We start from the raw sequence: 55171 nt of genomic DNA, 5'->3' as shown, positions 1-55171 counted from the left end.
GCGCCGCCCTGCAGAAGGTGGAGGCCGGCCGCTTCAGCGAGGGGCTGGCCATCGGCATCGTCCTGCTCGCGCTGATCGCGGTCGTGGCAGGGCTGCTCACCGTGCTCCAGTACGCCGACCGGCGGGCCGGCGGGCGAGGGATCGGGCGGGTACGACTGTGAACCGGGTGCGACTGTGACAGTGCTCGTATCGGTGCGCGATCTCGAGGTCGCCCGCGATGGCCGCCCCGTGCTCCGGGGCGCCTCGTTCACCATCGGCGACGGCGAGGTCGTCGCCCTGCTCGGGCCGAACGGCGCGGGAAAGAGCACACTGCTGTCCGCGCTCACGGGCCTCGTGACACCGTCGGGCGGCACCTTCGAGATCGACGGCAGGATCGCCACGGCCCTGCAGACCCCCGGCATGGCGCGGCGCTCGGCCCTCGCCAACGTGGAGCTCGCCCTCGGCTGGTGGGGGGTCCCGCGATCGGAGCGCCGCCCCCGAGCCCGCGCGGCCCTCACTCAGCTGGCGGCCGACCACCTCGCCGACCGTCGAGCCTCCCTGCTGTCGGGCGGCGAGCAGCGGCGCGTGCACCTCGCGCGGGCCCTCGCGGTCGACGCCGACGTGCTCCTGCTCGACGAGCCGTTCGCCGGCCTCGACGGCGCGAGCCGGGCCGCCCTGCTGAACGACACGTCGTCGGCGCTCCGCTCCCGCCGTGGCGGGACTCTCGTGGTCGCGCACGACCGGGCCGAGGCATGGGCCCTCGCCGACCGGATCCTGGTGCTGCTCGACGGCAGGATCGCCGCCGACGGGCCCGCGCAGGCCGTGCTCGATGCGCCGCCGACAGCCGAGGTCGCGCGATTCCTCGGGTACGACGGCGAGATCCTGCGCGATGGTCAGACCGTGCTCACGCGCGCCGTCCATGTGCGGGTGACGCCCGGCGGAAGCGGCGAGCGAGCGATCGTCACCGCGGTGGTCCCGATCGAGGACGGCTTCCGCGTGGCGCTCGACGTCGACGGCGGCCGCGTGCACGCCGTCGTCGGCCCCGCACCGCGCCCGGCGGTGGGCGACTCGCTCTCGGTCGTCATCGAGACTCCCGTTCGGTTCGACACACCCGGCCTCCCCCGGAAGTGACCGAGGTGGACGAATCCGTCCACGACACGCTGACAAAGCGTTGTGAATCCGATATGGATTTGGCAAGCTCCTCAGACCAGACCGTTCGGCTCCGGCCCAAGCCCAAGGACACTCTTTGCCACGTTCGTCATCCCGGCCGATCCGCAAGGTAGCCCTTGCCTCGGTCGCAGCAGCGGCACTCGTCGCCGCCTCACTCGCCACCACCTCCCAGATCGCGACCGCGAGCACCTCGCCCGGCTCGCTCACCAGCCTCGCTCCGGCCCTGAAGCTGAACGCCCGTCTCGACAAGGCCACCGGCAAGGTCGCCGTGTTCGTCCGCACCGAGGGCGCCGGCGCCCTCAGCGTCGATGCGACGGCGAAGGGCGGCTCGCTCTCCGGGCGTCCGCAGTCGTCGGCCGCCAAGAACCGCGTCGCCGACATCCGCCGCACGAACTCCGCCGTCACCAAGGCGATCGCCTCGGCCGACCCCGCTGTCACCACGCTGTACACGACCGCGTACACGGTTCCCGGCGTCGCCGTCATCGCCGATGCGTCCGTCCTGAAGGCCATAGCGGCACGCAGCGACGTCGTCAGCATCAGCCCGATCACCCAGCGGAGTGTTCCGAAGCCGGTCACGACCAAGGGCGAGGAAGCGCCGCTGAACTCGAACGACGCGATCTACACGCGCACGCTCAACGCCTGGCAGCAGACCGGCCACACCGGCACCGGCATCAACATCGCCGTCATCGACACGGGCCTCGACTACACGCACGCCGACTTCGGCGGCCCCGGCACGACGGCCGCCTACGACGAGGCGCTGGCGAGCACCGCGGCGCCCGCCTCCTCTCTCTACGACTCCGCCAAGTTCCTGGGCGGAACCGACTTCGCCGGCGCCACCTACAACGCCGACCCGGACTCGGACGCCTACGACCCCGACCCGGCTCCCGACGCCAACCCGATCGACGGGCGCGGCGGCGGACACGGCTCGCACGTCGCCGGCACCGCGGCCGGATTCGGCGAGAACGCCGACAAGACGACGTTCACCGGCGACTACGGCGACCTCACGACCGACTCCGTCAACGACATGTACATCGGCCCGGGCTCGGCTCCTAACTCCGGCCTCTACTCGCTGAAGGTCTTCGGCGACGGCGGCGGCTCGACCGACCTCACCGGCGCGGCCCTCGACTGGGTCGGCCAGGCGCTGACGCAGGGCAAGAACATCAACGTCGTCAACATGTCGCTCGGCTCGGACTACTCGAACCCCGACGACCCCGACAACGCCAAGGTCGATGCCCTCGTCGCGCGCGGCGTGCTCCCGGTCATGTCGGCGGGCAACTCGGGCGACTTCACGGACGTCGGCGGCAGCCCCGCCAACTCCGAGAACGGCCTCAGCGTCGCCGCGGCCTCGAGCGGCTCCGCCGTCTACGACGGCATCGACGTCACCGCACCGGCTGGCATCAGCGGCACGTACAACGCCCAGTACTCGATCGCCTACACGAAGCCGCTGACCCTCAGGGCCGACGTCTTCGTGCCGAGTGCCGCCGGATCGACCGGCTGCGCGCCGTTCTCGTCGGACGACGCCGCCAGGATCGCCGGCAAGATCGTGCTTCTGCACTGGAACGACGCCGCCCTCGAGTGCGGGTCCGTCACGCGCTTCACCAACGCCACCAACGCGGGTGCCGCGGGCGTGCTGCTCGGCGGCTCGGTCAACGTGTTCGACGCCGGCATCTCGGGCAACGCCGACATCCCCGGCGCCGAGATCACGAAGGACGCCTACGCGGCGATCCTCCGCACTGTCGACGGCGGCGACACTGTCACCGTGTCGTTCAAGGACTCCCTGCGCCTCTACAAGTCCGAGATCGTCCCGAGCCTGACCGACACCCTCGCGACCTTCAGCTCGCGGGGAGTGCACGGCTCGTACGACAAGATCGTGAAGCCCGACGTGGCCGCCCCCGGTGTGAACGTGCTGTCGGTTCTCTCGGGCGCAGGAACGGGGCGCACCTCCGAGAGCGGAACGTCGATGGCCTCCCCCGACGCCGCCGGCATCGCCGCCCTCGTGTTCGAGGCCCACGACGGCTGGACCGCCAAGCAGGTCAAGGCCGACATCATGAACACGGCCACGCACGACCTGAAGGACGCCGACGGCAACCTCTACTCGACGATCAGCCAGGGCACCGGCCGCATCGACGCGCTCCAGGCGGTCACCAACCAGGTGACGGTCCGCTCGGACGAGAACGAAGGGCTCATCACCGCCTCGTACGGCGCTGTGGCGGTCTCGAAGCCTCTGACGGCGAAGCGCACGCTGGTGCTGCACAACTCGGGCAACACGTCGCAGACGTACTCCGTGGCGTACGCGTCGCGGATCGCGGCCCCCGGGGTCACCTTCACCGTCTCGGCGTCGACCGTCGTCGTCCCCGCCCGCGGTGACGTGACAGTCACGCTCACGATGAAGATCCCCGACCCGAAGGCCCTGCGCAAGGTCATCGACCCGACGCAGAACGCGACCGCCGGAGTCGGCGACGCCGAGATCGTGCGCGACTTCGTGGCTTCGGCGACCGGCTCGGTGCAGTTCACCCCGGCCGACTCGACCAGGTCGCCGTTGCGCCTCTCGGTCTTCGCCGCCCCGAAGCCGATCTCGGCGAACACCGGAGCCACCGCCGTCTTCGCGAAGAAGACGTCGACCACGGCTGTTCTCGGCATCAGCGGCACCACGCTGAAGCAGGGCACCGGCGTCCAGGCCTACACGGGCCTCACGGCCGCGTTCGTGCTCGGAGCCACCAGCCCGGTGAAGACGTTCCCCGCCGGCTCGCCGCAGCAGTCGCTCGCCGGTGCCGACCTCATCGCGGTCGGTGCGGCGTCGACGGCCCCGCTCGAGAAAGACAGATCCGACGGCATCCTGTCGTTCGGAGTCAAGACGAACGGACCGATCGCCAACCCCGGCGTCGACGGCGCCCCCGAGGTGTACATCGACACGGACGGCGACGGCGAGGCCGACTTCGTGACCTACGTGACGAAGTCGACGACGGCTGACGCCACATTCGTCACGACGATCGACCTCGTCTCGGGCAAGGCCGTCGACGTGGAGCCGTTCAACGCCGACTACGCCGGCGTCGACGTCAACACCTTCGACAGCTCGGTGGCGGTGCTCCCGGTCTCGCTCAAGGCGCTCGGCTTCACGAGCAAGTCGAAGAAGACGTCGATCACCTACGAGGTCGCGACCGAGTCGGCGTACGCGCCGGGTCTGGCCTCGACCGGCAGCTACGTCGTCGACCAGACGAACGCAGCCACCTTCGACGTCTTCGCGCCGAGCCTGTGGTTCTCGCAGAAGAAGTCGGACGACCTCGGCGGCGTCCTGCTGCGCGACCAGTCGCCCGGCATCGCGGTGCACCGCACGACGGCGAGCACGAAGCGGATCCTGCTCCTGCACCTGCACAACTCGGTGTCGAAGCAGTCGCAGATCGTCTCGCAGAAGACGAAGTAGCGGCTGGCCCTCACCGGCCGCCGCACCGCCTCGCGACTTGCCCCGATCTGGGCATCCACAGCCTGTGGAAGCCCGGATCGGGGCATCTCGCGTTCTGGGCGCGGCGCTGCGGCGGCGCCGCAGGCGGCGCTTCCGACATGCACGCCCGACTTAGAGGAGGATGGGCGGATGGAACTCACCGATCCATCGATCACCGCTGAACTGCGCCGACGCGTCGTCCATGCCGGCGTCGATGCCTTCCGCGCCGAAGGGCACCGCTCCGTGCGCGTCGCCGACATCGCACGCGTCGCTCGCGTCGACACCGAGACGGTCGAGATGGTGTTCCCGAGCTGGGACCTCCTCGTGATCGCGATCCTCGACGCCTGGTCGGGCACGCTCCGGCGCGAGCGGGTCGTCGTGGCCGAGACAGAGGGCGGAGTGGCCTACGTGCGCTCCCTCCTCGAGGCGGCCGCCGCCGACCCCGCGCTCATCCGCACGCGGATGGCCCTCCTCGGTGCTGCCTCCGACCCCGCTCACCCCGGTCGCGGCTGGTACCGGGCTCAGTACTCCGGCTTCGTGCAAGACGTCGGGCTCTTCCTCACGCGCGACGTCATCGCCAAGCGCGAGCCCCGCTCGATGGCTCCGCTCCACGCGGCAGAGCAGGTCATCGCGCTCTACGAGGGCCTGCAGCTCCAGTCGACGCTCCTCGACACGGTCGAGCTGCTGCCGGCCTTCGATCGCGCGATCGCCCGCCTCCGTGCCGGGTGGGCGGATCCTGCGGCGAAGCCCGTCCCCGTCCCCTGATCAGCGCCGCTCAGGCGCCGGCGAGCACCGTGCGAAGGGCGGCCTGGGCCCCGTCCGCGTGCAGGGTCGCCAGGGTGGCGCGGTAGGCGGCGACGAAGCGCTCGTCGTCGACGAGGTCGCCGAAGACGTCCCGATTGCGCAGGAATGCGAGGTCGTCGGCGCGGTTGCCGGCCGCCGCGGCCATGAGCGGCTCGCGAAGCTGGTCGACGACGTCGATCGGGTCGCCCTTCTCGTCGACGCCCTCGTCGTAGCGGGCCCAGCTCGCGACGACCGCAGCCGACAGCAGGAAATCCCCGCCCGCGTCGAGGTTCGCCCGCACGACGGGAAGCAGCCACTTCGGGATCCGGTCAGACGACTCCGCCGCCAGACGAGCCAGCGTGTCGCGGATCGCCGGGTTGCCGAACCGGTCGATCAGCGTCGCCTTGTACGCGTCGAGGTCGATGCCCGGGACCGGCTCGAGGGTCGGCGTGCCCTCTTCGTCCATGTACCGCCGCAGCAGCTCGCGGATGAGCGGGTCGGCCGTGGCCTCGTGCGCGTAGGCGTGGCCCGACAGGATGCCGAAGTACGCCATCGCCTGGTGCGAGGCGTTCAGGAGGCGGAGTTTCATCAGCTCGTACGGGACGACGTCGTCGACCACCTGCACGCCGGCCTCCTCGTAGGGCGGGCGCCCCAGCGTGAAGTGGTCTTCGAGCACCCACTGCTCGAACGGCTCGGCCACGACCGGCCACGCGTCGTCGATGCCGAACTCGTCGCGGACCAGGTCGCGGTCGGCGTCGAAGGTGACGGGGGTGATGCGGTCGACCATGGAGTTCGGGAAAGCCACGGTGGCTTCGATCCAGGCGCCGAGTTCCTGCGCCTTCGCTGTCGCGAAAGCAACGATGGTCTGCCTGGCGGTGTCTCCGTTGCCCTGGATGTTGTCGCACGACATGACCGTGAACGGCTCGACGCCCGCGTCGCGGCGTCGGCGGAGGGCCTCGGTGACGAAGCCGAACATGGTGGCGGGGACGGCTCCGTCGGCGAGGTCGGCGGCGATCGCGGGGGCGTCGAGCACGAACTCGCCGGTGACGTGGTCGATGTTGTAGCCGCCCTCGGTCACCGTCAGCGAGACGATGCGCGTCGACGGGGCGCTCATCAGCGCGAGCACCGCCTCGGGGTCGTCGGGCGCATAGAGGAAGTCGTGGATCGAGCCGACCACGCGCGGCTCGAGGCTGCCGTCGGGGTGCTTGAGCACGAGCGTGTAGAGGTGGTCCTGGGCGGCGAGCACGTCGCGCATCTCGGCGTCGCGCGGCATGACACCGACGCCGGTGATGCCCCAGTCGAGAGCTCCCCCGGCCTCCATCAGCCGGTCGACGTACATGGCCTGGTGAGCGCGGTGGAAGTTGCCGAGGCCGAAGTGGACGATGCCGGTCGTCACCGCCGCGCGGTCGTACGTGGGAGTCGGCACGTCGAAGCGGCCGAGCGTTGCGGTGGACAGCGGCACTGCTGGATCAGGGTGCGACATTGCGACCTTTCGTTGGTTGACCCAGCCTGGCACCCGGCGGGGCACTCCGCGACACCCGTTCGGCAGATTGTGAGCCGGACGACCTGCCGCGGCCCCGGCGAGCGCCTCGCGCTGGGCGTTCGCCAGGGTCCCGGCCTCCGTCGTCCGGGGTCAGGAGCTCTGGACGTCGTCCTTGGCGGCCTGCGCGGTGTCCTTGACGTCGGATGCCGACGACTGTGCCTCGTCTTTCACGGCGCCGACGGCATCCTGCGCGGTGTTCTTGACCGATCCGATGGCGTCCTGCGCCGGGCCCTTGAGGTTCTGCGCGACGTCCTGCGCCGCGCTCTTCGCCTGGTCGACGAGAGGAGCCGCCTTCTCCTTGACCTGTCCGGCGAGATCCTTCTCCTTGTCCGACGCGGGAATGAGCGAGCTGATCAGCCAGCCGGCGCCGAAGGCCACGAGACCGACAGCGAGAGGGTTGCCCTTGACCTTGTCGGCGGCCTGCTGGCCGGCGTCCTTCACGGCGTCGGCGCCCGTTCCTGCGCTCGCCTTCTTGTCATGGACGCTGCCCATGACCGTCTCTCTCACGCCCGAGAACCGGCTCTTGACCTTGTCGGCCTGGCGGTGCGCGATCTGCGTCGGATTGACCTTGTCGGCGAGCGCATCGACGTTCGTGCCGAGCTCGCTCCTCGTCGCGTCGATCTCTGCTCGGATCTGGTCAGGCGTCTTGCTGGTGCCATCGGTGTCGCTCATGCGGTGCCTCCCGGCTTCATCGTTTCGGGGATCTTCTTGAGGGTGTCGACCGTCTTCGGCGCTCCCGTGATGTCTTTGAGTTCCTTCTTGCCCCGCAGGAACAGGATCAGGGCCACGACCCCGTAGACCACGGCGACCACGACGGCCGACAGGGCGTTGTTCAGCACGAAGCCGAGACCCCACCAGGCCGCGATCGACAGGAAGAGCAAGGAGAACAGACCTGTGAGCCCTGCTCCGCCGAACATTCCCGCACCCTTGCCTGCCTTCTTCGCCGACTCGGTCAGCTCGGCCTTGGCGAGTTCGACCTCCTGGCGGAACAGAGTCGAGATGTCCTGCGACACCCCCGACAGGAGATCGCCAAGAGAGGTCGTGGCCGCTCTCTCCTCGGCTGTGAGATCGTCGGGGCGATAGTCCGGGTCGGTCATCGCTGCTCTCCGAGCGGGTGCTCCGAGGCTCGTCCGTCGACGAGCTCGTCGAACGTGCGGGTGTCGCCGTACTCGTCGAAGTCGGACGACGACGTGACTGTCTCGACCGGCGCGGCAGTCCGCTCGTAGCCCGTCTCGGCGACGTGCGTGAGGGGGCCGTGAGCGGTGTCCGGCGACGACGGTGCCGACGGTGCCGACTTGGATTCGGCGGCCAGCGATTTGGCGAGGCGACCGGCCAGGATCCCGGCCCCCGCTGCGATCACGATGAACGTACCCGGCTTGCGGGCGGCGAACGACTTCACCTCGTCGAGAAGGGAACCGGGATCGCGGCCGTCGAGCCAGGTCGCTGCCGATCCTGCGCGGCCGGAGAGGTTGCGCACGAGTTCGGAGGCGACGCCGTTCCCGTCGGACTTCTCCGCCATCGAGGAGAGCTCGTCGGAGACCGACCGCAGGCCCCCGGCCACCTTCTGCTGCTGAGCGCCGGCCTGATCCTTGAGCTCGGAGGTCGTCTGAGAGAAGAGCTCCTTCGCCTGGCTCTTCACCTCGGATGCGACGTCTCCGGCTTGCTCCTTTGAGACGCCGGCAATATGTCCGGCGGCGTCCTGGGCGTCGGCCGCGACCTTGCCTGCCTGGTCGAACGGGGGCGAGAAGGACGTCTGGTCGTCGGGAGGAGAGGTGCTCATGGGGATCTTCTTTCGATGGGTGAAGCGTGTGCGCGGCACCGGTAGGGCGGCACCGCGCACACGGGCTCGAGGAACTCCGCGAGGACGCACGCCGATGAGTCGGCGTGATCGGTCAGCGCGGGCTGCCCACGACGCACGACGTGAATTCACGAGTGCGGTTCAGAAATCGTGGAGAGATTTCGCGGCGTTCGACCCGGTGCGGGTTCCTGTTGGACACTGTCACCTCGAAATCGACTTGTCCGGGGGTTGCAAATGACGGCGTGACCTGCAGTCAGCGACTCTGGCGGTACCTCGCGCCCGATGATTGCCGGGCTGAGTCGTCACTATCGCTCGGGCGCGTGGTCGCCGATGCTCTGCGCGAGCCGCTTCTCGTAGGCGGCGTTCTGCGCCTTCACGCGCTCGAGCGCATCGGCGTTGTCGTGCAGCAGCGGAATCTGACGCTCCCACTCCGCGTCGTAGAGGGCCCGAAGGTATCCGCTGGACGCTTGGCATCGCGCGTCGAACGTCGCTTGACGGACGTCCTCTGCTGTCGCCACGTTCGAGCCGGACACGTCTCGAACCTGGCCGGATCGATGTACGAGTCGAGCGGCATGACCCACTCCGCGATGTTCTTCTCGGGAAGGAACTACTTTCGACCAGCCCTGGCGAGCGCGCGCGAGGCGCTCGCCAGGGCCGGCCGAAGGGCGGGTCAGCTCGACTTCGTGCCGGGCGTCACCGTGGCCTCGGGCGTCGGGGCACCCGAGGGCTGCTCGCCCTGCGCCGGCGGCGTGGGCGTCGTGCCGCTCTCGGGAGCGGCCGGTGCCGTTCCACCCTTCGGCGCAGCCGGCGCGCTTCCGGCCTTCGGCGCAGCCGGCGCCTTCTCGCCCTTCGGCGGTGCCGGAGGGGTCGCGCCGTCGCCCGCAGCTGCAGGGCCGCAGGCCGGGCCGCCCGCCGGAGCCGGTGCGCCGCTGGGCGCCGCCTTCGGCGCGTCCGTGGCGGTTCGCGTCGGGGCGTCCGTCGCGGAGCCGGAGGGCTGGCCGGACGCCGCGTCGGTCGGCGCGCTCGACTCGGTGCTGCTCGGGGCTGCCGCACTGCTCGCCTCGGGCCCTCCGGTCATGGCAGCAGCGGCTCCGACGCCGACACCGCCCAGGCACAGGGCCAGCGCGGCGGCGCCGATGACGACGCGCTTCCGGACGCGAGGCCGAGGGGACTCGTCGACCTCGGTGGCGTACCCGGCCTGGCTGGCCCAGAACGCCGAGTCGGCGTTCTGCGGTGCGGTCGGGAGCTCCCGTGTCGCGGCGTAATCGTCGGAGCCTGCCGGGGTGCCGGCGGTCGGCCGAGCGAACTCCTCGGTGGGCTGGTCGTCCGCGCGGCGGGTGTCGTCGGCGTCGTTGTCGTGTGTGTCGGTCATGAGATCTCCTTGGGTGATGAAGCCCGATCGGGCCGTGGATCAACCGTCGAAGTCGAATCTGAAGCATCGCTTAAGCTCAGGCTCCCAGCAGGTCTTTCCTAGGTCGGGCGCTCCGATCGCGACGTAGGGTTCCCTCCATGCCCAACCCTGCCCGCGTCCTGATCGTCGACGACGACGAGACGATCCGCACCTCCGTCGCCACCGCCCTGCACGCGGAGGGCTTCTCGTGTCGAACAGCGGCAGACGGCTTCGAGCTGACCGGCGAGCTCGCCTCGTTCCTGCCGGATCTGGTCGTTCTCGACTGGATGCTGCCGGGACCGAGCGGTATCCAGCTCGCGCAGACCGTCCGCACGGTGTCCGACGCCGCGGTCGTGATGCTCACAGCCCGCGACGAGGTCGACGACCGGCTCCGGGGCTTCTCGGAGGGCATCGACGACTACCTCGTCAAGCCGTTCGCGATGGCCGAGCTCATCGCCCGGGTCACGGCTGTTCTTCGTCGGCGGGGCCGCGTGCCGTCGGTGATCGAGATCGGCGATCTGCTGATCGACCAGGAGGCGGCGCTCGTCTCTCGCGGCGGGCATCGGCTCGATCTGACGGCCACCGAGTTCCGCCTGCTGGAGTTCCTCGCGTCGAGCCGCGGCCGGACGCTCTCGAAAGGCCAGATCCTGACGCAGGTCTGGGGGTACGACGACTACGACCCCAACCTCGTCGAGGTGCACCTGAGCTCGCTCCGCCGCAAGATGGAGGCGCACGGCAGCCGGCTCATCCACACGGTGCGCGGCATCGGCTACCGGGTCGCCGTCTCCGAGCCGGCTCGATGAACGCAGGATCGCCACCGCCGTCGGGGCAGCCGCTCCGCACGGGCTCCCTGCGCCTCCGCGCCGTAGTGGCCGTGCTGCTTCTGCTGGTGCTCCTGCTCGGCGCCCTCGCAGTGACCGTCGAGGCCACTCTCGGATCACGACTCCGCGGGCAGATCGAAGACCGCCTCCGCGATCGAGCGTCGGCGGCCACCGCCCTGGTGGGCACCGTCAGCTCGGACGACCTCGCCGAGCGCCTGTCGTTCCAGGGGCTGTCGGTCGTCATCCGCGACGAAGACGGCAACTCCGTGGTCGCCGGCCCGACGCCCGCTCAGTTGCGGGCCGGACCCAAGGCGGGTGCGGGGCTGCCGGGGCCGGCGAATGAGCAGCCTCCGACAGCGGATTCCACTTCGCCGGCGCAGTCCACCGCGACACCGACCGCGACGGTGTCCATCAGCTCATCCACGATCACTGCGGACGATCAGATCATCACCCTCGTCTCCCGCCTGAGTGACGGCTCGACGATCACGCTGACGGCCGACGCCTCGTCGGTCGGACAGACCCTCGCTCAGCTTCGCTGGGTCATGCTCGGCGCATCCGCCGGCTTCCTGCTGATCGCAGCGGCCGGGCTGGTTCTCGTCATGCGCATCTCGCTCCGACCCCTCGACCGGATGTCGGCCGTCGCGAGGTCGATCGCCGGCGGCGACCGCGGTCGACGCCTGACGCCGGCCAAGCCCCGGACCGAGATCGGCCGGGTCGCCCTGGCCTTCGACGAGATGCTCGACGCCGTGGAGGGGGCCGAGCGGAAGGCCGTGGAAGCCGAGGCGCGGGTGCGCTCCTTCGTCTCGGACGCCGCGCACGAGCTCCGGACTCCCGTCGCAGGCATGAGGGCAGCCGCCGACACTCTCGTCCGCGCGCCCGCCGACCCTGCGGACCGCGAGCGGCTAGCCGTCCATGTGGCACGGGAGGCGGGCCGTGCTTCGCGCCTCATCGACGACATGCTGATGATGGCGCGTGTCGACCGGGGGCTGGAGCTCGATCTGGCTCCGGTCGATCTCGGCGACCTCGTCCGCGCCGAAGCGGATCGGCACCGTCTCCGACACCCCGCGCTTCAGGTGACGACGCAGCTTCCCGAGGAGCCGGTGACCGTTCGGGGCGATGCCGACCGTCTCGCTCAGGTGATCGGCAACCTCGTGGACAACGCCGCGCGCGCGACGAGAGGACACGGGCACGTGACGCTGACTCTCGACCCGCCGGACGAATCGCGCGCCCGCCTGTCGATCGCCGACGACGGTCCCGGAGTTCCTGCATCCGACAGAGAGCGGATCTTCGACCGGCTCGTTCGACTCGATGCGGGGCGCGAGCAGGCATCGGGGGGCGCAGGACTCGGCCTCCCCATCGCCCGGGGCATCGCCCGCGCGCACGGCGGCGACGTCCGCTGCCTGGCGGTGCCCTCCGGCGCCGTCTTCGAGCTCGACCTTCCGGTCGTGCCGCGCTGACGGCGCCGGGGGTTGAGCTAGTCGCGCAGGACGCGGTAGATGCCGTAGATGACGCCCGGCACATGACCGAGCAGCTGGAGGAGGAACGCCCAGAGCACGCGGATGCTCGGGCCCTCGGCGATGAGCACGGCGAGGAACGGGAAGAAGCAGGCGAGGACGATCAGCAGGATCTTGCGCATGGGTCTCTTTCGGTTGGGGTGAAGGGCCGGTGGCTCAGGAGGCCTTGCGGGCCTTCTTGACACGGTCGGCCGCGGCGGCAGCCACCTTCTTGCCGAGCTTCTTGCGGGCCTTGGCGGACTTCGGGTCCTTCCAGAGCCGCTCGGCTTGGTGGCGGAGCGTCTCAGGCTGCTTGCCCTTCACGGGACGGTGCGAGCGTGCCCCGCGGAAGTAGATGACTGCGGCGATGAGGCCGACGAGGATGATCTTGTTGCGCATGGTGGTCTCTTTCGGTTGTGGAGGGGTGAGACAAGGGCTGATCAGCTGCCGGTGATGCGGCCGATCAGCTCCTGGACGAAGGGGATGACGTCCTGGACCTGAGCGACGCTGGCGAATGCCGTCGCGAACAGGGGCCAGAGCGACCCCACGAGCGTGGCGATGATCGCGGCGACGGCCGTGATCCAGGCCAGAGCCCCGAAACGAGCGAGGAAAGTGAGCGCCAGGAAGCCGAGGCCGATGAGGTAGCTGATCACGATCGACGCCGTGATCGCGCCGACCGGGATTCGGAGGGTGCCGAAGGTGGTGGCACCCACCCCGCCGATGAGTCCGAGGACCGGCAGGAGCACCCCGACGACGATCACGGCGCAGAGGACGACGGCGACGATGAGCGCTGTCCACGCCGCTCGCGGCTTGGGGTGGCGGCCGTAGCCGCGCGACCTGGTCTTCACGGTCGGGGCTCGTCGGCGGGACGCTCGGCTGCAGGGCGCCGAGCGTCGACGGCATCGTCGAGCTCGTCGAGCTTCTGATCCGCTTTCGCGTCCAGCTCGTCGAGCTTCTGATCGGCCTTCGCGTCGAGTCGCGCCAGGTCGTCGCCGGCGGTCTCGGCCGCATCCGAAGCGGACTCGGCCACCTCGTCGACCTTCGCTTCGGCTTGCGCCTGGAAAGCGTCGACCTTCGCATCGGCCTTGGCCGCGAACTCGTCGACCTTGTCACCGGCGTCGGAGGCGACTGCCCCCGCCTGGTCACGGAGATCGCTTGCGGTGTCGCTGACCTGCGCCTTCAGCTCCCCCGCCTTCTCCTTCATCTCGGCGACCTTCACGTCGGCCTGATCCCGGAGGTCGTCCGCCCGATCACGGAGGTCGTCCGCCGTCGCACCGGCCCGGTCACGCAGATCCTGGGCCGTCTCACCGGCCTGGTCGCGCAGGTCTCTGGCCTTCTCGCCGGCCTGGTCGCGCAGATCGCGAGCCTTCTCGCCAGCCTGGTCGATCGCGTCGAGGATCGCCGGGTCCTGGTCGAACGGACCGTGGATATCCGTGACGGTGATGTTGACGCTGACCGGACCGGCTGCGAGCTGACGAGCCGCGTGAGCGACCTGGACGCGGGTCTCGTCGACGACGTCGTCGATGGCGTGCGGGTACTCGACGACGATGTCGAGGTCGATGACGGTGGTGCCGTCCTCGACCGCCACCGTCACGCCGGGGGCGGTCGAGGTGCCGAGCACCTGACGGCGAGCGCGGTCGAGGGTGCGCGCGGCGACGCCGCCGAGGTGGTGGACTCCGGTCACCGCGGCGGCCGTCTCGGCGACCGTCGTGCCGAGAAGGTGCTCCGGGCTCTCCTGCTCGGCGTGGTGCGGGTCGATTCCGGTGAGGTCGACGGGTGCCGGCTGAGGCCGGGTTGCGTCTCCGGTGACTGCGTCGGTCATGTGGTTCTCCTTCGGTGGGGCAGTGACAGGTGGGGCTGGCTAGTCGCTCAGAGTGAGAGCGCGAGTCCGTGAGAGCTGACGATGCAGGAGACCTGCGATGGCGGCTCCGACGAGCGGAGCGACGATGAACACCCAGAGCTGCCCCAGAGCGGTGGGTCCGCCGTAGATCGCGGCGGCGATGGAACGGGCGGGGTTCACCGAGGTGTTGCTGATCGGGATGCTGATGAGGTGGATCAGCGTGAGCGTGAATCCGATTCCGATGGGGGCGACGGCCTTGTACTCGGGCTTCGCCGTGATCGAGAGGATGACGGTGACGAACACGGCGGTCAGGACGACTTCGGCCAGGAAGACGGCGCCGAGGCCGAATCCTCCGGGAGACGAGGTGCCGAACCCGTTGGAGGCGAAGCCGCTGTCGCGAGCCGAGGCGAAGTAGTTCGAGGGCCCGTCGGCGGCGATGAGGGCGAGGACGCTGGAAGCGATCGCGCCGCCGACGATCTGCGCGACGATGTAGCCCGGAACATGCCGCCACTCGGTACGGCCGGAGATCGCCAGGCCGACGGTGACGGCGGGGTTGAAGTGCCCGCCGGAGATGTGGCCGACGGCGTAGATGCCCGCCATCACGGTGAGGCCGAACGCCAGTGCGACACCGAGAAAGCCGACGCCGAGGGGGTTCTGGCTGGTGGGAAACGCCGAGGCGAAGAGAGCGGTGCCCACGCCTCCGAAGACGAGGAGGAACGTGCCGAACACTTCGGCGAGGAGGCGGGAGGTGGTGGGGTAGGTCTGCGCCTGCTGGCGTCGTTGCTCAGCAGTGGACCGGCTGACGGGCTTCTTCTGGCTCACGGGGGGACTTTCGTGTCGGTGCGAGGGAATCTGCGGGGCGAAGCTCGCGTCGGTGGCCGGTGGCGGTCGCTCGGGGTGTTCGTCTCGACGGGGGAGAGGATCGGCCCCCGCCCGTGTGGGCGGGGGCCGAAAGCGATCAGTTCTTGAACGCGTCCTTGACGTCTTCGGCAGTGTCGCGGCCCTTGCCCTTGACCTGGTCGGCCTTGCCCTCGGCGACGAGCTTGTCGTTGTCCGTCGCGTTGCCGACGGCCTCCTTGGCCTTGCCGGTGACGGTCTCGGCTGCGGCCTTGATCTTGTCTGCTGCACTCATGGTGATTTCCTTCTTCTCGTGGTGGCCCGGAGGCCGTCGGTGGGTGGGGTTGACGTGCTATACGACGCGGCTGGTGCCGGTCAGCTGGCTGCGGAGCCCGCCGGTGATCTGGATCACGACGGGTGTCGCGGTTCCGAGGAGGGCGTCCCAGTCGGCGACCGCGCGGTCGATCGACCGGCGCACCTCGATCGGCGAGACACCGCGGCGGGTCTGCGCCGTGATGCGGAGCACGTTCTCCTTCTTGACCTCGAAGGCGCTGACGTCGACCGACACGATGGACGGGTCGCGTGCCAGAGACTCCTCGAGCACCTGCTCGGCGACCTTCGCGTCGATGGTCAGGGTTCCGCCGGTGGGCGAGCCCTTGCCTTCGCCGCCGGCGACCTCGAGGAGCGTGTTCGTGCGCCCACGGCCCTGCCGGAAGATGAACCACAGGAGCAGCAGGATCAGGACGAGCGCGGCCACGGCCGTCACCCACAGGATCCAGGGCTGGCCGCCGGAGAGGGCGTCCGACGTGGGCTGCGTGGCGTCCTTCGCCGACTGGCTGACGTTCTTCTTCACGTCGGCGAGGAGCGCCCCGGCCGCTACAGCTCCACCTGCCAGAAGCAGGACGAGTCCGACGACGAAGACGAGCAGACGGTTGAGGAATCGATTCGTGCTGGTCATCAGGCGACCGTTCCTTCCTTGGACAGGCGCACCTTGCCGCGGAGGCTCGGGCTGTAGTCGTACGACGACAGCTCGTCGTCGACGGCTTCCTGGATGCTGCGGAGGTCGGCGGTGCGCCCCGACGTACGGGTGACGTCGACGTCGACGGAGCGCTTGCCGACCGTGACCTTGACCTGGTCCGGCTCTATGTCGCCGGCGTAGCTGGCGGTTCCGGCGATGCTCTGCGCGATCACGCGGTCGTCGACGAGTGCCGCCGTCCGGTCAGACGACGCACTGCGGCGGCCGCGGCGACCGGGTGCCAGCGCGACGATGATCAGGATGATCCCGATCACCGCGACGACGGCCCCGGCGGCGGTCAGCAGCCCCACGGGGGCGCTGGCCGCGTCGAGGATCGTGACCGCGGCGTCTTTCGGCGAGGCCAGGAGGGCAGGCTGCTTCAGTGCTGCGAGGACAGCCTCGACGCCGATCCAGGCGAAGACGAGGATCAGGAGCACTGCCAGGACGATGGCGATGCCAGAACGAGACGAATGCGTCTCGCGTCGCACGACGCGGCGGTAGAGGCCGGGGGTCGTCATGACAGTCTCTTTCGTTCACGGAGGTCGACGCCCGTGATGCGGAGGTCGACCCGGCCGATGGAGGATCCGGTCAGCTGCAGGCAGCGGTCGCGGATGGTGGTCTGGGCGGCCGTCAGGCGTTCCAGCAGGGTGCCGCTCGAACGACGCCCGACGTCGCCCAGCGGACTGACGTGGATCGGCGTCTTCGCGATCACGGTCAGTGAGCCGTCGTGGTCGGCGAGTTCCACCGACACGTCGGAGGCGCTGACGCTGAGAGCGTCCGCGGTGACGGCCGACACGACCCGGCGCACTGCGCGCGAGGTGATCTTCGTGCGGCCATGGAGGCCGCGGGCGGCCGCGGCGTCGACTGGCACGGAGTCGGCCATCACCGCCGCGGTCACGAGGACCGCCGCCCGCGGAGGGCGTCAGACAGGGACTTCACGTCGAGCTTTCCCTCGACGACCCGGCCCACACCCCAGCCGATCACGATCGCGACAGCGACCAGGATCATGGCCCAGAATCCGAATGCGACTGCCGTCAGCGCGAGCACGGCGCCGATCAGCATTCCCTTGGTAGTGGAGGTCACTTGACGCGGCTCTCGGTCTCGGTGTCGTTGTCCTCGTCGTCCGACGGGATGAAGACGTCGGAGACGGTGACGTTGACCTCGGTGACCTCCATGCCGACGACGGTCGAGATGGCCTCGGTGACGCTGGCGCGGACGCTGTCGGCGAGCTTCTGCAGCTCGACCGGGTACTCGGCGACGACGACGATGTCAGCGGCGACCTGCTTCTCGCCGACCTCGACCTTGATGCCCTGGCCGCGGTCCTGCTGGTTGATCGCGGAGCGGATCGCGCCGATGGCACGAGCGGCACCGTTGCCGAGGTCGTGCACGCCGGGCACCTCGCGGGCGGCGATGCCGGCGACCTTCTCGACGACGCCCTCGGCGATCGTGTTCTTGCCGGTCGCGGTTCCCGAGGCGGGGGTGGTCTTGGCGACGGAGCTGGACGTGGTGGGGGTGACGTTCGTCATTTGCTTTCTCCTTGATATTTGTTGTCGTGCTACCCGGGACCCGGAGAGCTGCACCCGAGTTCGTGGGGCACATCATTCAGACGCATTGACTAATGACTTCGTCATGGGCGTCCAGAAAATCTTCAGAAAACCGTCAGTTCGGATCGGTTTCCGGCCAGCGGAGGGACTCCCGAAGGCCGCCCTCGCCGGAGTGTCTCGTTCGGTTTCTCCCCGAAGCGAGCCTGATACGACGACGCGAATCGACCCAGGTTGCCGAACCCCCAGGCGCGCGCGAGATCGTTGACCGTCGCCGTCTTCGGGGTGTGCTCGAGGAGGTCCCGGCGCACCCTGTCGAGACGCACTCGACGGAGGTACTCCGTGGGCGACATCTCGAGGTGGCGCTGGAACGAGTTCTGCATGGACCGCGTGTTCAAACCGACCGCCGACGCGGCATCAGCCGGCGTGATCGGCAGGTGCGCGTTCTCGTGGAGGAACTCCACGGTCGCCCGCACCTTCGCGAGGCGCGGTGTCAGGAGCGCCGCCGGGACGTGATGCGTGTGCCAGGAGAAGACGTCCAGAAGCGTTCGCGCTACGGCGAGGTTGGACTCCATGCGGATCAGTGGCGGCGCGTCGGCGTCGGTGATGACGGGCGAGGCCGCCGACATGGTCTGCCGCCACTGCGCGAGGCCGCTTTCGCTGGGCCTGACCTGGTGCCGGAACGCGAGGGGCTGCTCAGGGCCGCCGTGACGCTCGGTCGCGATCCTCTCGAGGAAGGGTCTCGCCACGTGCACGAGGTTCTGCAGGCCGGGCCCGGTCTCGAACCGGAAGCTCTCGGAGGAGGGGAGCACGGCGAGACCTCCGGGACGGAGGTCGAGGGTCTCCCGGGTGGTCGCGATCCTGCCGCCGCCCTGACGGAACCAGGTGGCGACGTAGTCGTCGAGCCGACCGATCTCGCCGACCAGAGTGCCGGACAGGCTCGACAGGCGGAGGCTGACGTTCTCGTCGCCGAGAGATGCGAAGCGAAACGAGAAGGGCTCGTCCGGCTCCAGGGCGGTGAATCTCGCACCTCCGTACGCGCGCTCCGACAGACGGGCGGCCTCGGCGGCGCTCCGCCCCGATACCTCGAAGCGGGCCAGGGGCGCGTCGACCAGCGACGAGATCGGATCGGGGTCCTGCGACCTCGCATCAGTGGCGGGGGTGGTGCTCACTTCTCTCCTCCTCCCGCGGCATGCGATCGGTCTCACTGGGCGATGGACCGCCCGTCAGGAGTTAGGACGAGATGAGTGGACCGAATGTCACAAACCCGTCTGATGAGATGTTCGGAGTTCGCTTTCGACGCGAAGGGCCGGCCGTCGCCCCCAGAACGAGGGCAGAAGCACGGCTTCGCTGGGTGCCCGATCGGTCTCGGGTCGGTTCCGGGCCAACAGCTGGTGCGGCGTGCAAGGTTGGTGGTAGTCAGGTGGAGGCCGATCCGGCCGCACGTTCGATCGATCAGGGAGGCCGTCATCGTCGACCTCGATCCGCTGTCGGAGGCTGCTGACGCGACTCTCGCCGCGCGAGCCGCCGACGGCGACGTGCACGCGTTCGAGATGCTCGCGCGTCGACACGGGCCCCTCATGCGGGTGTACTCCGCCAAGCTCCTCGGCTCCGACATCGAGTCGGACGACGTCGTCCAGGAGTCGTTCCTGACCGGCTGGCGGCAGATCGCCGAGCTCGACAGTCCCGCGCATGTCCGCAACTGGCTCATGCGCATCGTCACCCGCAAGGCGATCGACAGGATCCGCGTCCGTCGCGATCACGACGACATCGACCAGGTGAACCCCCCGGCTCACGAATCCCGCTCTCCCGAGAAGATCGTCGAGACCCGCCTGCAGCTCGACGCCGTGTGGGAGGCTCTCGACAGACTCCCCGCGGATCAGCGACGGTGTTGGCTACTACGAGAGACCGCCGGCTACAGCTACCAGGAGATCTCGGACGCACTCGAGATCCCGGTCTCCACCGTGCGGGGCCTCCTGGCTCGCGCCCGACGATTCGTTCTCCACGAAATGGAGGCATGGCGATGACATTCGACGCTACCTCCGTGCCGGAAGACGACCTCGACGGCCACACGATGGAAGAGCTCGGCGACTACCTCGACCGAGGCCGCACGCCGTACGACCCCTCGATCGAGACCTCCGCAGCCTGCCGTCTCGCCCTCGTGGGGATGACCCGGATGCAGGAACTCGCCCGCACTGCGCTGGAGCACGAGTCCGGGCGCGATCCTGCCCGCGACGATGCCTGGATCTCAGGACTCCTCGACACCATCAAGACCGAGATCCGATCCGGGAGGGACATCCCCGTCGGGCATCCGAACCCCGTGCTCCGGCTCGCACTCACCGAGGCGGCCGTCCGAGGCGTCATCCGCCGCGCCGGCGACACCATGGGCGGCGTGATCATGGGCCGGTGCGTGCTGGACGGAGACGTGACGACGCCCGGAGCGCCCATCCGCATCGACGTGACGGCCGGCCTCGAGTACGGGATGTCCGTGGCCGAGACGGCCGACAGGCTTCGCGAGCGCATCACACGCGCGCTGGCGGAGCACACCGAGCTCGTCATCGGCCAGATCGACGTCACGATCGACGATGTCTACCCGGGAGGGGACCGCACCGATGACCGATGACACCGAGCTCTCCCGCCAGCTGACGGCGGCCATCCGAGCGACGGAGGGGGTCTCGGGCGTCTACCCGGCGCAGCCGATCCTCGAGGCTGCCGCCGGGGCGGTGGCCGTGCGGCTCGCCCTGCGCGTCCCGGACGTGCTCGTCGACATCGACCGGGCCGACGACTTCACGACGGTCAGCGCGCACATCTCCACTGCCGGCGAGAGACCCGCCACCGAGACGCTCCGGCGGGTGGGCGAGCTGCTTCTCGAGCGGCTGGGGGCAGAGCCGTCGATTCGGGGCGAGGTCGCTGTCAACGTGAAGGTGCGCCTGGTCGAGGAGGCTGGCGCATCAGCCGTGAGCGGCTTAGCCTGAGGCGATTCACCCGGTCGGAAGGACACCCGAGGCCATGACGAATTCGAGCACGACCCGAACGCCTTCCCTGGCGTCGACAGTACCGCTCAACGCTCTCGCGGTGATCGGCTTCGTCCTGGCGTTCGTCTTCTGCCAGCCGGTCTCGTGGTCTCCCTGATCGCTCTGCGCAGCACCTCCCGGACCGGCGAGCGCGGAAGAGGACTCGCCATAGCCGGGACCGTGGTCAGCCTGGTCTTCGTCGCGATCGGGGTCACGGCCGGCTTCATGGTCGGGTGGCAGCTCCAGGTGTGAGTCGTCACCGGCGCGGTCACGCCGCGATGGGAGCCCCGCCGACCGGCGACCGTGACGAGCCGGCGGCAGCCGACCCGATGGTCGTCCCCCACAGGTGGTGCAGCTTCTTCCACGAGAAGCTCTCCTGCACGTAGGCGTGCCCCTCGCGCCAGTCCGGAGTGACCACGAACACGCTGCCCGCGTCCGAGCGGTCCTCCTCGAGGACGGCCATGGCGGTGGCGTTGAGCTGGTCGATCCGCTCCTTGATGAGCAGGCGCGCCAGCCGCGGGATGGGCTGGAACTCGTGCATGGGCGGGATGCCGGCGAAGACGATCTGCGTGTCGGGGCCGAACGACTCCCGCGCGCGGGCGAAGACGGTGCGCAGGTCGCGGCCCCAGGCGCCCGCGTCGGTGGCGAGGAGCACGTCGGGGATGCCGATCATGAACACGACGCGCGAGAAGTCGTACGTGTCGTGGCACGGCAGGGTCGCCACCCGATGCGCTGTGAGGTCGAAGGCGGTCAGGGTCGACCAGGTGACACCCCGGCCGGTGCGCTGCCCGATGGCCGCCGCCGTGTACGAAGCGGCGCTCATCCCGTGACGGAGGACGCCGTAGCCGGCGACGGCGATATCGCCCACGAACAGGATGCGCTCGGGATCGGGCCCCCCGACGACACCCTCGGGTTCGTCCTCGGGGAAGAACGCGCGGTCGACATTCCGGCTGTAGAGCCAGAAGTGCAGACGCAGGATCGGCCGGGCGAAACGGAAGGCGAGGCGTGAGAGGAGAGATGTCATAGTCGGGGTGCCTCAGGGTGACGAGGCTGATCAGCAGGCACGGTTCGTGACGCGCGCTGAAATTCTCCCCGGTCGAGGCCGCAGGCGACTGCCCCCAGTTCTGAGGGTCGACCGATCGTTATGACAACGGTAGACAAGGGTGACCGCCCATTCGGCCGGTTCGTCGCACCGTCGTCAGGGAGTCACCGTGCCGCTTCTCCGCACGCGCCCCGCCCTGCCCGATCTCGTCGGCACGCTCCGAGCCGGCCGCCGACAGAAGTACCTGATCAGCTCCGCTCTCGTCGAGAAGGTCATCGCTCGAAGCCTCGCCCTGTACTGCCTCGTCTTCGGGGCGGTCGCCGTGCCGGAGGCATTCCGCGGCCAGCCGGCCATGAACCAGGTCTGGGCCTGGTGCATCGGATTCGCCGTCTTCGGCAGCCTGAGCGCGACGGTGATCGCCGGTCTCACCGGGCGACATGCGAAGACCGCGGCAGGAACTGCCAGCGCCGTCTACCTGATCGTCACCGTGTCCTGGCCCTTCTTCGCCTCCGACCCCGCGCGGGTGGCGCCGACCGCCCCCTGGCCGAGCCCGCTCTCGACGATCGCCTTCGCCGCCGCCGCATTCGCGTTCCCGCGAGTGCTCGCGATCGCCTACATGGCCATGGTCTACGTCGCCTACATCATCGTCCGCGAGACTCCGGCCGGCGGCGGCAGGCCGTTCCTGCAGTCCATCGCCGAGGCCGGGTACGGCCTCATGCTGGGTCTCGTCGTGCTGCTGCTGATCGGCATGTTCCGCCGCGCATCGGCCGCCGTCGACTCCGCGCACGGGACCGCCACGCGCAAGTACGCGCACGCCGTCCGAGAGCATCGCACCGAGCTCGAGCGCGTGCAGGTGGATTCGATCCTGCATGACAGCGTGCTCACCACGTTTCTCACGGCGGCGCGTGCGCACTCCCCCGAGGAGCGCCATCTGGCCGTCGCCATGGCGAAGCACGCCCTGACCGAGGTAGCCTCGGCCGGGGCACTGCCCACGACCATCGACGACCTCGTGCCCCTCGACCAGCTCCGGGCCCGGTTCGCCGCGGCGTGCGAGGAGCTCGGCATCACCGCCGGGTTCAGCAGCGAGGGGCTGAAGGACTACTCGATCCCGGGCAGCGTCGTCGAGGCCTTCTTCTCGGCCGTCATGCAGGCCCTGACGAACAGCATCCAGCACGCCGGCCCAGGCGTCGTGACCCGCAACGTGCACATCCAGTGGCGCGACGAGGTGCTCACCGTCGGCGTCACCGACGACGGCCTGGGCTTCGACACCGCCACCATGACGCCGGGCCGCCTCGGCGTACGGGTGTCGATCATCGAGCGCGTCGCCAACGTCGGCGGGCGTGCGTCGATCGACTCGACGCCGGGCGAGGGCACCGCAGTGACCCTGACCTGGCCTGCGGCCTGAGGCTGCGGGTCGCCGAGCGACGCCGTCGCGGGATCTCCGCAGACAGAGAGAGCCCCGCTCATCGAAGACGAACGGGGCACTCGGAGACTGCTTGCTGGTGCGCGAGGGGGGAGTTGAACCCCCACGCCCTTTCGGGCACACGGACCTGAACCGTGCGCGTCTGCCTATTCCGCCACTCGCGCCAGCGTCGGCCTCTCAGCCAACCTGCTGGCCTCTCAGCCAACCTGAAAACGATAGCATGCAGCGGGCACTACTCTTGCACCCGCTAGCTTGGGCAGACTTATCGGCCAGGCGGCAACCGGCCGAACGACCGACCAGGAGATCCAGTGGGACTGCTCGACAACTTCGAACGACGTCTGGAGCGTGCTGTCAACGGCACGTTCTCGAAGACGTTCCGTTCGGGCGTCCAGCCGCTCGAGATCACGGCGGCCCTGAAGCGCGAGATGGATGTGAAGGCGGCCGTGGTCTCGCGCGAGCGGATCCTGACGCCGAACGAGTTCACAGTGGCGCTCGCCTCGAAGGACTTCGCGCGGATGGACGAGATGGGTCGTGCCCTCGTCGACGAGCTCGCGGCCGAGGTCGAGGGGCACGCGCGCAAGCAGTCCTATTCTTTCGCGGGTCGCGTCCGGATCGAGCTGCGGCTCGACGAGCGCCTCACGACCGGCATCCTGCGGATCGACTCGGCGAACGTCCGCGAGGAAGACGTCGTGTGGACCCCCGTCGTCGAGGTCGAGGGCACGCAGCACTCCCTCCCGAAGGGCCGCACTGTGATCGGCCGCGGCAGCGAGGCCGACATCACCGTGCAAGACACCGGCACGAGCCGAAAGCACGTCGAGATCCTGTGGGACGGCCAGCACGCTCAGGCCACTGATCTGGGTTCGACCAACGGCTCCAAGCTCGATGGCGTCCCGCTGACCAAGGCCGTCGTTCAGCCCGATTCTGTGATCCAAATAGGTCGTACGCGTATCGTGTTCCGAGTGCTTCCCGTCTCGACGTCCCGCAGCGGCTCCGCCGACGGCTCCCGCACCGGCCATAATCCGCCGGAAGGGGGCGCCCTCCGATGACCAGTGAGCTGACCCTCCTCGTCCTCCGCCTCGCCTTCATCGTCGTGCTGTGGCTCTTCATCTTCTTCATCGTCTACGCGCTCCGCAGCGACCTGTTCGGGCAGCGGGCCAAGAAGCTGCCCGCCGACCAGCAGCCCGCCGGCGGCCAGGCCCAGGCGGCAGCAGCGGCGGCCCCGAGTCAGGCTCCGCGGGCTCCCGCAGTTCCTGCGCCCGCTGCCCCGGCGCCGACCTCCGACGTGACTGCGACCCGCCTCGTCATCACCAAGGGCGCCAAGAACGGCCTCGAGATGCCGCTCGGCGACGGGCCGCTCACGATCGGCCGCTCGAACGAGAGCAACCTGATCATCCGCGACGACTACACCTCGACCCACCACGCCCGGCTCATGCTGTGGAACGGCCGCTGGGTGATCCAGGACCTCGACTCGACCAACGGCACGTTCGTGAACGGGGAGCGCATCTCCGTCCCGACGCCGCTCGCCTCGAACACCACGGTCACCATCGGCACCACGAGCTTCGAGTTGCGGCGGTAGCGGGTGGCGTCGATCAGGAGCGCTGCGCTTTCCAACGTCGGAAAGATCCGGGCCAACAACCAAGACTCCGGCTACGCGGGCAATCAGCTCTTCGTCGTGGCCGACGGCATGGGCGGCCACGCCGGCGGCGACGTGGCCTCGGCGATCGCGATCCGCAGGATCCGCGAGACCGACAAGCCCTACTCGTCTCCGGGCGACGCCGAGTTCGCCCTCCAGTCGTCGCTGATCGCGGCCAACCAGCTGCTGGCCGAGACCGTCTTCGAGCACCCCGAGCTGACCGGCATGGGCACGACCGTCAGCGCGATGATGCGCGTCGGCGACAGCATCGCGATCGCCCACATCGGCGACTCGCGCATCTACCTGTACCGCGAGGGGGAGCTCAGCCAGATCACGGCCGACCACACCTTCGTGCAGCGCCTCGTCGACTCGGGCCGCATCACGCCCGAGGAGGCCGCCGTGCACCCGCGCCGCTCGGTGCTGATGCGCGTGCTCGGCGACGTCGACGCGGCCCCCGAGATCGACACGGCGATCCTGGGCACGCAGCCGGGCGACCGCTGGCTGATCTGCTCGGACGGCCTCTCGAGCTACCTCGCCGAAGACCGGATCCGCAAGGCGCTGGCCTCCGGGCTCGACGCCGACGCCGTGTCGCGCCGTCTCGTCAAGGAGACGCTCGACCACGGCGCCCCCGACAACGTGACCGTCGTCGTCGTCGACGTCGACGAGAGCGAGATCTCGTCGGCCGAGCAGCCCACCACCGTCGGCTCGGCCGCCACGCCCCTGACGTTCGAGGGCGAGCAGGGCCGCCGCCCGCTGCGCCTCCCCACGATCCTCCTGCACCCGCTCAAGGTGGCCACGACTCCAGAAGACAGCCACTTCGAGCCCGAGTCCGACGAGTACCTCGCCGAGCTCATCGCCGAGGACCGCCGGCGCGCCCGCACCCGCCGCATCACCTGGCTGGTGGCTCTCGCCGTCGCGATCATCATCGTCGCGACCGGCGTGATCCTCACCTACCGCTGGACCCAAGACCACTACTACGTCGGCGAGCAGGACGGCACCGTCGTGATCTACAAGGGCGTGCAGCAGACGCTCGGGCCGATCCACCTGTCGAGCGTGTACGAGACGACGCAGGTCAAGGTCGACGACCTGTCGAGCTACACGCAGACGACCGTGAAAGACACGATCAACGCGGGAAGCCTGACCGACGCCCGGACCATCGTCGAGAGGCTCGCGAATGCCAGCGGCTGATGACGCCACCGAGGCGATCGGCCGCCCCTCGACCCCGGCCGCCGCGAGCGCCTCGACCCCTGCGGGCACGAACCTCACCGGCTCCACCCTCACGCAGACGATCACGATCCGCCCGCGCCAGCCGGCGCGCCTGCGCAACATCGAGCTTCCGCTGCTGATCGTGGCCTGCGGAATCTCAGCCGGGGCGATGCTCTTGGTGCAGCTCGGCGCCCTCGGCGAGATCCGCTCCGACGTGCTGTGGTCGGGCGGCCTGGTCCTGCTCCTCGCCCTCGTCCTGCACGTCGTGCTCCGCGTCGTCGCGCGCGACGCCGATCCGTTCGTGCTGCCGATCGCCCTCACCCTCAACGGCCTGGGCATCGCCGAGATCTACCGCATCGACATCCCCTCCTGGTCGGGCTCGAACCCGACCCACGCGGGCGAGCGCCAGATCCTGTGGACGACAGCGGCTCTCGTCGTGGCCATCATCGCGATCATCGCGATCAAGAACTACCGGATCCTCGCCCGCTACCGCTACATTGCGATGTTCGTCTCGATCGTCTTCCTCCTGCTGCCGCTCGTGCCCGGCCTCGGCCGCCGCGGGCTCGCCGCACGCGTCTGGATCGACGTCGGCCCGCTCTCGTTCCAGCCCGGTGAGATCGCCAAGATCACGCTCGCGATCTTCTTCGCCGGCTACCTCGTGCAGGCCCGCGACAGCCTGTCGCTGATGGGGCCGAAGATCCTCGGCATGCGCTTCCCGCGGCCCCGCGACCTCGGGCCGATCCTGATCATCTGGGGCATGGCCATGGTCGTGCTGGTGTTCGAGAAAGACCTCGGCACCTCGCTGCTGTACTTCGGCCTGTTCCTGGTGATGATCTACGTCGCCACCGGCAAGGCCAGCTGGGTCGTGCTGGGCATGGTCCTGTTCGTCGGCGGCGCCATCGCGGCCGCCCTCACGCAGGAGTACGTCCACGACCGGTTCGAGGCGTGGCTGAACCCGCTCAGCAACTCCGTCTACGGCGCGCCCGGCGGCAGCTACCAGCTCGTCACGGGCCTGTTCGGCCTCGCCAACGGCGGCCTCATCGGCACCGGCTTCGGCCAGGGCAGCCCCGGCACGACGCCGCTCGCGCAGTCGGACTACATCATCGCGTCGCTCGGCGAGGAGCTGGGGCTCGCCGGACTCATCGCGATCCTGGGCCTCTACATCCTCCTGGTCTCGCGGGGCTTCCGCATCGGCTTCGTCGGCACCGACGACTTCGGCCGCCTGCTCGGCGTCGGCCTCTCGTTCATCATCGCCCTCCAGGTGTTCGTCGTCATGGGCGGCGTGACGCGCGTCATCCCGCTGACCGGGCTGACCATGCCGTTCCTCGCGGCCGGAGGCTCCTCCCTGCTCTCGAACTGGATCATCGTGGCGCTCATCCTGCGGCTCTCGGACGGAATCCGCACCGGCCCCCGGGCGGTGGTCGGCTGATGAACAAGGAGCTCAAGCGCGTCAGCATCGTGGTGCTCGCCATGTTCGTGGCGCTCATGGTGTCGAGCACGTACATCACCGGCTTCCAGGCGGAGTCGCTCAAGGCCGACCCGCGCAACAGTCGGGCGATCCTGCAGAGCTACTCCGCGCAGCGGGGCGCCATCGTCGTCGACGGCCAGGCGGTCGCCGACTCGAAGCCGGTCGACGACCAGTACAAGTTCTTGCGCACGTACTCGGACGGCGAGCTCTATGCGCCGGTGACCGGCTACTACACGCTGGGTCAGGGCTCGACCGGCATCGAGAGCGCCCTGAACAAAGAGCTGTCGGGCACCTCGAACGAGCAGTTCTTCGACAAGCTGAACTCGCTTCTCACCGGCAAGGACCCCGAGGGCGCGACGGTCAACACGACGATCGACGCGGCCGTGCAGAAGGTCGCCTACGACGCCCTCGGCAGCAACACCGGCGCCGTCGTCGCGATCGAGCCGTCGACGGGCAAGATCCTCGCGATGGTGTCGAAGGGCTCGTACGACCCCAACCAGCTGGCCAGCCATGATCGCGCCAGCGTGCTGAAGGCGTACAAGACGCTCATCGCCGACTCGTCGCAGCCGCTGATCAACCGGGCGATCCAGGGCGATCTGTACTTCCCGGGCTCGACCTTCAAGCTCGTCGTCGCGGCCGCCGCGTTCGAGAGCGGCAAGTACACGAAGGCCTCGAAGCTCGACAACCCGGCGACGCTGACCCTGCCCGGCTCGACCCGCAAGATCAACAACGCCGAGGGCGGCTCGTGTGGCGCCGGCAAGACGGTCACGATCGAGACCGCGCTCATCGACTCGTGCAACATCCCGTTCGCCGAGCTCGGCGCCGAGCTGGGCTACGACCGGATCAACGCGATGGCGAAGGCGTTCGGCTTCGACAGCGCCCTCGAGATCCCGCAGCGGACCGCCGAGAGCGTGTTCCCCTACACCGACGACACCGCGACCCTGATGCTGCAGTCCTTCGGGCAGGGCAGCGTCCGCGAGTCGCCGCTGCAGGTCGCCATGACCACAGCGACGATCGCGAACGGAGGCACCGAGATGACACCCACGCTCATCGAGAGCATCGTGAACCCGGACCTGTCGACCCTGAAGTCGTTCCAGGCTCAAGAACTGGGCACCCCGATCAGCTCCGACACCGCGGCGACTCTGACCGAGCTCATGACCGAGGTCGTCAACAAGGGCACCGGAACCAATGCAAGAATTAGCGGCGTCGACGTCGCGGGCAAGACCGGCACCGCGGAGAACGGTGACGGCGACCCCTACACGCTCTGGTTCACGGGATTCGCTCCGGCGAAAGACCCGAAGGTGGCCGTGGCGGTCGTCGTGGGGAACGGTGGCGGTCAGGGACAGTCGGCGGTCGGCAATACGGTTGCGGCACCGATCGCAAAGCAAGTGATGGAGGCGGTGCTCAACAAATGAGGCCATTCAGCGGGCTCACTCTGGGCGGACGGTACGAGCTGTCGTCCCGCGTCGCCATCGGCGGCATGGGCGAGGTGTGGCAGGCGACCGACCTGGTCATCGGCCGGACCGTCGCCGTCAAGATCTTGAAAGACGAGTACCTCGGCGACCCGGGGTTCCTCGAGCGCTTCCGCGCCGAGGCCCGTCACGCCGCTCTCGTCAACCACGAGGGCATCGCCAACGTCTTCGACTACGGCGAGGAGGAGGGCAGCGCCTACCTCGTCATGGAGCTCGTGCCCGGCGAGGCCCTGTCGACCGTGCTCGAGCGCGATCGCGTGCTCCCCACCGACAAGGTGCTCGACATAGTCGCGCAGACGGCGTCGGCACTTCAGGCGGCTCACGCGGCCGGCCTCGTGCACCGCGACATCAAGCCCGGCAACCTCCTCGTGACGCCGGACGGCCGAGTCAAGATCACCGACTTCGGCATCGCCCGCATCGCCGACCAGGTGCCGCTCACCGCGACCGGCCAGGTCATGGGCACCGTCCAGTACCTCTCGCCCGAGCAGGCGTCCGGTCACCCGGCCTCGCCCTCGACCGACATCTACTCTCTCGGAATCGTCGCCTACGAGGCCCTCGCCGGCCGCCGCCCCTTCACGGGCGAGTCGCAGGTCGCCATCGCGATGGCGCAGATCAACGAGACGCCGCCCGATCTGCCGACGACCATCCCCGAGCCCGTGCGCAAGCTCGTCTACTCGTCCATCGCCAAGAAGCCGGCGGAGCGACCCGCTTCGGCGTCGGCGCTGGCCCAGGCGGCCCGGGCCCTTCGCCGCGGCGACGTGGCGGCGGCGACCGCCGCAGTTCCCATGCTCGGAATCGGGGGTGCCGGCGACGCCGCGACCCAGGTGTTCGCCGCTGCCGATGCGACCACCCGCCTCATGTCGGCCGCCGACGCGCAGGCGCCGACGACCGCAGTCAACCCCGGCCTCGGCACCGGTCTCGTCGAGACGCCCGGCGAGGGCGACGAGGAGCCTCAGAAGAAGAAGCGCGGCCCGTGGTTCTGGCCGATCATCGTCCTCGCCATCATCATCGTCGTCGGCGGCGGCATCGGCCTCGCGTTCGCTCTGACCAATGGCGGCACGCCTTCGGCGCAGGAGACGACCAAGGCCCCGCCGAAGTCGTCGAGCACCCCCAGGGAGTCGCCGACGCCGACCACGACGCCGACTGACGACAGCGCGCTGATCGTGCAGACCGACTACACCGGCAAGACCGAGGCGCAGGTGCGCCTGCTGCTCGGCGACATGGGCTTCGAGGTGAACACGTCGCAGGATTCGCAGACCGCACCGACCACGGCCGACCAGGGCAAGGTGTACAAGGTCAACCCGACCGGTGTGGTCAAGAAGACGACCCCGATCGTGATCTACGTCTACACGGCGGCCCCCTCGGCCGACCAGCCGGGCGCGCCCACGGCGGCACCCACCGCGATCGACACGACGCAGATGGCGACGATCACGATCCCGACCTACACCGGCTGCCCCGTCGGCTACTCGCTCACCGGGTTCAGCTACACGATCTCGGGCGGCACCGACTCGGGTGGCAAGACGTCGAACTCGGTCGGCGCCAACACGACGACCGTGACGGTGAAGTCGACCGAGGTCGGCACGCTGACGTTCAGCTACAAGGCCAAGTGCGGGTCCGTCACCTCGGCCGCGTCGGCCGGCGTGTCGGTCACCGTGACGGCGGCGCCGTCGGCCGATCCGACCGACGACGGCACCGATCCGGCTGCCGGCGATGGCACGAACGGCAACGGAAACGGCAACAACGGCAACGGAAAAGGCAACCAGTAGGTCTGCTGTAGGTACTTGCGCCCTCACAGCGCGCCCAGACCTCCACGGTCCCGCCCAGGTACACTGGTCGGGACCGTGGCATTTTGGGAGTATTCGTGGCTGAAGGCGTGACCGAGGGGATCAGCCTCCTCGCCAACCGTTACCAGATCGGTCACCTGATCGGTCACGGTGGCATGGCCAACGTCTACATGGGCACCGACTCCCGCCTCGGCCGCCAGGTCGCGATCAAGCTCATGAAGTCGCAGCTCGCCAGCGACCCGGCCTTCCGCACCCGCTTCCGACAAGAGGCTCAGGCCGCCGCCCGCATGGCGCACCCCACGATCGTGCGTGTCTTCGACGCCGGCGAAGAGAGCGTGCGCGACGCCATGGGCAACCAGGTGCTCGTGCCCTACATCGTCATGGAGTACGTCGAGGGGCGCCTGCTCAAAGACATCGTCGCCGAGGGGCCGCTCGATCCCAAGGAGGCCGTGAGGATCACCGAGGGTGTGCTGACCGCCCTCGAGTACTCGCACCGCGCCGGCGTCGTGCACCGCGACATCAAGCCCGGCAACGTGATGCTGACGCACACCGGCCAGGTCAAGGTGATGGACTTCGGCATCGCCCGAGCCGTCTCCGACTCCGCCGCCACCGTCGCGCAGACCACGGCGATCCTCGGCACCGCCCAGTACTTCAGCCCCGAGCAGGCCCGCGGCGAGACCGTCGACGCCCGCTCCGACCTCTACTCGACCGGCGTGCTCCTCTTCGAGCTGCTCACCGGCCGGCCGCCCTTCCGCGGCGAGTCGCCCGTCGCCGTCGCGTACCAGCACGTCAGCGAGCCGCCCGTGCCGCCGAGCGTGCTCAACCCGGCGATCTCACCGGCCCTCGACGCCGTCACGCTCCACGCCCTCGCCAAGAGCCGGTTCGACCGGTTCCAGAGCGCGGCGGAGTTCCGCAGCGACGTCGTCGACGCCGGATCCGGCAATCTCCCGGCCCGTCGCCAGCAGCACGTCACCGTGGCGGCCGCCGACACGACGACGACCATGTTCGGGGTCAACCCCAACGCGGCCATGGGCTCCGAGGCGGCGCTCAAAGAGCTGAACAGCAGCGAGGCGAACCGCCCCGCCCGCACCCAGACGCGGCCGCCCGTCGCCTGGATCTGGGCCGGGATCGTGCTCATCGCCATCATCGTCATCGCCGTGGTCATCTGGGTCGCCCGCCTGTCACCCGTCGTCCTGCCCTCCACGGCCGGCATCGACGTGCCGACGGTCGCCTCCGAGCCGTACAAGACCGGCGCTGCGAAGCTGACGAAGCTCGGTCTGGTACCCGAGCGCTCCGATATCACGAGCGAGTCGGTCGACGAGGGCGACATCGTCAAGACCAGCCCGCCCGCCGGCACGCCCGTCGCCAAAGACGAGATCATCACCGTCTACGTCTCGACCGGCCCCGACACCGTCGCGATGCCCGACGTCAGCGGATCACCCACCGCCGACGCCTGGGACCAGCTCACGACCCTCGGTCTGCAGCAGGGCTCCGTCAGCGAGCAGGACAGCCCGACGGTCGCGGCAGGCACGGTCATCTCATCCACACCCGAACCAGGCACCAGCGTCGAGCCAGGCAGCACCGTCGACCTCGTCGTCTCGAGCGGGACCGTCAACGTACCCGACGTGACAGAGAAGTCGGTCGCCGACGCGATGTCGGCGCTCTCATCGCTCGGCCTCGACGTGCGCACGACCGCCGACGACTCGTGCACCGGCAACATCGTCAGCACCCAGTCGCTGCCCGTCGGCGAGCAGCCTCAGGGGTCGACGATCACTCTGACCGTCTGCAGCGGTCAGTAGCAGCGTCCGCGCGCACCCTCGCGGCTACCCGACCAGCACTATCGGCCGGGTTCTCGCGACCTGCGGCGCAGGAACTGGCCGTCGAGCCACCCCCTGCGGGTCGCCCCGCCTCAGCCGAGGTTGACGAGCGGGCTCAGACCCTTGGCGGCATCGACCGCCGTCGGCAGACCCGCGACGGAGAGCCAGTTGCCGATCATGCTGTAGCCGCCTTCCGTGAGCACCGACTCGGGGTGGAACTGCACACCGTAGACGTTGGCATCGCGGTGCTTGAGCCCCATGATGACGCCACCGGAGGTGCGTGAAGTGACCTCCAGCTCGGCGGGCACGGTGTCGTCGACGACGGCGAGGGAGTGGTAGCGCGTAGCGAGGAACGGCTGCGGAACGTTCGAGTAGAAGTCGCTACTGTCGTGCGTGACTCGGGAGGTCTTGCCGTGCATGAGCTCTTCGGCGTGCGTGACGGTTGCGCCGAGAGCCTCCGCGATCGCCTGGTGACCCAGGCAGACGCCGAGAAGGGGCGTGCCGCCGTCGAGAGCCGCGTGCACGACGTCGATCGAGACGCCGGCGGCTGCCGGGGTACCAGGGCCCGGCGAGAGGAGCACGCCGTCGTAGTCGGCGATGCGGGCGGCCGAGTCGGAACCGGAGAACGAGTCGTTGCGCACGACCTCTGTCTCGGCGCCGAGCTGCTGGAGGTAGCCGTTGAGCGTGTAGACGAAGCTGTCGTAGTTGTCGACGACGAGGATGCGAGTCATGGGGAGTCAACCGTAACGTCAGGGGAGGGGATGAGGGAATCGGCGAAGGGGAACACCCATGTCACCAGCGCGTAGAGCACGGCGGCCAGGAGAACGATCAGGATCAGCACCCGCACCCACCAGGGGCCGGGCAGCACTCTCCAGAGGGCGGCGTACACGAGCGCCTACGACTTCGTCGTCGCGAGCGACGCGATCTCGGCGGGTGGGCCGGCGGACAGGGGTCGCCACGAGTCGAAGACGCCGTAGGCGATGATCCGCTCGGCGGCGCTGTACTTCGGATTGCAGCTCGTCAGGGTGATGAGCCGGTCTTTCGAGGCGGCGTCGATCGTCGGGGCGTCGGGAACGACTTGAAGCACCTGGACCTGCGTCGGCTTGACGTACTGGAGGTTGCGGAACGTGTAGGTGTAGTAGCCCTTGCTCGTCTGCACGTAGATGTGGTCGCCGATCTTCAGCTGAGCGATGTTCGCGAACGGAGCCCCGTGCGTGGTGCGGTGGCCGGCGATGGCGAAGTTGCCGACCTGCCCGGGCATCTGCGTCGAGTCGTAGTGGCCGGCCGCGCCGGTGTCGAGCGTCTGGGCCGTGCCTGTGCCGCCGTCGACCGGCACCTGGTAGTCGGCGCCGAACCGGGGCACGAAGAGCACGCCGAACGCCTCGCCGTCTTTCGCGGCCGGGGTGATAGCCGGCGTCCCGTAGTCACCGTCGACGGGTGCGGTGGTCGGCCCGGCGCCGGCCTCGTCGTGCAGCTTCTGGCTGAGCGACGACGCTTCGCTGCGCGTCGTGCCGGAGACCAGGATGTCGTTGAACCACTGCTGCCAGACGATGAAGAGCAGGACGACCACGCCGAGGGTGATGAGGACCTCCCCAGCGACGCCGACAACGGACGTGCGACGGCGCGACGAGCGTCGGGAGCTCCGGCGAGTCGGCGAGTCGGTCATCACACGATTCTACGGGCGCGTGCGTGAGCGTGAAGAGGTTGTCTACAGGGGCAGCCAGAGTGTGCACAGCCGGTATGCCGGTACACTTCTGCCCATGGCCAGAGATAAGAAGACCACCGCACCGGCGGCACGCACCGGCGAGGGATCGTCCGCCAACCGACCGAACCCCGTCTGGTTCAAGCCGGTGATGTTCGGCTTCATGCTTCTCGGGCTCGTCTGGATCATCGTCTACTACGTGTCGCAGAGCACCCTGCCTGTTCCGTCCCTCGGGTCGTGGAACATCCTGATCGGCTTCGGCATCATGTTCATCGGCTTCCTGATGACCACGCGCTGGCGCTGATCCGAGCCTTCGAGCGATTCGATAACGATCGGTCTTACACGGGTGTAACTATCCCCACTGTGGATGGACCTGTGGATAACTTGCTCCACGACGAAGGCCCCGTATCTCAGGCGAGATGCGGGGCCTTCGTCGTCGATAGCGTCAGCCGATGGCGCCGGTCAGCGTCGCAGACCGGAGCAGGATGATCACGATGAGCGCGACCCCGAGGCCGATCGTCAGGCCTCGTTGAGCGTTCAGCTGCGACCGGTGCTGGGTGCGCGTGAAGATCAGCGCCGACAGAGCGCCGATCGCAGCGGCGCCGATGTACATCTGCCAGGGCGAGCCCAGGACGAGCCCGATCACGATGTTCAGCGCGATCAGAACGAGGATCTGGTTCGCCTGCTGGCCTCTCGACCGCAGGATCACATAGAAGGCCCCGAACAGGCCGAACATCGCTGATCCGACGATCGGCACGATGTAGCCCGGGATGAAGATCGAGCTGGCCAGCTCGCCGCCCAGGGCGCCGAGCACGTACAGGGCTATGAAACGGGCCCGGCCGAGCTCCCGCTCGATCATCGATCCGAACGCCCACAGCATGTAGACGTTGAAGGCCAGCTGGATGATCGCGAAGATGCCGCTGTAGACGAAGATCCCGGTGACGATCCGCCACGGCTGCGACAGAGCCAGGGCTCCGTTGAAGCCGAGCAGGTTGAACCCGCCGGGCACGAGCCCGATCAGGAAGCCGACTCCGGCCAACGCCATCAGCCCGTAGGTGACGACGGGCCCGCCCGACGACGCCAGGCCGTTCATGCGCGTCACGACGCGCGGCTTCACCCGCGGCATGCTGCCGCGCTGCTCGCGCACGCACTCCGGGCAGTGGACGCCGACGGCTGCCGGCGTCTGGCACTGCGTGCAGATCGTGCGCCCGCACCGCTGGCAGAGAATAAAGCTCTGCCGGTCGGGGTGGCGGTAGCAGAAGTTGTCGGCGTTGCGGGGAACGTTCGTCACTAAGGCCTAGACCTCGTCGATGGTGACGCTCTGGATCACCACGTCGTCGATCGGCTTGTCGCGCGCGTCGGTCGGGGTCGCCTGGATGGCGTCGACGACCTTCTTCGACTCGGCGTCGGTGACCTCGCCGAAGATGGTGTGCTTGCCCTGCAGCCAGGGGGTCGCCACCGTGGTGATGAAGAACTGCGAGCCGTTGGTGCCCTTGCCACCGCGCGTGCCGGCGTTGGCCATGGCGAGGATGTAGGGCTCCTTGAAGGTGAGCTCGGGGTGGATCTCGTCGTCGAAGTTGTAGCCCGGGCCGCCGACGCCCTGACCGAGGGGGTCGCCGCCCTGGATCATGAAGTCCGGGATGATGCGGTGGAAGACCACGCCGTCGTACAGCTTGTCGGTCGACTTCACGCCCGTGGCGGGGTGGGTCCACTCGATGGTGCCGGTGGCGAGGCCGACGAAGTTGGCGACGGTCTTCGGGGCGTGGTTGCCGAAGAGGTCGACCTTGATCGTGCCGAGGTTCGTGGTGATCGTGGCTACAGCGGTGTGCGATGACATGGTGACGATTCTTCCACAGCGACATCGAGATTCAGTCGTCCCTCAGAGATCATCCTGTGACCTGTCAGGGGAGCGCGTGCCAGGATGGGTTGATCGTCGCAATGATCCACACGAGGGAGAGCTAATGGCCACGTCACGCAAGCGCACACGCGAACTGAAGAAGCTCCAGGGGGATGCCGCCGGCATCTGGGGAGAGCAGCGCGAAGTCCTCGGCCACTCTGCCGACTTCTGGAAGGCCGCGGGCGCCGAAGCCGCCGAAGTCGTGAAGAAGGACGTCGCTCCGCGCGTCAAGGCCGCGTTCGACGCGCAGGTCAAGCCCGCCGTCTCGTCCGGTGTCGCCTCGGCCACGGCCGCAGCCGGCCAGGCCAAGGAGAAGCTGGTCAAGGATGTCGCTCCCGCCGTCTCGGCCGCCGTCGCGTCGAGCCCGCTGAGCGATGCTCTTCCCGACCTCGACATCGACGGTCTGAAGAAGAAGGGCAAGAAGCTCAGCCGCCGTGCCAAGCGCAAGGCGCTGAAGAAGGCCGCAAAGGCCGCTCGCAAGCACCCCAAGGCCACGAAGAAGGTGGCGAAGGCCGCCCTTCAGGCCAAGAAGGTCCAGAAGCAGGTCGCCAAGAAGACGTCCAAGAAGAAGGGCCTCAGCGGCGGCAAGGTCTTCCTGATCATCCTCGGCATCGGCGCACTGGCCGCCGTCGTCTACGCCGCGGCGCAGACGCTCCGTGCCGACGACGAGCTGTGGGTTGCCGATGACGAAGAGACCAAGGCCTGAGCGCACGACCCAGTGCCCCACGAAGCCCGTCCCCGCAAGGGGGCGGGCTTCTCCCGTCCCACCCGCCGACAGGTACCGGGCCGCCGAGACGAGGATCCGCTGTCGCCGATGCGGCAGCCGCCGATGCGGCATGCCGCCGGCAGCGGCCGAACAAGCACGACGAGAGTTTTCCGCGAGGTGAGCCGAAGGCGAACCGAACACGAGGAGGCGAATCGAGTGGAGCCTGGGAGAATCGAACTCCCGACATCCTGCTTGCAAAGCAGGCGCTCTACCAACTGAGCTAAGGCCCCGGGTGGTGCTACCCCGGGAAGGGGATCTTCATGCCGGTTATCAGCATGGAGTGGGGCTAATAGGACTTGAACCTATGACCTCTTCGTTATCAGCGAAGCGCTCTAACCGCCTGAGCTATAGCCCCCTGGACCGAATAAGACAGTACCGTATTCGCGGCCATTCGCTAAATCGGCACCGGTTCGGCGTCGTTCAGCTCTGTCGTCGTTCGGCTCTGTCGTGGATCGGCTCTGTCATGGATCGGCTCTGTCGTGGATCGGCTCTGTCGTGGATCGGCTTCAGTTGTTGGTGAATCCGACGAGCAGCCCGCCGGTGATCCGCACGCTCAGGTTGTAGAGGAGAGCGGCGATAGCACCGAGCACGGTGCCGATCACGATGTTCAAGATGGCCACGACGACGGCGAACAGCATCACCTGCCCGATCGACAGCGTGTTCTGCAGTGTGAAGCTGTTGTCGCCCAGCACTTCCTGCAGGAGGGTGTCGACGGTGTCGAAGATCCCCAGGCGGGTGAGAATCACGTAGATCAGGAACGTCGCGACGACGGTGATGATGCCGAGTGCGACCGCGATGAGGAAGGACAGCTTCACCGTCGACCAGAAGTCAATGTAGACGAGCTTCAGTCGCACCTGCTTGGTGCCGACTGGCTTCTTGGCCTTGTTCTGAAGCTTTTCAGCGACGCTAGTCATTCGTTCGTCGTGTCCTCTCCGGCGGTGTCACCCGTGGTGTCGTCGGCACCGTCTGGAGCCTCGGTGGCGCTTTCGTCAACCGTGGCAGACTCTGCACCGGTTGCGCCTCCGTCTTCAGGCGCATCTTCATCGGCACTCTCGTCGGACGCACCTTCGAGGTTGCGCTCCGAGTTGCGTGCGACGGCGATGATCTTGTCGTCGGCGGCGAACCGCGCGAAGACGACGCCCATGGTGTCGCGGCCCTTGGCTGGTACCTCGGACACGGCAGACCTTACCACCTTGCCTCCGGACAGAACGACGAGCACCTCGTCGTCCTCGGAGACGATCATGGCGCCGGCGAGGTCGCCCCGGGCTTCGGCCAGCTTGGCGACCTTGATGCCGAGACCGCCGCGGTTCTGGATGCGGTACTGGTCGGCGGCGGTGCGTTTCGCGTAGCCGCCCTCGGTCACGACGAAGACGAATCCGGCCTCGTCGACGACCGATGCCGAGAGGAGGCTGTCGGCGTCGCGGAACGTCATGCCCTTCACGCCCGACGTCGAGCGGCCCATCGGGCGCAACGAGTCGTTGGAGGCGGTGAAGCGCAGTGACATGCCGTGACGCGAGACCAGGAGGAGGTCATCGTGCTCGTCGACCAGCAGAGCGGAGACGAGCTCGTCCCCCTCACGCAGATTGATGGCGATGATGCCGCCGGTCCGGTTCGTGTCGTACTCGGTCAGCGCCGTCTTCTTGATGAGTCCGTCGCGGGTGGCGAGCACCAGGTAGCTGGCGACCTCGTAGTCGGGGATGTCGAGGACCTGCGAGATCTCCTCGTCGGGCTGCATCGCGAGCAGGTTGGCGACGTGCTGGCCCTTGGCGTCGCGACCGGCCTCCTGCAGCTCGTACGCCTTGGCACGGTAGACGCGGCCCTTGTTGGTGAGGAACAGCAGCCAGTGATGCGTCGTGGTCACGAAGAAGTGGTCGACGACGTCGTCGGCGCGGAGCTGGGCACCCTTGACACCCTTGCCGCCGCGGTGCTGCGAGCGGTAGTTGTCGCTGCGCGTGCGCTTGATGTAGCCGCCGCGGGTCAGCGTGACGACCATCTCCTCCTCGGGAATGAGGTCTTCGACGCTCATGTCGCCGTCGAACCCGAACATGATCTCGGTGCGGCGGTCGTCGCCGAACTTGTCGGTGATCTCTTTGAGCTCGTCGCTGACGATGCTGCGCTGGCGACCCGGCTTCGCGAGGATGTCCTGGAAGTCGAGGATCTTGCGCTCGAGCTCGTCGTGGTCGTCCTGGATCTTCTGGCGCTCGAGGGCGGCCAGGCGGCGGAGCTGCATCGCGAGCACCGCATTGGCCTGGAGCTCGTCGATGTCGAGCAGCTCGATGAGGCCCGATCGGGCCTCGTCGACGGTGGGCGACCGGCGAATGAGCGCGATGACCTCGTCGAGGGCGTCGAGGGCCTTGATGTAGCCGCGCAGGATGTGCGCGTCGGCCTCGGCCTTGCGCAGACGGAACTGCGTGCGGCGGACGATGACCTCGATCTGGTGCGCGACCCACGCCGAGATGAAGCCGTCGAGCGGCAGGGTGCGCGGCACTCCGTCGACGATGGCGAGCATGTTCGCGCCGAAGTTCTCCTGGAGCGACGTGTGCTTGTAGAGGTTGTTGAGCACGACCTTCGCGACTGCGTCGCGCTTGAGCACGATGACCAGGCGCTGGCCGGTGCGGCCGGAGGTCTCGTCGCGGATGTCGGCGATGCCGGCGACGCGCCCCTCGCGGACGAGGTCGGCGATCTTGATCGCGAGATTGTCGGGGTTCACCTGGTACGGCAGCTCGGTGACGACGAGGCACGTGCGGTTCTGGATCTCCTCGACGTTGACCACGGCGCGCATCGTGATCGAGCCGCGGCCGGTGCGGTAGGCGTCGTGGATCCCGCGCACGCCGAGGATCTGCGCGCCGGTGGGAAAGTCGGGGCCCTTGATGCGCTGCATGAGCGCCTCGAGGAGCTCCTCGCGGTTGGCCTCGGGGTTCTCGAGGTACCACTGCGCGCCGGCGGCGACCTCGCGAAGGTTGTGCGGCGGGATGTTCGTCGCCATGCCGACGGCGATGCCGACCGAGCCGTTGACGAGGAGGTTCGGGAAGCGGGCCGGCAGGATCGCCGGCTCCTGAGTGCGGCCGTCGTAGTTGTCCTGGAAGTCGACGGTGTCCTCGTCGATGTCGCGGACCATCTCGAGGGCGAGTGGAGCCATCTTGGTCTCGGTGTACCGGGGGGCGGCCGCGCCGTCGTTCCCCGGCGAGCCGAAGTTGCCCTGGCCGAGCGCCAGCGGGTAGCGGAGGCTCCACGGCTGCACGAGGCGGACGAGCGCGTCGTAGATGGCGGAGTCGCCGTGGGGGTGGAAGTTTCCCATCACCTCGCCGACGACGCGGGCGCACTTCGAGAACGCGCGGTCGGGGCGGTAGCCGCCGTCGTACATCGCGTAGATGACGCGGCGGTGCACCGGCTTCAGGCCGTCGCGCACCTCGGGGAGCGCACGTCCGACGATGACGCTCATCGCGTAGTCGAGGTAGGAGCGCTGCATCTCGAGCTGGAGGTCGACGGCTTCGATGCTGTCGCGCTTCAGCTGAGCGGCGAACTCTCGTGGGGCCACGCCCTCGGGGATGCCGCCGGTGGTGTCGTCGGTCTCGTCTGCCATCGTTCGTGTTCTTTCGGTTGTCGGCCCCGTGCATCCTGCACGTGACGATCACTCGGGACCCTGCACGAGTGCAGGAACTCGGGTGGGGATCAGATGTCGAGGAAGCGAACGTCTTTCGCGTTCTGCTGGATGAAGTTGCGTCGCAGCTCGACGTCTTCGCCCATGAGGGTGTTGAAGATCGTGTCGGCGGCTACCGCGTCGTCCAGGGTGACCTGGCGGAGCGTGCGGGTCTCGGGGTCCATCGTGGTCTCCCAGAGCTCCTTGTAGTCCATCTCGCCGAGACCCTTGTAGCGCTGGATGCCGTTGTCTTTCGGCATGCGCTTGCCTTCGGCCTTGCCGGCCGCGGTCAGGGCGTCGCGCTCGAGGTCGCTGTACACGTACTCGTGCGGGGCGTTCGACCACTTGAGCTTGAACAGCGGGGGCATGGCCAAGTAGACGTAGCCGAGGTCGATCAGGGGGCGCATGTACCGGAAGAGCAGCGTCAGCAGCAGCGTCGTGATGTGCTGGCCGTCGACGTCGGCGTCGGCCATGAGCACGATCTTGTGGTAGCGGGCCTTCTCGGGGTCGAAGTCGTCTCCGATGTCGGCGCCGAACGCCTTGATCATCGACTGCACCTCGTTGTTGCCGAGAGCGCGGTCGAGGCGGGCCTTCTCGACGTTGAGGATCTTGCCGCGGAGCGGCAGGATCGCCTGCGTCTCGGGGTTGCGGCCCTGGACGGCCGAGCCGCCGGCCGAGTCGCCCTCGACCAGGAAGATCTCGCTGAGCGCCGGGTCTTTGCTCTGGCAGTCCTTGAGCTTGCCGGGCATGCCGTTCGACTCGAGAACGCCCTTGCGACGCGTGGAGTCGCGGGCCTTGCGAGCTGCCAGCCGAGCCGCCTGCGCGGCCTGACCCTTCTTGATGATCTCCTTGGCCTGGATCGGGTTCTTGTCGAACCAGTCGTTGATCTGGTCGTAGGCGACCTTCTGCGTGAACGACTTGGCCTCGGTGTTGCCGAGCTTCGTCTTCGTCTGCCCCTCGAACTGCGGCTCGCCGAGCTTGATCGAGATGACCGCGGTGAGGCCCTCGCGGACATCCTCGCCCGACAGGTTCTCGTCTTTCTCCTTGATGAGGCTCTTCTCTTTGCCGTACTTGTTGACGACCGTCGTCAGCGCGGCGCGGAAGCCCTCTTCGTGAGTGCCGCCCTCGTGGGTGTTGATCGTGTTGGCGTAGGTGTGGACGCTCTCGCTGTACGAGGTGTTCCACTGCATGGCGACCTCGAGGGCCATGCGCCGATCGGTGTCCTCGGCCTCGAAGCTGATGATGTCGTCGTGGACGACCTCGACCTTCTTGGTCGCGTTCAGGTACTCGACGTAGTCCTCGAGCCCCTTCTCGTACATGAAGTCGTCGCTCTTGACCGTGGCGCCGTCGGGGGCGTCCTCCGGGAGCGGGCGCTCGTCTGTCAGCGTGATGCGGAGGCCCTTGTTCAGGAAGGCCATCTGCTGGAAGCGGGCACGTAGCGTCTCGTAGTCGAACTCGACGGTCTCGAAGATCTCGGCGTTCGGCCAGAAGGTGATCGTCGTCCCCGTGTCGGGGGCGTCCTCGCCCTGCGCGAGGGGCGCGACCGGCACGCCGTCGGTGAAGCTCTGGCGCCACACGGAACCCTGGCGGTGCACCTCGACGTCGAGCTCGGTCGACAGGGCGTTCACGACAGATGAGCCGACGCCGTGCAGACCACCCGAGACCGCGTAGCCGCCGCCGCCGAACTTGCCGCCGGCGTGCAGCACCGTGAGGACGACCTCGACGGTCGACTTCTTCTCGACGGGGTGGATGTCGACGGGGATGCCGCGTCCGTTGTCGATGACGCGGATGCCGCCGTCTTCGCGCATGGTGACGTGGATCGTGTCGCAGTACCCCGCCAGAGCCTCGTCGACGGCGTTGTCGACGATCTCGTAGACGAGGTGATGCAGACCGCGGGGACCGGTGGAGCCGATGTACATGCCAGGACGCTTGCGAACCGCTTCGAGCCCTTCGAGTACCTGGATGTCGCTGGCTTCGTAGGAGTGATCGGTGCCGTCGCTGGACTTCGGTGACATCAGTTGTGGGGCTCCTGCCGTTGTTCTCGATACGTCGCAGACGGGGCTGTGGACACACCGTCGTATCTGGTTACGGAGGCCTCGCGCGCGACGGAGCAAGTCTATCGCAGGAGGTCGGCCCATCGGGCGAAATACGCCCTCAGAGCGATTTTCCCGGGCTGGTTGACCGAATCACTCCTGTCAACCGTAAGTATCGCGAGGACCACGCCCTGGGACCGATCTGGGACCCCGTTTCCAGGTCGGGGCGTTGGGGGCGAGAAAACGCATCGACTCGATCCCAGCCTGCGGGTAGGTCGTGACGATCGACGTCGTGATCTGCGACCGCATCAATCGGAGCTGCGTCGCCCACGCCGTCGAGTCGCACTGCACGGTGAGGGTGCCGTCTTCGATTCCGACCGGAACGGAGTGGCCGGCGAGCTCCGCGCCGACGAGATCGGGCCACGCGTTCATCAGGTCGGACTGCGCCAGGGCCGAGTTCCAGCCCAGTTCTGTCGTGACGCCGAGGATCACGTCGGCGATCCCCTTCGGGTCGCGGCCGCTCGAGAACGGCTGGCTCGGGGCTCCCGATCGCGCGATCCGCCGCTTCGCGTCGCGACCTCGGCTCGATGCATCGCCGAACACCCGCCGAAAGCGGAGGTAGACGCGCTGCGCCTCGTTGTCGTCGACCGGCCCCGGCCTGCGCGGGCTCATGCGCCGCCGTCGATCGACGCCTCGGGCGAGGGAGCAGAAGCGACGGGCGCAGGAACTCGGGGTGGTTCCGATTCGACGATTCTCCCCTTCGAGATCCGCACGACGTGCGCCGCGAGTCTCTCCGGGACGTCCTCCTCCACCGCCGCCGTGATGAGCACCTGCTCGTAGTCGGCGACCGCATCGGCGAGGCGCTCGCGTCGAGTCCGGTCGAGCTCGGCGAAGACGTCGTCGAGCACGATGACCGGGTCGCCGGTGGCCGACTCGCGGCGGAGCACGGCGGCCGAGGCGAGCTTGAGGGCGAGGGCGAACGACCACGACTCGCCGTGGCTCGCGTAGCCGCGCGCCGGAAGCCCGTTCAGCTGCAGGAAGAGATCGTCGCGGTGCGGCCCCACGAGCGTGACGCCGCGCTCCAGCTCGTTGCGGCGCACCCGCGCGACCGCCTCCCGGAAGGTCGGCTCGATCTCGGCCGCGGGCAGGGCCGGCTGCGCCGACTCGATCGGGTCGTCATGTTCTTGCAGCCTGCCGCGGATGCTGACGACCGTCGACAGGTCGGCGGCGTGATCGTCTCCGGCGACCGACTGGTACGCGGCGCCGACCTCGGGCCGCAGCGCCTCGACGAGCATCTCGCGCGACGCGATGATCTCGCTGCCGAGCACGACGAGGCGGTCGTCCCAGATGTCGAGCGTGGAGAGCTTGTCGCCCTTGACGCCGGTATTACGGGCCGACTTCAGCAACGTGTTGCGCTGGCGGAGAACCCTGTCGTAGTCCGACAGGACTCCGGCCAGGCGCGGGTTGCGCGCCACGAGCAGCTCGTCGAGGAACCGCCTGCGCCCACCCGGTTCCCCCCGCACGAGCGAGAGGTCTTCGGGGGCGAACAGGATGCTCGAGAAGTAGCGGGGAAGCTCGCGGGGCTTGATCGCACCCCGGTTGATCTGCGCACGGTTCGGCGCGGACCGGTTGATCTGGACCTCGACGAGCAGGTCGCGCTCGGAGCTCTCGATCTTGGCCCGCACGATCGCCGAATCGAAGCCGGCCCGGATCATCGCCGAGTCGTTCGACACACGGTGCGATCCGAGGGTGGCCAGGTAGCCGAGGGACTCGACGAGGTTCGTCTTGCCCTGGCCGTTGCGGCCGACGAAGAGATTGGGCCCGCGCGCGAGTTCGACTTCAGCAGACGCGTAGTTGCGGAAATCGGTCAGGCTGAGGTGGAGTACACGCACGCGGGCCCCTCTGGGTGGAACGGGGAGGCTAGTCGGCCTTCTTGACCGCGTGGCCGCCGAACTGGTTGCGCAGCGCCGCGACGGCCTTCATCGTCGGCGACCCGTCGCCCTGGCGGGAGACGAAGCGGGCGAAGATGGAAGCGCTGATCGTGGGCATCGGCACAGCGAGCTCGATGGCGTCGGCGAGAGTCCAGCGACCCTCACCCGAGTCCTCGACGTAGCCCGAGATCTCGTCGAACTTCGGGTCGGCCTCGAGGCCGATGACGAGGAGCTCGAGGAGCCAGGAGCGCACGACTGTGCCGCGCTGCCAGGCCTTGAAGGTTCCGGGGACGTCTTTGACGAGGTCCTTCTTCGCCTCGAGGAGCTCGAAGCCCTCGCCGTACGCCTGCATGATGGCGTACTCGATGCCGTTGTGGACCATTTTCGTGTAGTGGCCGGCGCCGACGGGGCCGGCGTGGACGAAGCCCTCGGCCTTGGGGCCCTCGGGACGAAGCGCGTCGAAGATCGGCATGGCGAGGGCGACGTTCTCGTCGGATCCGCCGACCATCAGGCCGTAGCCGTTCTTGAGGCCCCAGACGCCGCCGGAGACACCGGCGTCGATGTACTTGATGCCCTTCTCGGCGAGGAGCTTCTCGTTGTCGAAGTCGCTGGTCCACTTCGAGTTGCCGCCGTCGATGACCATGTCACCCTCGGAGAGCACCTCCGAGAGCTCCTTGACGACGCCGGCGGTGATGGCGCCCGACGGGACCATGGCCCAGACGATGCGGGGGGCGGGCAGGGCGGCGGCGAGCTCCTTGAGGTCGGCGACGTCGGAGACATCGGGGTTGTGGTCGTACCCGGTCACCTCGATGTCGTGCTCGCGCAGGCGGGTGCGCATGTTGTTGCCCATTTTGCCGAGACCGATGAGGCCGATGTGCATGAGGTTCCTTTTGTTCAGGTGTCCGCGCGTCGGTTTCGGGCGCACGTCCGGTGGAAGCGCGCGGTCAGCGCAGCAGGAGATTGGGCTGGAGCAGGTACTTGTAGCTGTCCGCACCCGGCTGATCTTTCGAGGACTGGCTCGTGATCAGGACGGGCCCCGGCTTGTTCGGGTTCTCGGTCTTGGTGAACGAGATGCGGACGAATTCGGAGTGGACTGCTCCCAGTCCGTCCAGGAGGAACTGCGGCTTCAGTGAAACCACGGTGTCTTCTCCGGTCAGGAGCGCGTCGATCGACTCTGACGCCTGCGCTTGCTCGCTACCGATGGCCTCGAGGGTGAGGCCGTCGATGGTGAACGTGAATCTCAAAGCTGCTTCGCGCTCGAGGACGAGCGACACGCGACGCGTCGCCTCCACGAGGTCCGCGGTGTTCATCACCGCGTAGTTCTCGACCGTCTCGGGGAACAGTCGCTTGACGGGCGGGAAGTTGCCCTTGATGAGCAACGACGTGACGATCTTGTTGTCGGCCTGGAACGCGATGAGCTCGCGGTCCTCCGAACCCGTGATCGCGACCGACAGCGTCGCGGCGTTGCCGAACGTCTTGCCGACCTCCTGCAGGGTGCGCGCAGGAACGAGCGCGGTCAGCGTCTGGGTCGAAGCTGCGGTGCCCGGGTCCCAGTCGATCCCCCGCACCGCGACGCGGTACCGGTCGGTGGCTACCAGCGAGAGGGCGTTCTCGGTGACCTCGAGCTGCACGCCGGTGATGACCGGGGTGACGTCGTCGCGGCTCGCCGCGACGGCGACCTGCGACACGGCGAGGGAGAACGCGTCGCCGGGGACGACGCCCGACTGCTCGCCGACGGCCGGCAGCGTGGGGTACTCCTCGACGGGCATGCTCAGCAAAGAGAAGTTGGCGGAGCCGCAGGCGACGCTGATGCGGGTGTCTTCGGTGGTGAACACGACGGGGGCGCTGGGCAGGCGGTTGGCGATGTCGGCCAGGAGCCGGCCCGAGACGAGGATCGTGCCCGGCTCGTCGACCTCGGCTGCGATGCTCGTCTGCGATGAGACCTCGTAGTCGAACGACGACAGGGTGAGCCCGCCCTGGTGAGCCTCGATCAGGACTCCGCTGAGGATCGGAAGAGTGGTCCGCTGCGGAAGGAGCTTCACTGCGAACGACACGGCGTCGCTGAAGACATCGCGGTTGACCTGGAACTTCACGCTGTGACCCCTATTCGGACTGTCGGGCACCAACGGAGAGCAGGTCGATGCCGGTTAATACTGGCACAGCAATTCTCGAGCCGGGTCCTGGGGCCTCCGCCGCCTCCGCCGTCCACAAGGTTGTCTCTCTCCCAATCCTTTTCTAAGAAGGAGTAACAGTCTTAACCGTTGTGCACAGTGTGGATAACTTGTTAATAACCGCTCAGGCACAGGGAACTACATCTGTGTGAGTTGTTGATGGATTGTGAGCGCCTCGGGGTGGACCTGTTGGTTTCGGCAGGGTCGGAATTCGTGTCATTCACAGGGCACCTCGAAGAGTGAACAATTCATCCACGACTTATCCACGACTTTCCACAAGTTATCCACAACTGGGGAAACCCGACGATCCAGGTGCCCACGGAGACGTCTCCCCTTGGCCCGCCAGGGCTCTCGGAGGGGAGCGACGGAGGGGGGTTAACAGGTGACAGCCGAGCCGGCAGGGAAGTTCCTGCGCCTTCGACTCGGCTGTCTGCGCCCGGCGTGCGCGAGTGGGAACGCCTACTTGTAGCGGTGGTCCTGCTTGATGCGGCTGGTGAGCTCGGTGACCTGGTTGTAGATCGACCGGCGCTCCTTCATCAGCTCGGAGATCTTCTTGTTCGCGTACATGACCGTGGTGTGGTCGCGGTTGCCGAACAGCTGCCCGATCTTGGGGAGGGAGAGGTTGGTGAGCTCGCGGCAGAGGTACATCGCGATCTGGCGGGCCGTTGCGATCGCCTGCGAGCGGGACGAGCCGTACAGGTCGTCGACCGAGAGCTTGAAGTAGTCGGCGGTGTGATTGATGATGTCGACCGGAGCGATCACGTTGTCTTCGTCGAGCGTGATCAGGTCTTTCAGGACCGTCTGGACGAGCGGCATGTCGACGGCCGTGCGGTTCAGGCTGGCGAACGCTGTGACCCGGATCAGCGTGCCTTCGAGCTCGCGGATGTTGCTCGACACCTTCGTCGCGATGAACTCGAGGATCTCGTCGCGGATCTGGAGCTTCTCGCTCTGGGCCTTCTTGCGGAGGATCGCGATGCGCGTCTCGAGGTCGGGAACCTGGACGTCGGTGATCAGACCCCACTCGAAGCGCGAGCGCATCCGGTCTTCGAAGCCGGTGAGGTGCTTGGGCGGGAGGTCGGAGGTGATGACCAGCTGCTTGTCGTGGTCGTGCAGGGTGTTGAAGGTGTGGAAGAAGGCCTCCTGCGTGGAGTCCTTGCCCTGCAGGAACTGGATGTCGTCGATCAGCAGGATGTCGATCTCGCGGTAGCGCTGCTGGAACTGGCTCGACCGGTTGTTCGCGATCGAGTTGATGAAGTCGTTGGTGAACTCCTCGCTCGAGACGTACCGGACGCGGATGCCCGGGTACATGCTCTCGGCGTAGTGCCCGATCGCGTGGAGGAGGTGGGTCTTACCCAGCCCGGACTCGCCGTAGATGAAGAGCGGGTTGTAGGCCTTGGCCGGCGCCTCGCTGACTGCGACCGCGGCCGCGTGGGCGAAGCGGTTGGAGGCGCCGATGACGAAGTTGTCGAACGAGTACTTCGGGTTCAGCCGCGAGTCGGTGCGCTTCGTGGGAGCCGCGGTCAGCGACACGGGCTGCACCGGAACAGGCACGAAGGGGGGCTCGACGTAGCGCTCCGACTCGGCCGGCTGCTGCGGCTGACTCAGGAGATCGGGCGTGATGTCGGGGTTGACCGTGATCGCGAAGCTGGCGACGGGCGAGTCGTCGAGAAGCGAGATCGCCTCGAGCAGGGGCTCGCGCACGCGCTGCTCGAGCATCCCGCGGGTGAGCTCGTTCGGCACCTCGAGGTAGAGGGTGTCGCCGAGGACGCCCTTCGGCTCGACGAGGTTGACGAAGCCGTGCAGCTGAGGGGTGATGCGGTCGTCGCTCGTGAGGCGCGCGAGCACGGTCCGCCAGAGGCCCTGGACCGGGTCGATCGTGCTGGTCACGTTGCTGCTCTCTGTTTGTTCGTCGCGTGCTTGTTCGTGCGGTGCTTGTTCGTCGCGTGCTTATTCGTGCGGTGGTTGTTCGTCGCGCTGCTCGTTCGTAGCGGTGCTGTCCGGGCTCGGTAGTTCTACACAGGGTTATCCACCGGTGCAAAGCTGCCGCGGAGAAGCCGGACGGGCGGTTGATCCCCGAGATCCCGGGTGATCTCGCGCGGGACTCCCCCACCTTAGTTCGACACGGCGTGGTCAACACAACCCAGGTTTTCCCCACTGTGGATAATGGGTGTTTTGCGTGCCGTTTGACCCCGAGGCCCGGCTCGCGTAGTTTTAACCAGTTGATTTCAGCCACCTTCAGGCTGACAAGACTTCTCGGACTGCGGCACGTGTCTCCGGCGCGTTCAGCTCGGTCCCTTTCCTTCTGGAGACAAAACCATGAGCAAGCGCACCTTCCAGCCGAACAACCGTCGTCGCGCCAAGAAGCACGGCTTCCGCGCTCGCATGCGCACCCGTGCCGGTCGTGCGATCCTCGCCGCTCGTCGCGGCAAAGGCCGCACCGAGCTCTCGGCGTAGGCCGGATCTCGCACGAGCCTCGGCTCCGCGGAAGAGGCTTCGGTGCTGGCTAAGCCCAACCGGATCGTCCGCGCAGACGATTACCGCAACACCGTGCGTCGTGGTCGCAAGTCGGCCACGGCGCACTGTGTCGTTTACGTGCGCCCGGAATCAGCCCCGACCGACGCTCCACGCTTCGGGTTCATCGTCGCCAAGACGGTGGGGAACGCGGTCGTCCGCAACACCGTCCGACGTCGCTTGAAGGCGGTGTCGCACGAGCTGCTGGCCTCGGGTTTCCCCCCGGAGCGAACGGACGTCGTGATCCGCGCACTACCAGGCTCGGATGCAGTTCGGTGGTCTACCCTGCTCCAAGAGATCACCGAGGTCATCGGTGCGAAGGGTGTGAAGCGGTGAGGCGCACGGTCCAGTTCCTGGCACTCCTCCCACGCAACGTGTGCGTGGCGATCCTGCGCGCCTACCGAGCCGTCATCTCGCCTCTCTACGGCGACGTCTGCCGGTTCTACCCGTCCTGCTCCTCGTACACGCTCCGGGGGATCCAGACGCACGGGTCCGTGAGGGGCATCGGCCTCGGGGCCTGGCGCATCGTCCGCTGCAATCCCTGGGCGTCCGGCGGCATCGACGATGTTCCGCACTCCCGCCATGAGCATTCGAGATCGATCCTGGCCAGCGGCTTCGTTGTGCCGGCCGACTCCACCCCCGCTTCGCCGGCCTTCGGCGCACCTGTTTCGCCTACCGGGCTCGTGCCCGTCCACAGTCACCAGAAGGGCTGACCCTAGACATGCTCGATTTCATCGGCACGATCCTCTACCCCATCCGATGGGTGGTCGAGGCGATCCTCGTGGGATGGCACTACGTCCTGACAGCCATCGGACTAGACCCTGACGCCGGTGTCACGTGGGTCCTGTCGATCGTGCTGCTGACCATCGTCGTGCGCGTCTGCCTCATCCCGATCTTCGTCCGCCAGATCAAGAACCAGCGGCGGATGATGGAGGTCGCCCCGCAGCTGAAGAAGATCCAGGACAAGTACAAGGGCAAGAAAGACCAGTTCTCCCGCGAGGCGATGTCGCGCGAGACCATGGCCCTCTACAAGGAGACGGGTACCAACCCGCTCTCGTCGTGCCTTCCGCTTCTGATCCAGATGCCGGTGTTCTTCTCGCTCTACACCGTTCTCCACAACGCGCAGCTCGACAAGGTCGGCATCGGCCTGTTGAACCGCAACCTGTCTGACGCATTCGCGAACTCCACGCTCTTCGGCGCACCCCTCAAAGAGACCTTCACGAACTCCGACGTCATCTCGGTGAAGCTCATCGCCGGCGCCATGATCGTGCTCATGACGGCGTCGCAGTTCTACACGCAGCTCCAGCTGACCAGCAAGAACATGTCGCCTGAGACCAAGGCGAGCCCCATGTACCGCCAGCAGAAGATGCTCCTGTACGTGCTCCCGCTCGTCTTCCTCTTCTCGGGCCTCTCCTTCCCGCTCGGCGTCATGTTCTACTGGCTGACCTCCAACTTCTGGACCATGGGCCAGCAGTACATCGTCATCCGCAACAGCCCGACCCCCGGCAGCGACGCGGCGATCGCCCGCGAAGCGCGGCTCGAGAAGCGCCGCAAAGACCGCGAGGCGCGCGGCAAGAGCGGCGGGCTGAAGACGCTGACCGAGATCACCGTCACCGAGATCGAGACGCCCAAGCGCACCACCACACAGCGCACGCAGCCGGTCGGCAAGAACCGCGCCAAGAAGCAGAATGGAGGGGCCCGATGAGCTCCCTTTCCCCTTCCTCCGAGCCCGCAGCCGCCTCCGACCCAGCCGTCGACGACGCCGCGCTCGAGGTCGAGACGGCCACCGCCGACACTGAGGTCCCCTCGGGCGACGACGCTCCCGAAGCGGTCGACGGGGCGTCCGGCGCGGTTTCAGAGACCGGGTCGCCCGCCGGCGACTCCGACCTCGACGAGGGCGACATCGCCGCCGACTACATCGAAGAGCTGCTCGACATCCTCGACCTCGACGGAGACATCGACATCGAGACCCGGGGCGGTCGCTCCTACATCTCAGTCGACTCGTCCGGTGAGAACGACCTCCGCGTCCTGTCGAAGCCCGACACCGTCACTGCGCTCCAAGAGCTCACGCGTATCGCCGTGCAGACCCGCACGGGCGAGTTCTCGCGGCTGATCCTCGATGTCGGGGGTTCGCGTGCCACTCGCGAGCAGGAACTGACCACCCTCGTCGACCGAGCCGTGGCTCGCTTGGAAGAGGGCGCCACCTCCGCTTCGCTCCCCCCGATGTCGTCTTACGAGCGCAAGCTCGTCCACGACATCGTCGCGGCTCGTGGTTTCGGCTCCGAGTCCGAGGGTGAAGGGCGCGATCGTCACACCGTCGTGACTCGTTCCTGAGTAATTCTCAATTTATGAATCGCTCAGCTCCGTTTCACGTGAAACGATGAACGCCCCTCTATCTGAGCTCGAGGTCGAGCCCACCGTCGCGGCCACCCTCTTTGGAGAGCGCCTCGAGGTCGTTCGCCAGTACACGGCCGACCTTGCTCAGTACGGTGAGGAGCTAGGACTCATCGGTCCTCTAGAGCTGCCACGCCTGTGGACGCGGCATGTCATCAATAGCGGGCTTCTCGCCCCCTTGCTCGTACGGGATGGGCGGGTCGGTGACATCGGTTCCGGCGCTGGCCTGCCGGGTATTGTTCTCGCCGCAGCTCGGCCGGATGTAACGATGATCCTGATCGAGCCGATGGAGCGACGCACCGACTGGCTCCGTGCCGAGGCGGACCGCCTGCGACTTACGAACGTCGAGGTCGTCCGGGCACGGGCAGAAGAAGCTGAGATCAATCCCTGGCTCGACCAGGTGACAGCTCGAGCTGTGAGTGCCCTCTCGAAGCTGATCCCCCTGACGGTTCCGCTCGTGAAGACGGGCGGAGAGCTGCTGTTCCTCAAGGGGGCTCGCGTCGAGGCGGAGGTCGAAGCCGCGCGAAAGGTGATCGCCAGAAATCACCTTATTGATGTCCAGGTGATCGAGCTCGGAGGAGGCCTTGTGGAAGAAACCACACGCGTCTTTCGGGCTACAGTTGACTGACTAGCGGCACCCGGGTTCTCACGGTTCCAGCTGCGTGACGCAAGGTTCTATTCGCTCGCGTCTCGAAGCTTTCCCCTCCTGGGCGGCCGGTTTCACGTGAAACCCTGCGATTCGGAGATCTATCCGGTGAGTAAAGCTTCAGACGCCTCGATATCCGACGCAGCTCGGGCCGGCCGTGCCGGTTCCGGCGGTGTCAGCTTCGATGCGACCACTCCCCTTGCTCGCGAGATCGCCGACCTCACACGTCGGCGTGAGGCCATCAAAGACGATCCACTCCCGGTCCCATCCAAGACGCGTGTCATCACGGTGTCGAACCAGAAGGGCGGCGTGGGCAAGACCACCACAACGGTCAACCTCGCGGCCGGTCTCGCTCGTGGCGGAGCGCGCGTTCTGGTGATCGATCTCGATCCGCAGGGCAACGCCTCCACCGCCCTCGGCGTCGAGCACCGAGCGGAGACGGCCAGCGTGTACGACGTCGTCGTCGGAGAATCCGCAATCGTCGATGTGATCCAGAAGAGCCCCGAGTTCGCCGAACTGTACTGCGTCCCGTCCACGATTCACCTGGCCGGCGCCGAGATCGAGTTGGTCTCCCTGGTGGCTCGCGAGCAGCGACTCCGCACCGCTCTTGAGAACTTCCTTACAGAGACAGAGCGAGAGAACCGCCGCTTCGACTACGTCTTCGTGGACTGCCCGCCGTCGCTGGGGCTTCTGACGATCAACGCCTTCGTCGCTGCGCAGGAGGTCCTGATTCCGATTCAGTGCGAGTACTACGCGCTGGAGGGTCTGAGCCAGCTCCTGCGCAACATTCAGCTGATCGAGAAGCATCTGAATCCGGTGCTCACCGTGTCGAGCATTCTGCTTACGATGTACGACGGACGCACCAACCTGTCTCAGCAGGTCGCTGCCGACGTTCGGGAGCACTTCCCCAAAGAGGTCTTCACGACCATGATTCCCCGGTCGGTGCGGATCAGCGAGGCGCCCGGCTACGGGCAGTCCGTGATCAGCTACGACCCCAGTTCCCCCGGCTCGCTCTCGTACCTCGAGGCCGCGTCCGAGCTCGCACACCGAGGAGTACCCCGCTGATGGCAACGAAGAGAACTGGACTCGGCCGCGGAATCGGCGCGCTCATCCCCGTCGCCGACGAGACGCAGGGCCGCCCCGTCGACGTCTTCTTCCCCATGCGCGAGCAGACCGCCGACGACCTCATCGCTGTTCCCGGCGCCCGCCTCGCGAGTCTGAACCCGCTCGACATCGTCCCGAACGCGCAGCAGCCTCGTACAGAGTTCCGCGAAGAGGAGTTGCAGGAACTCGTCGCCTCCATCCGCGAAGTCGGCGTCCTCCAGCCCATCGTCGTCCGCCCGCTCAAGCACCTTCAGGCGGGTGGTCCGCAGTACGAGCTGATCATGGGCGAGCGCCGTCTGCGTGCGACGAAGCAGCTCGGCCTCGCCACCGTCCCAGCCATCGTCAAGGACACCGCCGACGAGTCGATGCTCCGGGATGCCCTCTTGGAGAACCTCCACCGTGCTCAGCTGAACCCCCTGGAAGAGGCTTCGGCATACCAGCAGCTTCTCTCCGACTTCGGCATCACCCAGGAGGCACTTGCTGACCGCATCGGTCGGAGCCGCCCGCAGATCACCAACACGATCCGCCTGCTCCGCCTCCCCTCCCCCGTCCAGCGACGGGTCGCCTCAGGTGTTCTCTCGGCCGGTCACGCCCGAGCGATTCTGTCGGTCGGCGACGCCGCCGGTATGGAACGTCTTGCTGACAAGATCGTTAACGAAGACCTGAGCGTCCGCGCGGCCGAGGCCGCTGCTGCCGGGCTCACCGTGAAGCCGAAGCGCCCGCAGCCGCAGACCGGTGCGACGCAGGGACACCTGATCGAGGTGGCTGACAAGCTCGGCGATCGGCTCGACACACGTGTCAAGGTGGTGCTGGGCGCGCGCAAGGGCTCGATCACCATCGACTTCGCTTCAGTTGGCGACTTGAATCGCATCCTGGGCGAGCTCGGGCAGGATCCGTTCGGGGTCTAGGTCGGCAGCACGTCCTTTTCGGAGCGCATCGTTTCACGTGAAACGGTGCGTTTCGTGGTTCTGGGGATTTTTGGGTGGAGCCTGCCGGGCGCAATCTGCGACCAACGAGGTCCGGGTGGACGACGGGGGTGTCTATCGCTGTGTTTCACGTGAAACAGGTGACCCGCGACCCGACTTCACGGCAGCGAGTTGGTTGTTTCACGTGAAACAGACTCAGTCGTCGTTGGGTGTCTAGTTAATGGGTCTGGGCTCGGCGGGTACGGCACGGTGCCTGCTGAGAGTGGGCTGTCGACAGCGGGTCTACGGAGCAACTGGGGTGAACTCGACGGGCCGAGGCGGGCGGGGCGGGGTGAGGGCGGCGGGAGCGCCACGGTGGCCCGACGGACGTGCGAACTGAACGGATTAGAGTCGACGCGACGCGGGGTAGGGCTATCTGTCGAACGATGGCTCGCGCGTGGCGTGGATCTGCGGTTCAACCCCAGGCTCCCGGGAGCGTGTGGGGTGGTCGTGCCCCGACGGCATGCGCGGTCGGCGGGCGGGGCGAGCGCCGTGAATGGACATGCGCGGTCTCAACGCCGGACTCACCGCATGGCGGCACTCGGCGCTTACGATTGCGCATGCCCAAGCTCGTACCGATCCTTAGGTAAGGACGGAGTGCACGCTCACGGGGAGACGAGACTCTGGATGGACGGACCACAAGGATTGACGGCGGAGAGTGCGCCGCCTACAAGGACGCCGACCTCGCGTGTCCTTGCGAGGCGCCAGTCGCAGCGCGGGCCAGCGCGATCCTTAGGTAAGGACGGAGTGCACGCTCACGAGGAGACGAAGCTCTAGGCGCACGGCCCCCAAGGAAGTGCGGTGGGGAGTGCGCCGCCTACAAGGACGCCGACCTCGCGTGTCCTTGCGAGGCGCCAGTCGCAGCGCGGGCCAGCGCGATCCTTAGGTAAGGACGGAGTGCAC

General features: G+C 67.8%; 59 protein-coding genes and 3 tRNA genes (1 of these 62 only partly in view). 28 read left to right on the top strand and 34 right to left on the bottom strand.

The window, feature by feature from the left end; translation table 11 throughout:
- The 4 genes from EDF46_RS12780 to EDF46_RS12765 form a co-directional block, all read left to right on the top strand.
- On the top strand, positions 1-161 hold the 3' end of the coding sequence (locus tag EDF46_RS12780; protein WP_123506700.1) for an ABC transporter permease. It extends 568 nt beyond the left edge of the window; the window shows 161 of its 729 coding nt (coding positions 569-729); its start codon lies beyond the left edge, outside the window; it ends in the stop codon at positions 159-161.
- Between the two features lie 13 nt (positions 162-174).
- The gene (locus tag EDF46_RS12775; protein ID WP_123506699.1) at positions 175-1110 is read left to right on the top strand and encodes an ABC transporter ATP-binding protein; all 936 of its coding nucleotides are present in this window, start codon (positions 175-177) and stop codon (positions 1108-1110) included.
- A 115-nt stretch (positions 1111-1225) separates the two neighbouring features.
- A complete protein-coding gene (locus EDF46_RS12770; RefSeq protein ID WP_123506698.1) occupies positions 1226-4570 on the top strand; it encodes a S8 family serine peptidase in 3345 nt (1114 codons plus the stop codon).
- A gap of 168 nt (positions 4571-4738) precedes the next feature.
- Positions 4739-5353 carry a TetR/AcrR family transcriptional regulator gene (locus EDF46_RS12765; protein WP_123506697.1) on the top strand — a complete coding sequence of 205 codons (615 nt, stop codon included), beginning with the start codon at positions 4739-4741 and terminating at the stop codon, positions 5351-5353.
- A gap of 10 nt (positions 5354-5363) precedes the next feature.
- Here the strand turns inward: EDF46_RS12765 and EDF46_RS12760 are convergent, their stop codons facing one another.
- From EDF46_RS12760 to EDF46_RS12735, 6 genes are all read right to left on the bottom strand, one after another.
- Positions 5364-6854, bottom strand: coding sequence for a mannitol dehydrogenase family protein (locus EDF46_RS12760; RefSeq protein ID WP_123506696.1), 1491 nt, complete (start codon positions 6852-6854; stop codon positions 5364-5366).
- A 150-nt stretch (positions 6855-7004) separates the two neighbouring features.
- Positions 7005-7586 carry a DUF3618 domain-containing protein gene (locus EDF46_RS12755; protein WP_123506695.1) on the bottom strand — a complete coding sequence of 194 codons (582 nt, stop codon included), beginning with the start codon at positions 7584-7586 and terminating at the stop codon, positions 7005-7007.
- Positions 7583-8011: a phage holin family protein gene (locus EDF46_RS12750; protein ID WP_123506694.1), complete on the bottom strand. Its 429-nt coding sequence runs from the start codon at positions 8009-8011 to the stop codon at positions 7583-7585. Before EDF46_RS12750 ends, EDF46_RS12755 begins: the two co-directional genes overlap by 4 nt.
- The gene (locus EDF46_RS12745; protein WP_123506693.1) at positions 8008-8694 is read right to left on the bottom strand and encodes a hypothetical protein; all 687 of its coding nucleotides are present in this window, start codon (positions 8692-8694) and stop codon (positions 8008-8010) included. Before EDF46_RS12745 ends, EDF46_RS12750 begins: the two co-directional genes overlap by 4 nt.
- Positions 8695-9017: 323 nt before the next feature.
- Complete coding sequence (locus EDF46_RS12740) at positions 9018-9245, bottom strand: hypothetical protein (protein ID WP_123506692.1); 228 nt, start codon at positions 9243-9245, stop codon at positions 9018-9020.
- Positions 9246-9382: 137 nt separating this feature from the next.
- Entirely contained in the window at positions 9383-10084 is a 702-nt protein-coding gene (locus EDF46_RS12735; RefSeq protein WP_123506691.1) for a hypothetical protein, read from the bottom strand.
- Between the two features lie 137 nt (positions 10085-10221).
- Here EDF46_RS12735 and EDF46_RS12730 point away from each other — a divergent pair, with 137 nt between their 5' ends.
- Positions 10222-10905, top strand: coding sequence for a response regulator transcription factor (locus tag EDF46_RS12730; RefSeq protein WP_123506690.1), 684 nt, complete (start codon positions 10222-10224; stop codon positions 10903-10905).
- Positions 10902-12380: a cell wall metabolism sensor histidine kinase WalK gene (locus EDF46_RS12725; RefSeq protein WP_123506689.1), complete on the top strand. Its 1479-nt coding sequence runs from the start codon at positions 10902-10904 to the stop codon at positions 12378-12380. Before EDF46_RS12730 ends, EDF46_RS12725 begins: the two co-directional genes overlap by 4 nt.
- Positions 12381-12397: 17 nt before the next feature.
- Here the strand turns inward: EDF46_RS12725 and EDF46_RS12720 are convergent, their stop codons facing one another.
- The 12 genes from EDF46_RS12720 to EDF46_RS12665 form a co-directional block, all read right to left on the bottom strand.
- Positions 12398-12559 carry a YqaE/Pmp3 family membrane protein gene (locus EDF46_RS12720; protein ID WP_123506688.1) on the bottom strand — a complete coding sequence of 54 codons (162 nt, stop codon included), beginning with the start codon at positions 12557-12559 and terminating at the stop codon, positions 12398-12400.
- A gap of 34 nt (positions 12560-12593) precedes the next feature.
- The gene (locus tag EDF46_RS12715; RefSeq protein ID WP_123506687.1) at positions 12594-12815 is read right to left on the bottom strand and encodes a hypothetical protein; all 222 of its coding nucleotides are present in this window, start codon (positions 12813-12815) and stop codon (positions 12594-12596) included.
- Positions 12816-12856: 41 nt separating this feature from the next.
- Positions 12857-13264 carry a hypothetical protein gene (locus tag EDF46_RS12710; RefSeq protein ID WP_123506686.1) on the bottom strand — a complete coding sequence of 136 codons (408 nt, stop codon included), beginning with the start codon at positions 13262-13264 and terminating at the stop codon, positions 12857-12859.
- Complete coding sequence (locus EDF46_RS12705; RefSeq protein WP_123506685.1) at positions 13261-14238, bottom strand: Asp23/Gls24 family envelope stress response protein; 978 nt, start codon at positions 14236-14238, stop codon at positions 13261-13263. Before EDF46_RS12705 ends, EDF46_RS12710 begins: the two co-directional genes overlap by 4 nt.
- 39 nt (positions 14239-14277) lie before the next feature.
- Entirely contained in the window at positions 14278-15078 is an 801-nt protein-coding gene (aqpZ, locus tag EDF46_RS12700) for an aquaporin Z (protein ID WP_123506684.1), read from the bottom strand.
- Between the two features lie 136 nt (positions 15079-15214).
- Positions 15215-15388, bottom strand: a complete 174-nt coding sequence (locus tag EDF46_RS12695; protein WP_123506683.1) for a CsbD family protein — start codon at positions 15386-15388, stop codon at positions 15215-15217.
- Positions 15389-15445: 57 nt separating this feature from the next.
- Positions 15446-16051, bottom strand: coding sequence for a hypothetical protein (locus tag EDF46_RS12690; RefSeq protein ID WP_123506682.1), 606 nt, complete (start codon positions 16049-16051; stop codon positions 15446-15448).
- Positions 16051-16626 carry a DUF6286 domain-containing protein gene (locus EDF46_RS12685; RefSeq protein ID WP_123506681.1) on the bottom strand — a complete coding sequence of 192 codons (576 nt, stop codon included), beginning with the start codon at positions 16624-16626 and terminating at the stop codon, positions 16051-16053. The genes EDF46_RS12690 and EDF46_RS12685 overlap by 1 nt, the downstream gene beginning before the upstream one ends.
- Entirely contained in the window at positions 16623-16979 is a 357-nt protein-coding gene (locus EDF46_RS12680; RefSeq protein WP_233580024.1) for a hypothetical protein, read from the bottom strand. The genes EDF46_RS12685 and EDF46_RS12680 overlap by 4 nt, the downstream gene beginning before the upstream one ends.
- 23 nt (positions 16980-17002) lie before the next feature.
- Positions 17003-17191 carry a DUF2273 domain-containing protein gene (locus EDF46_RS12675; protein ID WP_123506680.1) on the bottom strand — a complete coding sequence of 63 codons (189 nt, stop codon included), beginning with the start codon at positions 17189-17191 and terminating at the stop codon, positions 17003-17005.
- Positions 17188-17634, bottom strand: coding sequence for an Asp23/Gls24 family envelope stress response protein (locus tag EDF46_RS12670; RefSeq protein ID WP_123506679.1), 447 nt, complete (start codon positions 17632-17634; stop codon positions 17188-17190). Before EDF46_RS12670 ends, EDF46_RS12675 begins: the two co-directional genes overlap by 4 nt.
- A gap of 122 nt (positions 17635-17756) precedes the next feature.
- Positions 17757-18821 carry a helix-turn-helix domain-containing protein gene (locus EDF46_RS12665; RefSeq protein ID WP_158614245.1) on the bottom strand — a complete coding sequence of 355 codons (1065 nt, stop codon included), beginning with the start codon at positions 18819-18821 and terminating at the stop codon, positions 17757-17759.
- A gap of 240 nt (positions 18822-19061) precedes the next feature.
- Here EDF46_RS12665 and EDF46_RS12660 point away from each other — a divergent pair, with 240 nt between their 5' ends.
- From EDF46_RS12660 to EDF46_RS18370, 4 genes are all read left to right on the top strand, one after another.
- On the top strand, positions 19062-19676 hold the full coding sequence (locus tag EDF46_RS12660; RefSeq protein ID WP_370454118.1) for an RNA polymerase sigma factor: 615 nt from the start codon (positions 19062-19064) through the stop codon (positions 19674-19676).
- A complete protein-coding gene (locus EDF46_RS12655; RefSeq protein WP_158614244.1) occupies positions 19673-20272 on the top strand; it encodes an Asp23/Gls24 family envelope stress response protein in 600 nt (199 codons plus the stop codon). The genes EDF46_RS12660 and EDF46_RS12655 overlap by 4 nt, the downstream gene beginning before the upstream one ends.
- The gene (locus EDF46_RS12650) at positions 20262-20624 is read left to right on the top strand and encodes a hypothetical protein (RefSeq protein WP_123506675.1); all 363 of its coding nucleotides are present in this window, start codon (positions 20262-20264) and stop codon (positions 20622-20624) included. The genes EDF46_RS12655 and EDF46_RS12650 overlap by 11 nt, the downstream gene beginning before the upstream one ends.
- Positions 20625-20768: 144 nt before the next feature.
- On the top strand, positions 20769-20915 hold the full coding sequence (locus EDF46_RS18370) for a hypothetical protein (RefSeq protein WP_158614243.1): 147 nt from the start codon (positions 20769-20771) through the stop codon (positions 20913-20915).
- Positions 20916-20931: 16 nt separating this feature from the next.
- Here the strand turns inward: EDF46_RS18370 and EDF46_RS12645 are convergent, their stop codons facing one another.
- A complete protein-coding gene (locus EDF46_RS12645) occupies positions 20932-21687 on the bottom strand; it encodes a GDSL-type esterase/lipase family protein (protein WP_123506674.1) in 756 nt (251 codons plus the stop codon).
- 187 nt (positions 21688-21874) lie between these two features.
- Here EDF46_RS12645 and EDF46_RS12640 point away from each other — a divergent pair, with 187 nt between their 5' ends.
- Complete coding sequence (locus EDF46_RS12640) at positions 21875-23110, top strand: sensor histidine kinase (protein ID WP_158614242.1); 1236 nt, start codon at positions 21875-21877, stop codon at positions 23108-23110.
- A gap of 95 nt (positions 23111-23205) precedes the next feature.
- On the opposite strand, the gene EDF46_RS12635 is transcribed toward EDF46_RS12640, so the two are convergent.
- Positions 23206-23292: transfer RNA gene (locus EDF46_RS12635), tRNA-Leu, on the bottom strand.
- A 144-nt stretch (positions 23293-23436) separates the two neighbouring features.
- Here EDF46_RS12635 and EDF46_RS12630 point away from each other — a divergent pair.
- The 7 genes from EDF46_RS12630 to pknB all read left to right on the top strand — a co-directional run bounded on the left by EDF46_RS12630 (position 23437) and on the right by pknB (position 32490).
- Positions 23437-24174 carry a DUF3662 and FHA domain-containing protein gene (locus EDF46_RS12630; protein ID WP_123506672.1) on the top strand — a complete coding sequence of 246 codons (738 nt, stop codon included), beginning with the start codon at positions 23437-23439 and terminating at the stop codon, positions 24172-24174.
- Positions 24171-24704, top strand: a complete 534-nt coding sequence (locus tag EDF46_RS12625) for an FHA domain-containing protein (protein ID WP_123506671.1) — start codon at positions 24171-24173, stop codon at positions 24702-24704. The genes EDF46_RS12630 and EDF46_RS12625 overlap by 4 nt, the downstream gene beginning before the upstream one ends.
- A gap of 3 nt (positions 24705-24707) precedes the next feature.
- Positions 24708-25949 carry a PP2C family serine/threonine-protein phosphatase gene (locus tag EDF46_RS12620; protein ID WP_123506670.1) on the top strand — a complete coding sequence of 414 codons (1242 nt, stop codon included), beginning with the start codon at positions 24708-24710 and terminating at the stop codon, positions 25947-25949.
- Positions 25936-27396 (top strand): FtsW/RodA/SpoVE family cell cycle protein, encoded by a 1461-nt coding sequence (locus EDF46_RS12615; protein ID WP_123506669.1) that lies wholly within the window; start codon positions 25936-25938, stop codon positions 27394-27396. Before EDF46_RS12620 ends, EDF46_RS12615 begins: the two co-directional genes overlap by 14 nt.
- Positions 27396-28850 carry a penicillin-binding protein 2 gene (locus EDF46_RS12610; protein WP_123506668.1) on the top strand — a complete coding sequence of 485 codons (1455 nt, stop codon included), beginning with the start codon at positions 27396-27398 and terminating at the stop codon, positions 28848-28850. The genes EDF46_RS12615 and EDF46_RS12610 overlap by 1 nt, the downstream gene beginning before the upstream one ends.
- Entirely contained in the window at positions 28847-30673 is a 1827-nt protein-coding gene (locus EDF46_RS12605; protein ID WP_123506667.1) for a protein kinase, read from the top strand. The genes EDF46_RS12610 and EDF46_RS12605 overlap by 4 nt, the downstream gene beginning before the upstream one ends.
- Before the next feature lie 95 nt (positions 30674-30768).
- Positions 30769-32490 (top strand): Stk1 family PASTA domain-containing Ser/Thr kinase, encoded by a 1722-nt coding sequence (gene pknB / locus EDF46_RS12600; RefSeq protein WP_123506666.1) that lies wholly within the window; start codon positions 30769-30771, stop codon positions 32488-32490.
- Positions 32491-32600: 110 nt separating this feature from the next.
- Here the strand turns inward: pknB and EDF46_RS12595 are convergent, their stop codons facing one another.
- Positions 32601-33239 carry an aminodeoxychorismate/anthranilate synthase component II gene (locus tag EDF46_RS12595; protein WP_123506665.1) on the bottom strand — a complete coding sequence of 213 codons (639 nt, stop codon included), beginning with the start codon at positions 33237-33239 and terminating at the stop codon, positions 32601-32603.
- Between the two features lie 164 nt (positions 33240-33403).
- Complete coding sequence (locus EDF46_RS12590) at positions 33404-34174, bottom strand: class E sortase (RefSeq protein WP_123506664.1); 771 nt, start codon at positions 34172-34174, stop codon at positions 33404-33406.
- Positions 34175-34268: 94 nt separating this feature from the next.
- Between EDF46_RS12590 and EDF46_RS12585 the strand changes: the two genes are divergently transcribed.
- A complete protein-coding gene (locus EDF46_RS12585; protein WP_123506663.1) occupies positions 34269-34514 on the top strand; it encodes a cell division protein CrgA in 246 nt (81 codons plus the stop codon).
- 141 nt (positions 34515-34655) lie between these two features.
- Here EDF46_RS12585 and EDF46_RS12580 read toward each other — a convergent pair whose 3' ends face one another.
- Entirely contained in the window at positions 34656-35501 is an 846-nt protein-coding gene (locus EDF46_RS12580; RefSeq protein ID WP_148061212.1) for a rhomboid family intramembrane serine protease, read from the bottom strand.
- A 6-nt stretch (positions 35502-35507) separates the two neighbouring features.
- Positions 35508-36047, bottom strand: coding sequence for a peptidylprolyl isomerase (locus EDF46_RS12575; protein WP_123506661.1), 540 nt, complete (start codon positions 36045-36047; stop codon positions 35508-35510).
- 124 nt (positions 36048-36171) lie between these two features.
- Between EDF46_RS12575 and EDF46_RS12570 the strand changes: the two genes are divergently transcribed.
- Positions 36172-36813 carry a hypothetical protein gene (locus EDF46_RS12570; protein ID WP_123506660.1) on the top strand — a complete coding sequence of 214 codons (642 nt, stop codon included), beginning with the start codon at positions 36172-36174 and terminating at the stop codon, positions 36811-36813.
- Positions 36814-37030: 217 nt separating this feature from the next.
- On the opposite strand, the gene EDF46_RS12565 is transcribed toward EDF46_RS12570, so the two are convergent.
- The 10 genes from EDF46_RS12565 to dnaA form a co-directional block, all read right to left on the bottom strand.
- Positions 37031-37103 (bottom strand) — tRNA-Ala (locus EDF46_RS12565).
- Between the two features lie 51 nt (positions 37104-37154).
- Positions 37155-37228, bottom strand: a tRNA-Ile gene (locus EDF46_RS12560).
- Between the two features lie 151 nt (positions 37229-37379).
- A complete protein-coding gene (locus tag EDF46_RS12555; protein ID WP_123506659.1) occupies positions 37380-37787 on the bottom strand; it encodes a DUF3566 domain-containing protein in 408 nt (135 codons plus the stop codon).
- Positions 37784-40456: a DNA gyrase subunit A gene (gene gyrA, locus EDF46_RS12550; RefSeq protein WP_123506658.1), complete on the bottom strand. Its 2673-nt coding sequence runs from the start codon at positions 40454-40456 to the stop codon at positions 37784-37786. Before gyrA ends, EDF46_RS12555 begins: the two co-directional genes overlap by 4 nt.
- An 89-nt stretch (positions 40457-40545) precedes the next feature.
- Complete coding sequence (gene gyrB / locus EDF46_RS12545) at positions 40546-42528, bottom strand: DNA topoisomerase (ATP-hydrolyzing) subunit B (RefSeq protein ID WP_123506657.1); 1983 nt, start codon at positions 42526-42528, stop codon at positions 40546-40548.
- Between the two features lie 180 nt (positions 42529-42708).
- On the bottom strand, positions 42709-43218 hold the full coding sequence (locus EDF46_RS12540; protein WP_123506656.1) for a DUF721 domain-containing protein: 510 nt from the start codon (positions 43216-43218) through the stop codon (positions 42709-42711).
- Positions 43215-44438 (bottom strand): DNA replication/repair protein RecF, encoded by a 1224-nt coding sequence (gene recF, locus EDF46_RS12535; protein ID WP_123506655.1) that lies wholly within the window; start codon positions 44436-44438, stop codon positions 43215-43217. The genes EDF46_RS12540 and recF overlap by 4 nt, the downstream gene beginning before the upstream one ends.
- A gap of 28 nt (positions 44439-44466) precedes the next feature.
- Positions 44467-45357 (bottom strand): phosphogluconate dehydrogenase (NAD(+)-dependent, decarboxylating), encoded by an 891-nt coding sequence (gene gnd / locus EDF46_RS12530; protein ID WP_123506654.1) that lies wholly within the window; start codon positions 45355-45357, stop codon positions 44467-44469.
- A gap of 64 nt (positions 45358-45421) precedes the next feature.
- Positions 45422-46570: a DNA polymerase III subunit beta gene (gene dnaN / locus EDF46_RS12525; protein WP_123506653.1), complete on the bottom strand. Its 1149-nt coding sequence runs from the start codon at positions 46568-46570 to the stop codon at positions 45422-45424.
- A 537-nt stretch (positions 46571-47107) separates the two neighbouring features.
- A complete protein-coding gene (gene dnaA / locus EDF46_RS12520) occupies positions 47108-48493 on the bottom strand; it encodes a chromosomal replication initiator protein DnaA (RefSeq protein ID WP_370454117.1) in 1386 nt (461 codons plus the stop codon).
- Between the two features lie 471 nt (positions 48494-48964).
- On the opposite strand from dnaA, the gene rpmH reads away from it, so the two are divergent.
- The 8 genes from rpmH (at position 48965) to EDF46_RS12480 (ending at position 54211) form a co-directional block, all read left to right on the top strand.
- Complete coding sequence (gene rpmH / locus EDF46_RS12515) at positions 48965-49102, top strand: 50S ribosomal protein L34 (RefSeq protein WP_043595303.1); 138 nt, start codon at positions 48965-48967, stop codon at positions 49100-49102.
- Positions 49103-49144: 42 nt separating this feature from the next.
- Positions 49145-49495: a ribonuclease P protein component gene (gene rnpA, locus EDF46_RS12510; RefSeq protein WP_123506651.1), complete on the top strand. Its 351-nt coding sequence runs from the start codon at positions 49145-49147 to the stop codon at positions 49493-49495.
- Positions 49492-49872: a membrane protein insertion efficiency factor YidD gene (gene yidD, locus EDF46_RS12505; protein WP_123506650.1), complete on the top strand. Its 381-nt coding sequence runs from the start codon at positions 49492-49494 to the stop codon at positions 49870-49872. Before rnpA ends, yidD begins: the two co-directional genes overlap by 4 nt.
- An 8-nt stretch (positions 49873-49880) precedes the next feature.
- A complete protein-coding gene (gene yidC / locus EDF46_RS12500) occupies positions 49881-50864 on the top strand; it encodes a membrane protein insertase YidC (protein ID WP_123506649.1) in 984 nt (327 codons plus the stop codon).
- Positions 50861-51493: a R3H domain-containing nucleic acid-binding protein gene (locus EDF46_RS12495; RefSeq protein ID WP_123506648.1), complete on the top strand. Its 633-nt coding sequence runs from the start codon at positions 50861-50863 to the stop codon at positions 51491-51493. The genes yidC and EDF46_RS12495 overlap by 4 nt, the downstream gene beginning before the upstream one ends.
- Before the next feature lie 46 nt (positions 51494-51539).
- Positions 51540-52181: a 16S rRNA (guanine(527)-N(7))-methyltransferase RsmG gene (gene rsmG, locus EDF46_RS12490; protein WP_123506647.1), complete on the top strand. Its 642-nt coding sequence runs from the start codon at positions 51540-51542 to the stop codon at positions 52179-52181.
- A 150-nt stretch (positions 52182-52331) separates the two neighbouring features.
- Positions 52332-53264, top strand: a complete 933-nt coding sequence (locus tag EDF46_RS12485) for a ParA family protein (RefSeq protein ID WP_123507096.1) — start codon at positions 52332-52334, stop codon at positions 53262-53264.
- The gene (locus EDF46_RS12480) at positions 53264-54211 is read left to right on the top strand and encodes a ParB/RepB/Spo0J family partition protein (protein ID WP_123506646.1); all 948 of its coding nucleotides are present in this window, start codon (positions 53264-53266) and stop codon (positions 54209-54211) included. Before EDF46_RS12485 ends, EDF46_RS12480 begins: the two co-directional genes overlap by 1 nt.
- Positions 54212-55171 lie beyond the last annotated feature (960 nt).

Origin of the sequence: Frondihabitans sp. PhB188, from assembly GCF_003752365.1 — a bacterium.
Lineage (GTDB): Bacteria > Actinomycetota > Actinomycetes > Actinomycetales > Microbacteriaceae > Frondihabitans.
Note: the sequence above shows the minus strand (reverse complement) of the source record. Positions and strands in the feature narration are given on the sequence as shown.

Excerpts from the sequence above, each read along its gene's own strand:
- EDF46_RS12760 (WP_123506696.1), bottom strand. The coding sequence starts at position 6,854 with ATGTCGCACCCTGATCCAGCAGTGCCGCTGTCCACCGCAACGCTCGGC.
- EDF46_RS12650 (WP_123506675.1), top strand. The coding sequence starts at position 20,262 with ATGACCGATGACACCGAGCTCTCCCGCCAGCTGACGGCGGCCATCCGA.
- yidC (WP_123506649.1), top strand. The coding sequence starts at position 49,881 with ATGCTCGATTTCATCGGCACGATCCTCTACCCCATCCGATGGGTGGTC.
- rpmH (WP_043595303.1), top strand. The coding sequence starts at position 48,965 with ATGAGCAAGCGCACCTTCCAGCCGAACAACCGTCGTCGCGCCAAGAAG.
- rsmG (WP_123506647.1), top strand. The coding sequence starts at position 51,540 with ATGAACGCCCCTCTATCTGAGCTCGAGGTCGAGCCCACCGTCGCGGCC.
- EDF46_RS12585 (WP_123506663.1), top strand. The coding sequence starts at position 34,269 with ATGGCCAGAGATAAGAAGACCACCGCACCGGCGGCACGCACCGGCGAG.
- EDF46_RS12645 (WP_123506674.1), bottom strand. The coding sequence starts at position 21,687 with ATGACATCTCTCCTCTCACGCCTCGCCTTCCGTTTCGCCCGGCCGATC.
- EDF46_RS12615 (WP_123506669.1), top strand. The coding sequence starts at position 25,936 with ATGCCAGCGGCTGATGACGCCACCGAGGCGATCGGCCGCCCCTCGACC.
- gyrB (WP_123506657.1), bottom strand. The coding sequence starts at position 42,528 with ATGTCACCGAAGTCCAGCGACGGCACCGATCACTCCTACGAAGCCAGC.
- EDF46_RS12755 (WP_123506695.1), bottom strand. The coding sequence starts at position 7,586 with ATGAGCGACACCGATGGCACCAGCAAGACGCCTGACCAGATCCGAGCA.
- EDF46_RS12685 (WP_123506681.1), bottom strand. The coding sequence starts at position 16,626 with ATGACGACCCCCGGCCTCTACCGCCGCGTCGTGCGACGCGAGACGCAT.
- EDF46_RS12555 (WP_123506659.1), bottom strand. The coding sequence starts at position 37,787 with ATGACTAGCGTCGCTGAAAAGCTTCAGAACAAGGCCAAGAAGCCAGTC.
- EDF46_RS12595 (WP_123506665.1), bottom strand. The coding sequence starts at position 33,239 with ATGACTCGCATCCTCGTCGTCGACAACTACGACAGCTTCGTCTACACG.
- EDF46_RS12570 (WP_123506660.1), top strand. The coding sequence starts at position 36,172 with ATGGCCACGTCACGCAAGCGCACACGCGAACTGAAGAAGCTCCAGGGG.
- EDF46_RS12715 (WP_123506687.1), bottom strand. The coding sequence starts at position 12,815 with ATGCGCAACAAGATCATCCTCGTCGGCCTCATCGCCGCAGTCATCTAC.
- EDF46_RS12720 (WP_123506688.1), bottom strand. The coding sequence starts at position 12,559 with ATGCGCAAGATCCTGCTGATCGTCCTCGCCTGCTTCTTCCCGTTCCTC.
- EDF46_RS12765 (WP_123506697.1), top strand. The coding sequence starts at position 4,739 with ATGGAACTCACCGATCCATCGATCACCGCTGAACTGCGCCGACGCGTC.
- EDF46_RS12610 (WP_123506668.1), top strand. The coding sequence starts at position 27,396 with ATGAACAAGGAGCTCAAGCGCGTCAGCATCGTGGTGCTCGCCATGTTC.
- EDF46_RS12495 (WP_123506648.1), top strand. The coding sequence starts at position 50,861 with ATGAGCTCCCTTTCCCCTTCCTCCGAGCCCGCAGCCGCCTCCGACCCA.
- EDF46_RS12695 (WP_123506683.1), bottom strand. The coding sequence starts at position 15,388 with ATGAGTGCAGCAGACAAGATCAAGGCCGCAGCCGAGACCGTCACCGGC.
- gnd (WP_123506654.1), bottom strand. The coding sequence starts at position 45,357 with ATGCACATCGGCCTCATCGGTCTCGGCAAAATGGGCAACAACATGCGC.
- EDF46_RS12480 (WP_123506646.1), top strand. The coding sequence starts at position 53,264 with ATGGCAACGAAGAGAACTGGACTCGGCCGCGGAATCGGCGCGCTCATC.
- EDF46_RS12735 (WP_123506691.1), bottom strand. The coding sequence starts at position 10,084 with ATGACCGACACACACGACAACGACGCCGACGACACCCGCCGCGCGGAC.
- EDF46_RS12540 (WP_123506656.1), bottom strand. The coding sequence starts at position 43,218 with ATGAGCCCGCGCAGGCCGGGGCCGGTCGACGACAACGAGGCGCAGCGC.
- EDF46_RS12725 (WP_123506689.1), top strand. The coding sequence starts at position 10,902 with ATGAACGCAGGATCGCCACCGCCGTCGGGGCAGCCGCTCCGCACGGGC.
- EDF46_RS12625 (WP_123506671.1), top strand. The coding sequence starts at position 24,171 with ATGACCAGTGAGCTGACCCTCCTCGTCCTCCGCCTCGCCTTCATCGTC.
- EDF46_RS12605 (WP_123506667.1), top strand. The coding sequence starts at position 28,847 with ATGAGGCCATTCAGCGGGCTCACTCTGGGCGGACGGTACGAGCTGTCG.
- EDF46_RS12575 (WP_123506661.1), bottom strand. The coding sequence starts at position 36,047 with ATGTCATCGCACACCGCTGTAGCCACGATCACCACGAACCTCGGCACG.
- EDF46_RS12750 (WP_123506694.1), bottom strand. The coding sequence starts at position 8,011 with ATGACCGACCCGGACTATCGCCCCGACGATCTCACAGCCGAGGAGAGA.
- gyrA (WP_123506658.1), bottom strand. The coding sequence starts at position 40,456 with ATGGCAGACGAGACCGACGACACCACCGGCGGCATCCCCGAGGGCGTG.
- EDF46_RS12705 (WP_123506685.1), bottom strand. The coding sequence starts at position 14,238 with ATGACCGACGCAGTCACCGGAGACGCAACCCGGCCTCAGCCGGCACCC.
- EDF46_RS12590 (WP_123506664.1), bottom strand. The coding sequence starts at position 34,174 with ATGACCGACTCGCCGACTCGCCGGAGCTCCCGACGCTCGTCGCGCCGT.
- EDF46_RS12730 (WP_123506690.1), top strand. The coding sequence starts at position 10,222 with ATGCCCAACCCTGCCCGCGTCCTGATCGTCGACGACGACGAGACGATC.
- EDF46_RS12745 (WP_123506693.1), bottom strand. The coding sequence starts at position 8,694 with ATGAGCACCTCTCCTCCCGACGACCAGACGTCCTTCTCGCCCCCGTTC.
- EDF46_RS12655 (WP_158614244.1), top strand. The coding sequence starts at position 19,673 with ATGACATTCGACGCTACCTCCGTGCCGGAAGACGACCTCGACGGCCAC.
- EDF46_RS12670 (WP_123506679.1), bottom strand. The coding sequence starts at position 17,634 with ATGACGAACGTCACCCCCACCACGTCCAGCTCCGTCGCCAAGACCACC.
- EDF46_RS12690 (WP_123506682.1), bottom strand. The coding sequence starts at position 16,051 with ATGACCAGCACGAATCGATTCCTCAACCGTCTGCTCGTCTTCGTCGTC.